We start from the raw sequence: 57671 nt of genomic DNA on the forward strand, positions 1-57671 counted from the left end.
TTACTATGAGAAATTTAAAAGAATTATCCCATATTTTAAGTTACACTAATCCCGTACAATTGGAAAAATTTATAGAAGCGTTTTATACTTTCTGGCGCTCAAAACACAGATTTATGATTCGTAATGAAAAATATGTAAATGATTACAACAGAAGGGCAAGCGTAGAATATACTATGACAATGGTCGCTGATCAATTTAAGGCTGTTATTAAAAATTTATACCGGCAATTATTATCCAATATAACCAATGAATTTCCCAAAGTTATGAGACAACTTCCAAGTGGAGCTCAAGCAATGTTTTTATACGACTATGTCAAATGTGAAAACTTCAATTTGAACTGGATGGAGAAAATTCCCACAATTTGGGGAGCAATTTTTGACCCACCTGCAATATTCTACACGAAATCCAACAAAAGAAAGGGAATTATACCCGTAGTTGAAAAAAATATAATAGATAAAATTGAGTTATCTTCCAATGAATGGTTTAGAATACCGATATTTGTAGGAAAACTACTATTTTTTAACTTTGTTCACAAAGATTTTCTTGCTCACGGTGCAGGATTGGCAAATCTATTTGAAATTGCCTCCCCGAAAGATATCAAAAACAGAAAACCCGATGGCATAATTATTTTTGGAATTTCACCAGACAAAATACCAGATTACACAGACGAATGGAAAAATGCTGTAGTCTTCAAAGAAAAAAATCTATACGTTGGAGTTATCCCAAATTTAGATGAAAACGATTATTTTGGATATATGAAAAAAACAACACTTACTGTTCACAACCTCATTATGATAGACAATGGAAAACTTCCAATACATGGTTCCATGGCAAAAATTACCCTGAAATCCGGGAAAAGTGCTGTTGCAATGTTCTTAGGAGACAGTGGAGCAGGAAAGAGTGAAACTTTAGAAGCACTAAATAGGTTAGATGAAGTAGCAGATGTAAATATTATCATCGATGATATGGGAAGTCTAAGTATAGAAAACAACAAAGTCGTGGCATATGGAACTGAAACAGGAGCATTTGTAAGACTTGATGACCTTCCACCAGGTTATGCATACCACACTATGGACAGAAGTATATTTATGAATCCAGATAAAATAAATGCAAGAGTCATTGTTCCTTTTAACAATTACAAAGAAATAGTTACACCAACAAAAATCGATTTCTTGTTTTATGCTAACAACTACACAGAAGTTAAAAATAACGAGGAAAGAATAAAATTTTTTGACTCGTATGAAGAAGCACTAAAAGTCTTTTCTGAAGGGAAAAGGATGGCAAAAGGCACAACCGCTGAAATTGGAATCACCACTTCTTATTTTTCAAATCCATTTGGTGCAATTCAGATGCGGGAAAAACATGAAAAGATAGCTGAGAAATTCTTTAAAAAACTATTTGAAACGGAGGTGAAAGTAGGTGAAATAAGGACGATGCTTGGGATAAAAGGATATGAAAAGAAAGGTACTATCCTTGCTGCAAAAGCATTACTAAAATTAATTGAAAAGAAGGGGTGAAATAGTGTTAAGTAAAGATCTGATAAAAGACATTATAGGCACAGTTTTAAAATACGGCGGTGACTTTGCAGAAGTATTTATTGAAAACAAATACGAAAACAGAATAGAACTTGCAGATGGTTTTATTCAAAAAGCAAATACAAATAACATTTCGGGAATAGGTATACGGGGGTTTTTGGGAAATAAAGCTATATACGCATACACAAACATCTTTGAAAGGGACAATCTTTTATCTGTAGCCAAAAGAGTTGGAGAGGCACTTTCCGAAACAAAAGTTTCCAACTTAAAGTTGGACTTTGATGACAAAAAAATAAAAAACAGACATCTAATACATTTTTATCCAATGGAAATTGATAAAACAGAAAAGGCTAAAATAATGAAAACGGCATACCATGCAGCCAAAAATTTCTCGAATTTAATAAAGCAAGTACTTGTTTGGTACTGGGAGTATGATCAAGAAATTTTAGTTGCAAATTCAGAAGGTACCTGGGCAGAAGATAGAAGAATAAAAACAAGGTTAATGATAAACACCGTCGCAGAACATAATGGAAATATGGAGCGTGGATTCTATGGACCAGGGGCTGGTATGGGATTTGAATTTTTTAATACTATCGATGTAGAAGAAGCCGCAAAAAGAGCGGCAAGAATAGCCGTTAGAATGGTAGATGCCGAACCCGCACCAGCTGGGAAAATGCCTGTAGTTATCTCAAATGAATTCGGTGGAGTTATCTTCCACGAAGCGGTAGGACATGCACTTGAAGCAACTTCTGTAGCAAAAGGTGCTTCAGTATTTGCTGGAAAGTTAGGACAAAAAGTTGCGGCAGAATGTGTATCTGCAGTTGATGATGCAACAATTCCAAATGGATGGGGTTCTGCAAATGTGGATGATGAGGGAACAGCAACAAGAAGAAATCTTTTAATCGATAAAGGTATACTTGTTGGATATCTAATAGATAAACTTGGAGCAAGAAGAATGAATATGGAAAGTACCGGTAGTGCTAGAAGACAAGACTATACATTTGCACCTACTTCAAGAATGAGCAACACATTTATACTCCCTGGAAAATACTATCCCGAAGAGATTATAGCTGCTACCGAGTATGGACTTTATGCGAAAACAATGGGAGGAGGCTCTGTAATGCCTGGTACAGGTGAGTTCAACTTTGCTGTAATGGAGGCCTATTTGATAGAAAATGGAAAAATTACAAAACCTGTGAAAGGTGCAACCCTTATTGGAAAAGGCTATGAAATTATACAAAAAATAGATATGGTAGGTAACGATATAGCAAGAGGTCAAGGGGTTTGTGGTTCAATATCCGGCGCTGTACCCGCAGATGTGGGACAACCTACAATCAGAGTTTCAGAAATACTTGTCGGGGGGCGAAATAAATGAATTTAAAAGAATTTAAAGATAAACTTTTTGCGCTTGCAAAGAAAAATGGTTTCGAAGCACAAGTGGAATTTTCTGAAAAAATGGAATTTATGGTTTCATATGCAAACGATGATATTGATCAGTATAAAGATGCATCAAATTCTAGAGTAACTATAAAAATACTAAAAGATGGAAAGATAGGAAAGAGCTTTTCCGAAAGATTTGACGATCCAGAAGCTCTATTCAACGAAGCACTTTCTAATTGGAAAATAACAGATACAGAAGATGAAAATTTCTTTTACGATGGAAAAGGAAAATACCTTGAAATGAAAACTTATGATGGAAATTTCGAAAAAACTCCTGTTAAGGAAAAACTTGACTTTGTAAAAAAACTTTACAACAGCGCAAAATGTGATGAAAGAATTGTAACAGTACCAAATGCCGTATTTCAAAATTTAAAAATTTCAAAGTCAATTTCAAATACTCTTGGATTAGATATTTCATCCACAATGGATGGTGGATTTTCATATGCTATATCAATATCAAAAGATGATAACACACATTCTGGATTTTGGTTTGAAATAGGTAAAAGATTTGAAGATTTATCTCCAGAACAAATTGGTAAAAAAGCTTGTAAAGAAGCTTTAAGCCTTTTAGGGGCAAAACCTGTAAAATCTGGCAAATATAGAGTAATAATCAGAAATACCGCATTTGAAGAGCTTTTAGGACTTTTAAAGAGTATGATTTCCGCCGAAAATGTCCAAAAAAATATATCTCCATTAAAGGGAAAAATAAATGAAAAGATTGGAAACACTATTTTAAACATTAAAGATCTGCCATATGTTGAAGGAAGTATAAATAACAGACCATTTGATGATGAAGGTGTTCCAACAAAAGAAACAGTTATAATTGAAAATGGTGTTTTAAAAAGCTACCTATACGATTTAAAAACTGCAAAAAAGGATAACGTTGAATCTACTGGAAATAGTTTAAATGGATCAATTGAACCAATAAATTTGGTAATAGAAAGTGGTAATTATTCATTTAATGAACTTGTAAACAAACTAGATAACGGCATTATAATAATCAGCATTGATGGTATGCATTCAGGTGCAAATCCCGTATCCGGAAATTTCTCATTAGGTGCAAGAGGATACAAAGTTGAAAACGGAGAAATTGTACATGCAGTTGAACAAATCACTATATCTGGTAACTTCATAGATTTACTAAATAAAATTGAAGATGTGGGAAACGATTCTAAAGATTTCGGTGGTGTAATAACCCCCAGTATCTTAATTAGTGAACTCGATATTGCAGGAGAATAAGGTCCACGACAAAGTCGTGGACTTTTTTTTATTTACAAAATTTAAGTTTTAGATTAAAATAAATATAGCAAATACAAGGGGGGAAAGCTGTGAAATTTCCCAGATTGGTTATTAGCTTAGAAAAAATAAAAGAAAATGCAAAAAAAGTATTAGACATGTTAAACAAACACGATATAGAACTTGTCGCTGTTACGAAATTGGTATTGGGTGATCCAAAAATTGCTAAAACACTTAAAGATGTGGGAATACAAAAAATTGGTGAATCAAGACTTGATAATATTGAAAAAATGATCAAAAACAAAATTTCAGGTCCATTTCAACTTCTTAGAATACCCATGCTTTCAGAACTTGAGAAAGCAGTCCTTTTGGTTGATGAAATATTAATTTCCGATAAAATAACTGCATTAAAAATTGATGAAATAGCACAAAAATATGATAAAAATATTGAATTGATATACATGATAGATGTGGGAGATTTAAGAGAAGGTGTATGGTTTGAAAATGCATGTAAAACAATTGAAAATATAGCCAAAAAGCTTAAAATGGCAAAATTAAGTGGCATTGGAACAAATGTAGGATGTTTTGGTGGTGTACTTCCAACAAAAGATAATTTAAACACACTCGTTGAAATTAAAAAATATTTAGATGATAAATTAAACACTAATTTAAAAATTTCCGGTGGAAGTACCGTGACACTAAAATTAATTGAAAATGGAGAACTTCCCGAAAAAATCAACCAATTTAGAATTGGTGAAGGCATACTACTTGGAACAGATGCAACCGGTCATAGAGACATTCCATATTTATCTCAAAACACGGTCATATTAGAAGCGGAAGTAATTGAAGTTGATTACAAACCATCTGTACCAGTAGGAAAAATAGGAAGAGATTCAATGGGAAGAATCCCAGAATTCGAAGACAAAGGATGGCGAAAAAGAATTATTCTTGCAATAGGAGAACAAGATATAGATCCAAGTGGATTAAAATCATTAAACAAAAACCTTGAAATTTTACACGCCTCAAGTGACCACACGATAATAGATTACACCGAATCTGAAGTTAATTATAAAATTGGAGATATATTAAAATTCAAATTATCATATGGAGCAGCACTACGTGCATTTACAAGCCCTTTTGTAAAAAAAATATACCAATAAAAGAACCTCTCTGGCCAACAGAGAGGTTTATATTTCGTCTAATTCCAAAAATGCAACCCTTAATTTTCCAACCAAAAATATGAAAAAGTTCTCCTTATTTCTCCTTTTTACCTCATAACCTAAGTTTTCTATAAATTCTTGCCACTTATCAAGATTTCTAACTAAAAACAATGTATTTAATCTTGAAAATTTTTCTCCTCTTTTAATATAAGCTGTTCTGGAAACTATATAGGCACTCCCAACTTTTCTTACGGGAATGGATAATTTATTAAAAAATTCCAAAACAGGATTTAAGTTATCCACCACCTCAATAGAAAGGATAGTTCTTAGATCACCACTTTCTGATATGTAGCGTGCTATATCCTCAATTGTTTTAGTAGAACTATATTTAAATAAATCCATAACATATGGCAAGGAAGGTTGTGCTATTACTTGCCTTGCAACTGCAACGTTTCTAAGTATTTCCACAGAAAGAGGTTTTTTCAATCTTAAATCTACCTTTTTCTGAAGACCTCTTAACATTAAAGCAAGATAAGAGGGTTTAACAGGTAAACCTTCCGATGTTGAAATCAAATATTCATCTTTTCCCTCATACTTTTTTAACCATTTATCAATAGGCGGGACAATCTCAACAACAAAATTTCCATTTTCCAAATAAATCTCATTTCCTTTAATATCCGTACCCTTTAATTTTACAATCTCACCGGATTTTAACCCTAGTAAACCTGCAAGCCCAACTAGCAAAACATACTTTTCATTACCTTTTTTTGCCATCTTCTCTGCTTCTTTATACAACTTCCAAAAATCCAAATAATTTATCATCTCATATTCTGCTTTCTTATAAGGCACTTTCAAATCTTCAACTACTTCGGAATAAACAAGCGGGTAAAATCTTTGCAAAAAAGATCTCAATGGCACAAAATACTGTCTCCAAGCCGTCGGTTTATAACTTTCCTTTATTTTCTTTAACCACTTCTTTACAGAATCTGTATTTACATTCCCCTCAACAAATTCCAGAAAAGATTCGACCATTGTCATATAATTTCTTTTCGTACTTTCAGATATATTTTGTTTTTCTATGTATTCTATAAATTTATCAAGTTCATATTTTACTTTCAATTCTGGCACCTCCAGAAAAATTTATTAACATTTTGATTATATCATATCAATATTGCGAAATTATTATGTTTTATTTTTCAAAAGTTACAATTCGTTTTGCTAATCTTTCTCTAAGGTAACATTTTAGTAAATAAAACATGCATCACCCAACGAAAAAAATCTATATTTCATTTTTACAGCAATATTATACGCATCTAAAATGAACTCTCTACCTGCAAATGCGGAAACAAGCATAAGTAAAGTAGACTTTGGTAAATGAAAATTTGTAATTATAGCATCTGTTAATTTAAATTCAAATGGCGGATATATGAAAATATCGGTTTTACCATGATAACTTTCTTTTTTATCCAACCTTGCAATAGTTTCTAGGGTCCTAACACTAGTTGTTCCAACTGCAATAATTCTTCCGCCGTTTTTTCTGGTATCGTTAATCTTTTTCACGGTTTCCTTTGGTACGTAATACCTTTCAGAATGCATCTTATGCTCTCTAACATCCTCAACTTTAACAGGTCTAAAAGTTCCCAACCCAACATGTAAAACTAAATCCGCAAACTCTACTCCGTTTTCTTTTATCTTTTCTAAAAGTTCATCGGTAAAATGAAGTCCAGCAGTTGGTGCAGCTACGGAACCTTTTTCTCTTGAGTATATTGTCTGATATCTCTCAAATGGAATTTGATTTTTTATATATGGAGGTAAAGGTGCCATTCCTAATCTGAATAAATCATCATCTGAAAAATTGAACTCTAATATCCTTGCACCCTCTTGTGCCCAATCTTTACATATGCAATATCGATCATCATCAAAATATATTTTTGTTCCTTTTTTTACTTTACTTCCCGGTTTAACCAGTGCTTCCCAAACACCTTCTGAAATTTTTTCAAGTAACAAGATTTCTATTTTTGCACCGGTAGCCTTTTTTCCATAAAGTCTTGCTGGAATTACTTTTGTAACATTTCTTACAAGTAAATCCCCTTCTTTTAAATATTCAATAATATCTCTAAATATCTTATGCTCAATTTCTCTTGTCCTTCTATTTAAAACCATAAGTCTTGATGAATCTCTAGGTTCTACAGGTGATTGGGCTATTAATTCTTCAGGCAAAAAGTAATCAAAATTACTTACATTCAACTAAATCCCCTCCCAGTAAAAGTATGGGGAGGTTTTAAACCTCCCCATCTTTAACTATTATTTTCTCAAACCTAATTTGTGAATTACCTCTTTGTATGCTTCCGGATTCTTATTTCTTAAATATTTTAATATCTTTCTTCTTCTTCCAACTAACTTCATAAGTCCTCTTCTTGAATGATAATCTTTGGGATGTTTCTTCAAATGTTCAGTTAAATGTTTGATCCTTGCAGTTAATAATGCTACCTGAACCTCTGCGCTACCAGTATCTCCTTCATGGATTTGAAATTCCTTAATGATCTCCTCTTTGTTCATATCTTACACCTCCACAACTTATTCCCGCTACCAAGTAGGGGCATCACCCTCAACCGAGTAGGGGTCACATATATGATAACTTAAAAAGTTCGTTAAGTCAATAGCTTCAAAGATTTTTTTAATAGATTTCAAGTTGTACAGCGACACAATTTTGATATTTTAAATAATTATTTCCATTATTTGGTATATGAATTACAAAATTACATAATATTAGTTAAATATACACATGTTTTATCAATGCCATTTCCCTAAAAATATTATAAATAAATGAAAGTTTAAACACCAAACTTTTCAAGTACTTCTTCAAACAAATAATTGATCTTCCAGGGGAACTAATAATTTTATGGTATATTATTCATGAAAGATACTTTAATATAGGAGGAAGAAATATGATAGAAACATACGTCTTTTTCAAAGTAAAAAATGACTTTATTATAGAAAACTCGTCTGAAAAATTACACGGATTATTTTTCAAAATGCTAAAAAATACCCAAATAAATACAGAAAAATTACATTCCCAAAAAAATAAACCATTTTCACTCTCACCAGTCTATGAATATGGTTATGATAAATCTATTACAAAATTTTCCAAAAACAAGTATTTCTTTTTTCGTATTGCTTCTATACAAGATGATTTGATACTTTCATTTGTAAAAGCCCTTACATTAAATAGCACAGAATTATTTCTCGATAAATATCCCATCTACATCGATGAAGTTATAACGGAAACATACCAAAATAAAGATATTCAAAATGAAATTACCATAAATTTTGTTTCACCTGTAACTTTTAGGGGACCAAATAATATAAATATCCCCATCCCAGATCCTTTACACATTATAAATTTTCTAAAAAAATATGGAATAAACGATATAGACTATCCTAAAATTACATATATTGAAGGAAAATCTCACGTAATGAAATACTCCTCCTTTAAACTGATTGGTTTTGTTGGAAAAATGAAAATAAAAACACATACCCCTAAATCTTACCTAATATTACATTATCTTGGAACTGGTTATTCTCATGCAAAAGGAATGGGAGTTACTATAATTGATGCTGCAACGACAGCCAATCAAAAAATTCGATATATTTGGAAAAGGTGGGGAATAAATGCGTAAAAAATATCTTCGAATATTAAAAATAATAATATACATTCTAAACCAAAAAGAAGTAACAACCAAAGAACTCTCTGAAAAATTCAATGTAAGCATCAGAACTATCCAAAGAGACTTACACGAAATAGAAAACTTAGGTATAAGTTTAGAAAGAGAAATAGATGGCACAGTAAGAATATTAGAAAACAATCAATTACATCTCAAAGGTTTAAATTTAAACTTAGAAGAAAAAAAAATACTACTTTTGATGATGAATCTTTCAGAAAAATATTTATATGATTTATTCACAGATACAATAAACGAAGTTAAAATAAAATTTATTAATTCTTTAGAACCACAGATGAAAGAATTAAATAAAAAAAGATCTACGTTATATAGATTTCTAAAACAAAGACACGAAAACATAAAATTATGGATAGTAAATTCCATAGAACGTGCCATTTTAGAACAAAGAAAAATAAAAATAAGATACAATCATCCAAAAAAAGGAGAAGAAGAATACGAATTATCACCCTATTTATTTTTATTTTCAAAAAATCATTGGTATCTATTTGCACTTGAATCGAAAAAAAACTTTGAAGGTCTTTTCAGATTATCAAGAATCAAAAAAGTTATATATCTAAACGACAAATTTAAACCTCCAAAAGATTTAGAAGAAAAAATAAATTCAATTTGGGAAACACAATATTCCACTAGAAGATATACTATAAAAATTAAATTTAGCAAAGAAGTCGCACAATTAATAAAAGATACAGCAAGACATCCTTCACAAATTATACAAGAATTAGAAAACGGTGAAATATTATACACTGTTAAAGTAAGCGGTTACAAAGAAATATTATACTGGATACTTAGTTGGGGAAAGGATGCTGAATTAATAGAACCAAAATGGATGAGAGAAAAAATAAAAGAAGAAATATACAAAATGCAGAAAAAATACAACAACAACCTCTGATACTAAATAGTAACCACTTTGTTTCTTAAAATTAATGTATACAGACAAATAAAGTGTCGTTAGCAATTGGTGTAGAACTTGACTTATAAAAAAGATATTTGTTATAATACAAGTAAACCAAAGATTAGGAGTGATAGCATGAATGTAAATTTAAGAAAATTCCTAATAAAAATTCTACAAAACTATCCTCAGAAACACACAAGCGGTTTAAAAAAAGGTATCCCGTTTTCTATACATTTTGCTAATGTTGGGCTTATTGCATATCAAATATCCGAAATTTTGCGAAAAATTGGATATTTTAATTTAGAAGATAGTCACACTGTTTTTATTGCAGCCGTAATTCACGATATGAATAAAATAACCAATACTTCTATGAGAACAGCAGCTATTAGAGAAAACATAATAAAAGTATTAAAAGAGAACTTTTCAGAAAACGAGGATTTCTGGAAAGACAAAATCGATACCATTCAAAACATAATACCTTTACACTCAGTTGACAATCCTGTTGGTTCTAAACTATATATTTCTCAAAAAGAAAAAGTTATGGCAAAAATTATCCAGTTTTCCGATACATTTGATTTATTGGATAGTGCTAACCTTGAATACGATCACAACATTTACAAAAAGCTTTTAAATCTTTTAGAAGAACTAAATTATTACGTCCCCGAATTTAAATACAACTATCTTGTTTATCATTATTTTAATGACTACAGGGGGGTGTTAACAAATTATATAACCGACGAGATTATAAATAAATTTAAAACTACTGTTTTGGCAGTTCCCATTGCAAGATTCAACGATGGAGTAGTCTATTTATGTAACAAAGAAAAATACATTCCAGAATTATTATTTGAAGACATAGTTCTCGAAACACCAAAAAAAGTTTTCCACAAAATATTTTCAATGGATTATACTTTGCAAAAAAAAGGTAATGAAGTATATTTAAGAGAAGGGATATTTAACTTTTCTTTAGACGATGCGTTAACCCACATTATTTTCGTTATCAACAATTTGAAAACTTCAGATAAAAATAAAGTTTTAAAAAAAATCACTGAAGACTACTTAAAAAAATATTTTGGAAATAAAACAAAGAAAACTATGGAAATATATGAAGAATTCGATTTGATTTTTAATTCAACCAAAGAAATCGAAACTATAAAAGAAAAATTAATAAACCTAATAAAAAAACACGAAACACAAAGAAAGATCAAAAATACTTATGTAGACGAGCTAAAAAAATACATTGAAACACGCTTGCATCTATCCAATTTACAAAAAAATAATATCTCTACATTCACCATCAACAAATACGGAAAAAATCCTAAAAAAGTTTGTTCAATTTGTGGAAGTGAATTTGAAGTTTCAGAAGCTATGTCTGCTGAACTTCCAAGAGGAATAAAACCTCAACTTTTTAGTAATATTCTTCCAGCAAACAAAACAATGGATCCAAAAAGAAATATCTGTTCAATTTGTAAATTACAATTTATAGCAAACAAAAATAAAAGTTATTCAGCTGATGAAAAAAACGTATATTATGTCCTTATTCCGTATAATTATTTTCCAGATGAACTTATAAACGAAATAAAAGAAGAATATATATCAATAAAGTCAAATAGTACTAAAGAAAATAAAAGTAAAGACAACGAAAATATCCTTTCGATGTTGGGTATAGAAAGTGAAACAATCGAAGATGGACTATTTGATTATACAAATATAAATATTCCAATAATTAATCCTATAAGATATAAAAACTCAAAAAAATACTCTGAAACAGTGTTTATAGCATATGCCAAAGCACTTTATATTCAAAAAAACTTTCCCGTCAAAATCCTTATTACAGGGTATCCACAACTTTTAGATGAAGACATACGATTTAGTGAAGAAATATTAGTTCAAGATCTATCTTTCAAACTCAAAAAAACTTCATCTGAAAGGATATTAAAACTTTATGAAATATTTAGAAATAATCCCAAAAACTTCTTTGCCAATAAAAACAATTATTTTTACAAAATTTCCACATCTGAACCATTAACAGCCTTTTCAACATATATAACAAAAGTATTTGAAACCAAAAAAGATAAAAAGGTAATACTAAATATATTTGAGGCATTATTTGGGGGTGAAAAAATGGAGTATGCAAAAAAGATAAGCGAATTCATTTTAAAACAACAAGAACACATATTTAACGCTTCAAAACATCAAATAGTAAAATACTTTGACGTATGCAAAGAAGTATTAAAAAAATTTGAACCACAAATTGAATCAGAAGAAGACTTGAAAGCACAATTGTTTTCCAGAATAGAAAATTTAGTCAACAAACCTATAAAAAAAGAAGAGATAATGAATTATATAGACAACTTTGTTGAATTTGTAAAAGAATTAGAAAATAAAAATCTAGATAAAGGAAGAAAAAAACTCCTCTTAAACTGGAAAAAATATAGGGATTTAATCTACGGTTACGTATGGAAAATATATTTTGAAAATAAGGAGGCGAAAAACAATGGATAAAATAAAGGAATTATTAAAAGGTGGGTACGTAGAAGATGGATCTTTTCCTTTAAAACCTTTGGGAAAGTATATTCATATTATACTCCGGACAAGAACACTTTCTGAGACAATATTTCGAACAGATGAAGGATTAACAATTGAAACAGTAAAAGCTGGAATAAATGATAACAATGAAATTCAAAGAGTAATAATGAGCAAAAGAAAAAGAATAGCTGCAGAAAGAAGAATTGGAAGAGAATTTTTAATGAATTATAAATTAAAAGATGAAAGTTGTGAGATTAACCAAAGTATGTGTGGAAGATGTCTAGATTGCACTGTCTATGGTTTTGCAGCTGGAGAAAAAGGAAAAGAAACAGAAGGGGCACTAAAAAGTAGGGTGATTACAGAAAACGCATACTCTATACTTCCATATGAGATGATAAGTGATGTCAGGACATTTAACGCACTTAGCGAACTAGGAACAATGATGGAAAAAAAGGAAAAAAAGGAAAAAATAGAATTAACAATGAGACAATCTCTAGGAGAAAATGAATATATAAAACCAGAAGTCGATTTCATTGACATTGAAACATTAAAAGACCTTAGATTCGCAGAAGTTTTATACGCTTTAGGTAATATACTAAGAACCAAAAGATACGGGGCTATTGATTCAAGATTGGGAAAGGTAAAAAATGAAATAATAGCAATAATAATCTCTGATGCTGAAATTTTTGGTTCTCTTGAATTAACTAAAAAAGTCTGGGATAAATTAGAAGTTAAAGAACATATATTAGAAGAAAATATAGTAGATGAAAAAATTTTAGAATCAGTTAAGGAATTACTAGATGGTGAATTTTGTAAATATAAAATAGTCGAAAAAAATGATTTAAAAGTATTAAAAGACGAAATTAAAAGTATCTATCTAAAACCAGAAGATAACTTGATATCATTATTTAAAAATGTCAAATCGATATTTGACAAATAAACTCTATCCCCGTGTGTCGTGCGGGGATAGAATTTAAGGGGTGATTCTATGAAGATATACAAAGCAACTCTTGAGACTCTTGAACCGCTCTTTTTTGCTACAAAAGAGTTGGGCGACACCTATGTTACTGAACCTTATATATCAAATTATTCTTTAGCATATACCATATTATCTTTGTATGATTATGTAAGACATAATGTACCCACATACAAAGAAGACTTAAAAGATTTAAATGTGTACATTACACCAGCAAAATTTGTAAACTTTAGATGGCAAATGGAAAATTTTAATTCAACGGGCGAGGGGTATTATTTAAAAATGCTTCAAAATAATTATTCCAATTCTCCAAAACGAAATAATGACAGAGCAAAAAACATACCTCAAATTGGGAAATTAAAACTAATTTCCTCTGAAAGTATAGCAAAATTCTATGTGATAGATTACTCAAGCAATCTAAAATTACCAAAATATATAAGATTGGGAAAATTTAACACAAAGTGTCACATGGATTATGAAGAAATTTCTAACATAGAATTAAAAGAAGGAACCTTCTTTTGTAAACAACCACTCAACGTCCTTGATCTTCCAAAAAATATGAAACTTTTGTCTTTCAAGATTATTCCCATAAAACCTGTACAAATAATTGAAAAAGCTAAGTTAAGTGGAAATTTCATTTCCATAGACAACGATAACATACCGCTTAACATGCACTTTTTTGGAGGGAATTTCAATGAAAATTAAAAGTCTTGAAATTCCTGTCATCTACGATAAATATGTAAAATTCATTCCATTCCATCAAATTGAAACTGCTGAAAAATTAAAAAAATACGATATAGTATTCAATACGTATCCTACAGGCTCGGGTAAAACCAGAGCATTACTTAATTCTATCAAAGAATTAACCCCTAAAAAAGTATTAATTATTGCACCAATCAATGTTTTAATAGATCAATACGAAGAAAAAGTAAAACAATTTGTCAAATCCGAAAAGCTTGAATATGAAGTTGTAACCTTTACATCTTCAAGAATAAAAGAAACAAAAGAAACTTTCGAATCAAATCAACAATTTGTAAGAAAAGTCCTTGAAAAAAAATCAAAAACTATAATAATATCAAACCCAGACATTGTCTATCTCATATTACTTCAATTTTATGGAAATAATTACAACATTAAAAGAACTATGGTTACAGATTTACTATCAGAAATAGACTTCTTTGCATTTGACGAATTTCACTATTATGATCCCATTCGTAGTTTTCTTGCAATTACATTACTTTTTACATATCACCAGATTAAAAACAAAAATAACGAAACAAAAAAATTTCTCTTCTTATCCGCAACTCCATCTAATACAATTATTAAAGTATTAAAACACTTAAATCTAAATTGGTACGAAGTAAAACTCGATGAAGGTCATAACAAATCCAAAGAAAAGTCACTTTCAGAAATAAATTTAGATTTTTCGTTTGGTTCATTAGAAGAGAATGTAGATGAGGTAATAAACGAAATAAACAACCATACAAATGAAAATGGAAAAATTATAATTATTTCAAACTCTCTAAGAAGAATATGGATTTTAAAGGATAAACTTAACACCTTAGGAGTTGATGCTGGGATAATTATAGGGCCGATAAAATCAAAAGAAGAAAGAAAAAGGAATTTACAAAAAAAGGTAATACTTGCAACACCTACGGTAGATATAGGATATGATTTTGAAAAAGTTAGACTTTTAATATTCGAAGCTTTTAATCCAGATGAGTTTTTGCAACGTTTGGGAAGAGCAGGTAGAACTTTGGGAAAAACACTAAATTTTACTCCCAAAGTTATTGCATTTTTACCAAAGACTGTAAAATACAAATTTGAACAAATATTCCAAGACAAAAACACTATTACACGAAAAGAACTGGAATCAAAAATAAAAGAGATTTTTTCATCACATAACCTTGATTTTGAACAACTTTACAGAGGACCATTTGTCCTACAAATAGCATTCTTTCTTTATAATTTTGAAAAACTTTTCGTCAAAGATGATAAATTTTTCGAAGACTACAAGAAAAACTTCTTAAACCTTTATAAAATTCCAGTTGATTACACAGTTTTAAAAAATAAATATTTACCATATTTTATAATTTATGTCTATGAAACTCTAAAACAAATTAGCGAAGACAAAGCAAATAAATTTATTGAATTTGATTTCAATAAAAAGATACTAAAAAATTTCATCGAAAGAAAAATAGCCGAAAGGCTAATAAATACTAAAAAAATCAATTATTACTTTAAAGGAATCAAACAATTCTTCGATAATTATATACTAAATTTTAGAATTAACGATATAACAAATGTAAAAGTTGTAGACAAACAAAAAACATTTGGTATAGAAAAATTTGATTATTCATTAATATTCATACTTGAAAATGCCAACATAGAGAGAATTGATAAAAATACTATATATATCAACGGTATAAGTAGGAAAGAAAAAATACACTTTGAAGTTCCAAAAATAATCAACAAAGAATTTTTTGTAACATACCTGACAATCAATGAAGAATTTATAGGACTAGAAGAAAATAATAAATTTTTAAAAGCTGTATTCCTTCTAAACAACAAAACAGAAGCCATTGCAAAAAGCTTTGGGTTTTATCCTTCAAGAATCATAATGGGTTCAGAAAAAAAGAAAGCACTTTTTGGAGAGCAAGCACTAATAGCAAAAACGTTATTTTCCACGGAAAAACCATGGGATTTTGAAATACTTCCCATTGTCTGAAAATGGGGTGTTAAAATGTTTCCAGAAATACCTATTTATTCAATAAATGCATATTTATACTGTGAATATAGATATTTTCTCGAAGAAGTTGTGGGAATATTTAAGGAAAATGCCCATATATCAGAAGGAAAATACATAAATGAAAAAGAAAGTAAAAACATCTCAACCAAAAATTGGAAAAAAACATCAAAAATATTTGTTTCATCAGAAGAGTATGGGATTTATGGATATATAGATAATGTAATAAAAACACCTGATAAAATTAAGATTGTAGAAATAAAAAAAGGTTCTGCCAAAAAGCCTTATGAAAATGATATAATGCAAATAATTGCGTATATGATAGCCTATTCTGAAACTTTTGAAATAAAAAAAGAAAGTATAATAGGAGAATTAAATTATAAAGGTTCAAATACAAAATTTAGAGTTAAGTTAACGGATAATAGACTCAATAAATTAAAAAATATAATTGACAATATATACGCAATAAAATCTGATAAAATTCGACCTGTCCCAAAATATAGGAAAAAATGCAAAGATTGTAGTTTATTTGAAATATGTCAACCAATCAATAATGAAAAAGTAAAAATAATGCCTCGTATCGTTGAAAAACAACCTATTTTTTTATTTAGCCATGGAATATTCATAGGAAAAAAAGGAGAAAGTTTTCTATTTACCTTAAACAACGAAAAAAATGTGATTCCAGCATACAAAATTTCATCAATAAATATTTTTGGAATTTTTACAATATCAAGACAAGCAGTCGAATTGGCGGCAAAATACTCCATACCAATAATTATTAATAATTCAATTTGCAAAAACATAACTACCATAAATATACCATTTTCAAAAAATAATTTCTTACGAAAAAAACAAGTAGAATTATCTAGCGATGAAAAATTGAAATTAGAACTCTCAAAAAAAATGATAATTGGAAAAATAAGAAATATGGAAATCACTTTGAAAAAGAAAAATATAAAAATTAGTTATACACCATATATTTATAAAATAAATAAAGCATCAACATCAGATGAAATTATTGGCATAGAAGGAATAGTGTCAAGAAATTACTTTGAGAATTTTGGAAATATTTTAAATAATTTTACTTTTAATACACGTACAAGGCGACCTCCAAAAGATCCTATTAATTCTTTATTAAGTTTCGGATACACTATACTTTACAACCTTGTACATTCAATATTACTTTCAATTGGACTTGATCCATACTTTGGATTTCTTCACACTACTCAATATGGAAGAGGATCACTTGCATTAGATCTCATGGAAGAATTCCGACCATTAATTATCGATACTTCAGTAATAAAAGTAATAAACAAATCTATGATAAAAGAAAAAGATTTTATCAAAGAAAACAATGGAATTTATTTAAAGCAAAAGGCCAGAAAAAAATTTGTCAATGTTATTTTAAAAAGACTCTTAGATAAACATTATTATGATAAAATGGGAGGATCCATAGAATACATAAGGATAATAGAATCACAAGCTAGATTATTACAAAAACATATACTCGGAGAACTGGAATATACTCCTTTCATTGTAAAGAAGTGATTTTCATGATGACATATATAATCAGCTATGATATAAAGAAAGATAAGAAAAGAAATAAAATATCAAAAATATTAGAAGAATATGGACAAAGGCTTCAATACAGTGTATTTATTTGCCAAGTTCCAAAAAAAGAACTTTATAATATACTTTTAAGGATGAATCCTATAATAGACAAAAATACAGATTCAATTTTAATTATCCCAATAAATTTATCCAAAATGGAAATTATAGGTACTGTAAAAATAGATATTTTAACCAATAATGACAATTATATATTATAACTAAATTATAACTAAAATCTATCCGCGAATCTTATTTTTCTCAAAAATATATAATATCCACGACACTCTCCAATAAACAACTATCTAACATTGAAACAAACTTATTTAAAAATTTTTTAAGTAAAAAACGTTAACACACGCATTTACGGTCCTTGACAATTTATTTTTTTTGTTTTAGTATTGATAGTGTTAAAAAACCTAATTCCATAAAATGGAATTCAAACTTGGTAAAAGTATATCCGCCATGTTCATTTTTTTCGTATTCGTTAAAAAACCTAATTCCATAAAATGGAATTCAAACTGATTGTTTATGGCATTAAAGGAAAAGATTTTACGAGTTAAAAAACCTAATTCCATAAAATGGAATTCAAACACTAAGTGCAGAAAACGTTAGGATTAACGATTTATTGTTAAAAAACCTAATTCCATAAAATGGAATTCAAACTTTATACCTTGCGGTAGCTCATTAAAAGCTTTGACAAGTGTTAAAAAACCTAATTCCATAAAATGGAATTCAAACTTGATTTACGTCCCATAATATCACCTTCTATCAAAGTTAAAAAACCTAATTCCATAAAATGGAATTCAAACTGAGTCCGTTAGAAGCTGCGCTTGTTACAGTAGAAGTTAAAAAACCTAATTCCATAAAATGGAATTCAAACTTGGCTCAAAGGGTGTCCTTGATATGCTATTCCATAGTTAAAAAACCTAATTCCATAAAATGGAATTCAAACAAATCTTGGACCTATAAGACAGTGTCTGAGAAAATAGTTAAAAAACCTAATTCCATAAAATGGAATTCAAACGTTAGTTCAACTTCTCCATAAACTGTTTCTTTTTGTTAAAAAACCTAATTCCATAAAATGGAATTCAAACGATTTGTTCTTCCAATTTCCCCTCCAAAATTTCGAGTTAAAAAACCTAATTCCATAAAATGGAATTCAAACTTGGAAAGGCCGTTTGAACGAATTTATAGAAAAAGGTTAAAAAACCTAATTCCATAAAATGGAATTCAAACATTTTGTCGTTTATGATAGGTTTCCAGCCCACACCTCGTTAAAAAACCTAATTCCATAAAATGGAATTCAAACTTTTTAAATTCATCTGCAGTAATAAAACCACTTAAGTTAAAAAACCTAATTCCATAAAATGGAATTCAAACTTGTTGTATGGTCTTCAGATATCCTTCAGGTGCCCAATGTTAAAAAACCTAATTCCATAAAATGGAATTCAAACAGAAAATGGTAAAAATTAAAGACGTGTTGAGAAATGGTTAAAAAACCTAATTCCATAAAATGGAATTCAAACTTGTAAACGAAAAAATATAGTTATCTATTTTTGCGGGTTAAAAAACCTAATTCCATAAAATGGAATTCAAACATAGAATTTTAATCAGGAGGGATAGGTCATGAAACAAGTTAAAAAACCTAATTCCATAAAATGGAATTCAAACAGCTTTATTTTGCTTCAGTGTTTTTAAAAACAACATCAATGTTAAAAAACCTAATTCCATAAAATGGAATTCAAACCGTAAGAAAAGAAATACTCTTCTTTAGAAGCAGCAACAGTTAAAAAACCTAATTCCATAAAATGGAATTCAAACTATGAGTAAGATTTTTAAAACGTTCCACCCTGTCATGTTAAAAAACCTAATTCCATAAAATGGAATTCAAACATAGATAACGCACATAAGGCTATTATCCTTGAGAGTTAAAAAACCTAATTCCATAAAATGGAATTCAAACTCTTGATTATATGCTGTTCGAAGTCTTCTAAATCTTGTTAAAAAACCTAATTCCATAAAATGGAATTCAAACGAAGCAAATAAAGAGGAGGCTTTACCTGACGTTCAGTTAAAAAACCTAATTCCATAAAATGGAATTCAAACGCTAAAGCCGCGGGGGTTGCTATTGCAATTGCTCAAGGTTAAAAAACCTAATTCCATAAAATGGAATTCAAACCTATTACGTAATTTAGATAATTGCGTTTCGAAAAATTGTTAAAAAACCTAATTCCATAAAATGGAATTCAAACACAAACAACTCCTGACATCTCTCAAAAATCTTGGTGTTAAAAAACCTAATTCCATAAAATGGAATTCAAACTTTCTTTGGTTGGAAAAGGTATTGTAGCAGTAGTTTCGTTAAAAAACCTAATTCCATAAAATGGAATTCAAACATGAGATTGATTGGGATATAGGATTGATACATTGGTTAAAAAACCTAATTCCATAAAATGGAATTCAAACAAGGCTGATGCAGTGGTGGTAAAAGTTTCGGGTGACGGGTTAAAAAACCTAATTCCATAAAATGGAATTCAAACATAACCACCGAGGGGAGTAGGGCTCTCCGAGAGGAGAGTTAAAAAACCTAATTCCATAAAATGGAATTCAAACGCTTCGATATTATCGTTGGTAAGTTTTTCGACTGCTTTTGTTAAAAAACCTAATTCCATAAAATGGAATTCAAACTTCAAGTTGAGCGCTTGTATACGTAGCAGCCATTTCAGTGTTAAAAAACCTAATTCCATAAAATGGAATTCAAACTGAAGTAAAAAAAGAACTGTCTGTACAGGATAAAAGTTAAAAAACCTAATTCCATAAAATGGAATTCAAACGAAGTAGATGGAAATAGAGATGCAAGTGATTCGTGTTAAAAAACCTAATTCCATAAAATGGAATTCAAACTAATAACTTCTAGTGCTTTTCTTTGCCAATCTTGAATGTTAAAAAACCTAATTCCATAAAATGGAATTCAAACTAAGAATGCTAGTGTTAGTTTACGACTCAGGCAAGATGTTAAAAAACCTAATTCCATAAAATGGAATTCAAACGATTAGTTACAGGGACAATCAATCCAGCGTCTTTTGGTTAAAAAACCTAATTCCATAAAATGGAATTCAAACACGTTTAAGACGGGCAACTGGAGATATACCAAATCAAAGTTAAAAAACCTAATTCCATAAAATGGAATTCAAACAGCTTTTTAACGGTGCTCCAAGATTTGATACAACAGTTAAAAAACCTAATTCCATAAAATGGAATTCAAACTTTGTTTGAAAAATGTATACCAGAATAATATATTGTTAAAAAACCTAATTCCATAAAATGGAATTCAAACATAAAATTAAAATCATTTATGTAGGTGCCACAGAAGAGTTAAAAAACCTAATTCCATAAAATGGAATTCAAACGGAAATACGTAGATGGTGTTACTTGGCAAGGAATAGGTTAAAAAACCTAATTCCATAAAATGGAATTCAAACTTAACTTCTTATATTCGATCCAACCCCCGTCAAATTCGTTAAAAAACCTAATTCCATAAAATGGAATTCAAACGAAACGCTAAGGAATTAATTATTAACAGAACGTCTGATGTTAAAAAACCTAATTCCATAAAATGGAATTCAAACAATTTGTTAGGAAAGTATGGGAATTTTGAGAATGAGTTAAAAAACCTAATTCCATAAAATGGAATTCAAACTCTACTAATACAAATGGAAAGATTTTCCTTCCTGAGGTTAAAAAACCTAATTCCATAAAATGGAATTCAAACTCTTTAATACATCCTTTGGTGCTTCAAAGGAAATACTGGTTAAAAAACCTAATTCCATAAAATGGAATTCAAACATATTCAATAATCAACTTACCTATATCCGGCAAACCGTTAAAAAACCTAATTCCATAAAATGGAATTCAAACCTACGTTTATCATCGTGCTTAATAACACCTAGTATCCTGTTAAAAAACCTAATTCCATAAAATGGAATTCAAACCTTTTGCTAATCTTGGTAACGAAGGTACTTATGCTAGTTAAAAAACCTAATTCCATAAAATGGAATTCAAACCTAACGCACCAATAAGCATTTGCAACGCTTCGTTCATAATGTTAAAAAACCTAATTCCATAAAATGGAATTCAAACTTTAAAAGAGCTATTGATGAACATTCTTTGCCGAGTTAAAAAACCTAATTCCATAAAATGGAATTCAAACTTTAGATGGGGTTCATTCGCCCGATAATTCTTATGTTAAAAAACCTAATTCCATAAAATGGAATTCAAACATGTTCTTGCTTGAGATTTGACGCATCTCGAATCCCTGTTAAAAAACCTAATTCCATAAAATGGAATTCAAACGACAAATTGTTTGAAAAAGTATTTAATGGAAAACTTGAGTTAAAAAACCTAATTCCATAAAATGGAATTCAAACGCTTTATATGATTTAACATCCATGGGCATTTTACCGTTAAAAAACCTAATTCCATAAAATGGAATTCAAACTTTTTTATGAATGTTGGTGTTACAATTTCTTTTGGTGTTAAAAAACCTAATTCCATAAAATGGAATTCAAATTGTTACTACACTTGTTTGATATCAATATTTATGTTTAAAAATTGATATAGAATTTCGGCTACTTATACTGTAATTAATAAAAAAACATGGCTCCATAGCTTTTTTTATACTGAATTCCAAAAAGTCTCAGAAATAACAAATAAAACCAACAAAAAGGTTTTTTTCTTTAAACATTTGAACTAAAAAATGAAGAAATATATCTCAAATACGTAATGTTTACGTGTGTTATCGTATAACAATTGTACTAAAACAAAAAAGTATATAAATTAATATAAAAAAATTTAATACAAAAAAATAAAGCCTAAGAAAACGATACACATGGAATATATAACAAATGGAAGATATAAAAAAGTAGTATATAGTATGAACAATTTAAAGCATGTCAAGAAAGGGAATACCTCAAGACAAGAAAAAATAGCATGGCTCCAGTATAGTACCAAAGCCATGCTATTTGAAAAATTAATAAATTGATTTTTTTTATTACGCTTTCGAGGATAAATACAATCTCGAGCCTTTATTTTATTTAAGTATATTTATTAAACTATTGTAAATATTTTCTTCCTTTGCATCAATTACATTTGAACTTCCTTTTCTTTCTTTTAATTCCACTTTTCCTTCTTTGTACATCCTTCCAATAGTTACTCTGACTGGGAAACCTATTAAATCTGCATCTTTAAACTTTACACCTGGCGATACGTCTCTATCATCAATTAATACATCTATTCCTCTATCCAATAAATATTTATACAGTTTTTCACCAAATTGCTTCTCTTTTTCCCTACCAACAACTGTTACAACCACTTCAAATGGAGCAACTGAAACAGGCCAAATTATTCCATTATCATCGTGTAATTGCTCTACAATTGCACCTAAAGTTCTTGAAATTCCCCAACCATAGCATCCCATTATAAATGGTTGTAATTTTCCGTCTTTGTCCATGTACTTTATTTCCATAGTCTCCGAATATTTTGTTCCCAATTTAAAAATATGTCCTAGTTCTATACCCCTCTCTCCATTTAAGGGTTTACCACAAACAGGGCATGGATCACCTGGTTCAACTACAATTAAATCCGTCCATTCATTTACTTCAAAATCTCTACCGTAATTTACATTTATGTAGTGATAGTCCTTTTTCATACCCCCAACTACAAAATTTTTCATATGCTTTACACTATTATCTGCGATAATCCTTATTCCATCCAATCCCACAGGACCAAGAAAACCTATTGGAACACCAAACTTATCAAATATCTCTTCTGGCAAAGCCATTTGAAGTGATTGATCACCTAAATATGCCTTTAACTTTTCAAAATTAAGCTCCCTATCACCTGGCACCAATGCCATCACAAAACCTTCTCTTCCTTTAAATATCAATGACTTAACGATACGTCCCAATTCCACATTTAAAAATTGTGCAACCTGTTCTACTGTCCTAACATTTGGTGTATGGACAAGCTCTTTTTCTTTTTCTTCTTCATCATACACCCTATAATTTCCAACGTATGGAACTTTTTCGTCACTTCCTGCGTAACCACAATCACAGTACAAAACATTACTCTCACCGTATTCTGCAAAAGCAACGAATTCATGAGATTCATTTCCGCCAATCGCACCAGAAGATGCCTCAATTATAGTATACCTAAGTCCTATTCTTTCCAATATTCTAGAATATGCTTCTTTAAACTTTTTGTAAGTTTCATCCAAAGATTCCCAACTACTGTGAAAACTATATGCATCTTTCATTATAAATTCTCTTGCCCTCAAAACACCAAATCTTGGTCTAATTTCATCCCTATATTTATTTGCAATTTGATACAATGTTATTGGTAATTGTTTATATGAATTCAACTCATTTTTTACAAGTTCAGTTACTAATTCTTCATGGGTAGGCCCCAAAGTAAAATCTCTTTCATGCCTATCTTTCAACTTCATCATCTCTGGACCGTAATCATCCCATCTTCCACTTTTTCTCCAAAGTTCTGCAGGCTGGATTATAGGCATTAAAATTTCCTGTGCACCTATCCTATTCATCTCTTCTCTTACAATATTTTCAATCTTTAAAAGTGTTTTTCTTGCAAGTGGTAAATAAGTATAAACCCCTGCAGCAATTTTTCTTATAAATCCCGCACGTTGTAACAGTGCTTGACTTGGAATTTCAGCATCGGCAGGATTTTCCCTCAAAGTAGGTGCATAAAGTTGTGAAAATCTCATTCATTCACCTCCGTAAACTTTTCCCATTTAGTTCCATCAGGGGTATCTAAAATCTTTATTCCCGCGTTCTTTAATGCATCACGTATTTTATCCGCAGCTTGGTAATTTTTCTCTTTTCTAAATTCTTGTCTTACTTTCAAAATCTCATCCAACACTTTTTCTTCGTTTGAATCTACTATCTTGACTCCACCTTCAAAGAGTCCTAAAACACTTCCGAAAACCCTTGTAATCAAGTGATATCTCTTTAATGCTTCCTTGTCATTTCCATCATCCATTGCTTTATTTAACTCTTTTGATAAATCAAAAATCAATGCAATTGCCTTAGGCGTGTTAAAATCATCTTCCAGCGACTCTATAAATTTACTTTCTACTTCCTTCATATATTCATCTCTTTTTGGAACAAGCGGATATGGATGCTTTTCTTCAAATCTATTCAACGTTTTAATAATCCGCAAAGACGCTTTCTTATTTTCCATAAGTATTTCATCCGAGAATTCGATAGGTGTTCTATAGTGCTTTGAAAGCAAAAACAATTTTACCGCATCTTTTCCATATCTTTTTACCGCCTCACGTACTAAAAATACATTCCCTATGGATTTACTCATCTTGTCTCCACGTGTAACAATCATACCATTATGCATCCAATATCTCGCAAAAGGCTTTCCAGTCAATGCCTCACTTTGAGCCTTTTCATCCTCATGGTGTGGAAAGATCAAATCTTCTCCACCTGCATGTATATCAAATGTATCTCCTAAAAGTTTCTGAGACATCACAGAACATTCGATATGCCAACCTGGTCTTCCAATACTCCAAGGGCTATTCCAATTTGGTTCTCCAGGTTTTACGGCTTTCCACAAAGCAAAATCAAGTGGATCTTTTTTTAAATCGTTAACTTCAACTCTTGCACCTGCGACTAAATCTTCTATTTTTCTTCCAGATAAAGTACCGTATTTTTCAAAGGACCTCACACTAAAATAAACATCTCCGTTATCTGCAACATATGCATATCCTTTTGAAATTAATTTATCAACCGCTTCAACAATCTCAGAAACGTAATCTGTTGTTCGAGGGTGAAAATTAGCAGCCCTTATCCCCAAACTTTGTGCATCCTTCCAATATTCGACAATAAAAGTATCTGCAACATCTTTGAAATCAACTCCCCATTCATTTGCCTCATTAATTATCTTATCATCTATATCTGTAAAATTTTGTACCATTACAACCTTATAACCTCTATATTCTAAAAACCTTCTAAATGCATCAAATACAACGGCAGGTCTTGCATTACCAATGTGAATATAATTGTACACCGTTGGCCCACATACATACATTTTTACAACACCAGGCGTTATAGTCTTTAATTCCTCTTTTTTTCCAGTTTCTGTATTCGTAATGTAAATAGCCATATTATCACCCCAAATGTTTCTCTAACCTTTTTATCATTTTTTCTCTTCCAAGCAAATATACAATGTCAACCAACTCAGGCCCTTCTTCTCTACCGGTTAAAACTATTCGAAGGTTCATGTAAAATTCTTTCCCCTTTACTTTACTATTTTTCATTGCTTCTTTAAAAACCTTAAATATCACTTTTTCATTCCACTCATCAATTTTTCTTAATTCTTCTACTAACTTTCTATAAACTTCCTTTACTTCATTGGAAAGCTGAATTTCCACATCTGGTTCGTTAAAAAAGAAATCAACAAGATGTGGTATTTCACTTAATTCTTCTACTCTATCCTTTATCGATTTCAACAATCTTACATACCACTCTTTATTGGTATCTATATCTTCTTTACTTACAAACTTTAACAAATACTTTTTAGAAACATCTAACATTACCTCTTCATCCAATTTTCTAAAATGTTCTGCATTCATCCATTTTAATTTTTTTGGATCAAAAATTGCAGGGTTCTTTCCCAACCTTTCCAATGAAAATGCGTTTATAAGCTCGTTCAAACTCATTATTTCTTTTCCATCGGGATGAGACCATCCAAGTAAAGCCAAGAAATTAACAACAGCTTGTGGTAAATATCCTCTATCTCTAAATTCTTCAACTGAAGTTGCTCCATGCCTTTTGCTAAGTTTTTTCGCATCTGGTCCTAAAATCATAGACACATGCCCAAAATTTGGCGTTTCCCATCCAAACGCTTCATACAACGCTATTTGTTTTACAGTATTTGAGAGATGATCATCTCCCCTTAAAACATGTGTAATCTTCATTAAATAATCATCAATCACACATGCAAAATTATAAATAGGCACACCATTACTTCTAATTATGGCAAAATCTCCAACAGTTCCCTCTTTGAACACCACTTCTCCTTTTACAATATCATTTAATACATATTCTTTACGTGGCATCAAAAAGTAAATTGCAGGTTTTAATCCTTTATTTTTATACTCTTTTATTCTCTCTGGAGTTGCAAAAGCTTCTAACATTTCCCTTGTATAATGTGGCGGTTTTCCTTCAGATAAAAGCTTTTCTCTTAGTTGCTCTATTTCTTCTGGATATGCATAAACCTCATATGCTTTTCCCTCATCTAATAATTTCTGTGCATACTTATGGTATATATCCAATCTTTCACTTTGCCTATATGGACCATATTCTCCTCCTACATCTGGTCCTTCGTCCCAGTCAAGACCTAACCATTTTAATGCATTAATTAACCCTTTTTCATATTCTTTTTCAGAACGCTCAAGATCTGTATCTTCAATCCTTAAGATAAACTTCCCATTCATTTTTCTTGCATATAGGAAATTAAAAAGGGCAGTTCTTGCACCGCCTACGTGCAAATACCCCGTTGGACTTGGTGCAAATCTCAGTCTAGCCATTAACACACCTCCTAATTTTCTTTGTTTTATTATACCATAGATAAAAGTTTTATTTTTTAATTCTTCTTAACTTATATTGACAAAAAATATAATTTATGATATGTTAACTTAGGTACCTTTAAATTGGTCCTGAGAGGCCAGAAAGGAGGAATTGGTATGGATTTTGAAAGCACATTAGGGATCTATCAAAATGTAAACGGATGGAAAAAGGTCATTCTAGCCCTTCAGCACTTTTTAGCCATGTTTGGAGCCACCGTTCTTGTTCCGCTTCTTACAGGTCTTGACCCACTTGTTGCACTCTTTACAGCTGGTTTGGGAACATTAACATTTCATTTTATTACCAAAAAGATAGTTCCAGTTTTTCTTGGATCAAGTTTTGCATACATTGCTCCAATAATCTTAGTTAAAGAAAAAACGGGAGATTTAAGATATGCAACTGGGGGTATAGTCGTTGCAGGAGCTGTATATTTAATCTTTTCGCTATTAATAAAAATGATTGGAACTGAAAAAATCAAAAAATTATTTCCGCCCGTAGTTACGGGTCCTATGATTATGGTTATCGGATTAAGTTTGAGTCCTGTGGCAATTGATATGGCATCAAAAAATTGGAGTGTTGCAATAATTGTTATTATAACCATTATCTTGTCCACAACAGTTTTCAAAGGATTATTCAATCTAATACCAATACTAATCGGAATAGGTGTAGGATATGTATTCTCATTAATAACGGGAAATGTGGACCTTACTCCAATGAAAAACTCTGCTTTTGTGTCTGTTCCAAAATTTATGCTTCCAAAGTTTGACATTTCATCAATTCTTCTTATTGCACCTGTAGCAATAGCAACTTTTATGGAGCACATAGGTGATATTACAACTAACGGAGCCGTAGTAGAGAAAAATTTCATAGAAAATCCAGGACTTCACAGAACATTAATTGGTGATGGAATTGCAACAATGATAGCGGGGGTTTTGGGAGGTCCTGCAAATACGACTTACAGCGAAAACACGGGAATTTTGGCTTTGACAAAGGTATATGATCCATCTGTTTTAAGACTTGCCGCAATATTTGCAATATTTATGTCTTTCTTTTCAAAATTTGGTAGCATATTACAGACAATCCCCACTGCGGTTATAGGTGGTGTAAGCTTGATATTATTTGGAATGATTGCGTCAGTTGGATTAAGAACAATAGTTAACGAAAAAGTAGACTTTTCAAAGCCAAAAAATTTAATCGTTTCTTCCTTAATACTTACACTAGGTATCGGTGGTGCAAGTTTTACAATAGGTTCTATAGAACTCAAAGGGCTTGCACTGGCAGCTATTGTTGGAATAATAGCAAACCTTGTAATTCCAGAGAAAAAATAAAAAGCTTCGGTTACCCCGAAGCTTTTTTTATATAAAATTGCCAAGACAAAAAGTAAAGTAATTTCTCTGGCACAAATTTTATTATCAAATACATAAAAAAAACCATAATAAAGTAATTTAACAACCAAAATTTTTCTAAAAATAATAATGGATCCTTTATTAAAGGCATAAAAAGCCCAGGAATCACAATATGATACCCCAAAACAAAGAGTGTAAACTTACCAAATAACATGAAGAACCCTTCTATTTTCCTTGAAACAACTAAATTTGAAAAGGAAATTACAAAGATCAAAGTAAAAAACTCCACAACATATGAAATAAGAGGATAATTTCCATAATTTGCTTCTCTCCAGTCGTTAAATCCATTCAAACCCGTCAACAAAAAAATCAAAAATCCGGAAATTCCAAGTAACAAAAGAGGTTTTTTTACTTTAAAGTTAAATCCTTTTCTTTTAAATAACCATCCCAAGTAAAACCATACCAATCCATGAAAAACCACTTCTAATTTAAAGAATTTAGTTTGCACATTAACTAGAATAGTAGATAAAATAGAAAACAAAGGAATTAAATAGGTAACTTTTAATCTAACAAATATCACAAAACAAATCTCTGCAATTGAAAACATATATAAATACCACAACGGTAACACGTTTACAGGTATATCTATTGGAGCATATCCAAAAATTATAAAATCAAAAAACGTAGAAAAAACATCAGTTGTTAAATGTAAAACTTTGTTTATAGCAAAATACAAAAAATAACCTATTGTCGTCATAAAATAAAATGGCACCAATATATTTAAAAAAATCTTCTTCAACTTTAAATAAAAAGACTCTTCTTTAAATAAAAATCCAGAAATAAACATAAAAGATGCCAGAACATTAGAGACATAAGAAACATACCTTTCAGGTGCATACGAATGAGCAAAAATAATTAAAACCATCAAAAAGCCCTTTGCAATATCTATCTCTTTTATACGCATAATACACCCCCATAAAATTTTATCATATTTAACAATTTTGTTAAATTTTATTGGTGGAAAAATCCTATATAAATGATAGAATTGATTTACTTGAAAAGGGAGGGGAAATATGAAGAAAATTCACATAAAAACATACGGGTGTCAAATGAACGAAAACGACAGCGAAATCGCCAAATTTTACCTTGAAGAAGCAGGTTATGAAATTACCGAAAATGAAAAAGACGCAGATATTGTGATTTTAAACACTTGCGTAGTAAGAAAAAAATCGGAAGATAAATTTTACAGTCATATCGGTGAATTAAAAAAACAAAATAAAATAATCGGAGTTATGGGCTGTGGAGCAGAAAAAGAAAAGGAAAATCTATTTAAAAGAGGAGTAAAATTTGTTATTGGAACACGTGCTATTTTGTTTGTTCCAAAAGCAGTTGAAAAAGCCATTAAAGGAAAAAAAAGTGCATATTTTGAGGACAAACTCGATGAAATAAACTATCCAAATATTTTGAAGAGAAACTCAAAACATCACGCATGGATAACTATAATATACGGTTGTAACAGGTTTTGTACATATTGTATAGTTCCATACACGCGGGGAAGAGAAAAATCTAGAAAGGAAGAAAGTATTCTTTCTGAAGTTAAAAACCTTGCAAAAAATGGCATAAAAGAAATCACATACTTAGGTCAAAACGTTGATGCATATGGAAAAGACTTACAAGATGGAAGCTCACTTGCAAAGCTTTTAAACCAAACAACAAAAATTGAAGGTATAGAAAGAATATGGTTTTTAACCTCATATCCAACGGATTTTTCACTGGATATAGCACATGAAATAGCAAAGAGCCCAAAAATAGCAAAAAGTATACACCTTCCCGTCCAACACGGAAGCAACAAAATATTAAAAAAGATGAACAGAAGATATACAATAGAAGAATATGAAGAATTAATATCACAAATCAGAAAAATTGTCCCAGACGCTTCAATTTCAAGTGATATTATTGTAGGTTTTCCAGATGAAACAGAAGAAGATTTCGAAAAAACTGTAGAACTTGTTAAAAAAATAAAATTTGAAAGGTTAAACCTTGCAATTTATTCTCCAAGAGAAGGTACCATAGCCTGGAAATACTTTAAAAATAACGTTCCAAGAATGGTTAAAACTAAAAGAATGGCTTATATTTTAAACCTTCAAAAACAAATAAACAAAAAATTAAATGAAAAATACCTAGATCAAACTGTAGAAATAATAGTTGAAACAAAAGCAAAATCTGGTCTATATTACGGTAGGGACATAAGAAATAAAATAATTGCCTTTGAAGGTGACAAATCTCTCATTGGAAAAAAGATACTAGTTAAAATCAAAAAAACAACTGCTGGTCCATTGTATGGTGATTTAGTAAAAATTATATAAAGGAGGGGGTATTATGGCTAAAAACATTCCTATCAAAGAATTAATCAGAGAATATATTCTATCAACTATCGGGGTAATTTTGACGGCATTGGGACTTGTTATCTTTTTAATTCCAAACAACATAGCAGCAGGTGGAGCATCTGGACTTGCAATAATTTTACACTCTGTTGTACCAATTCCAGTTGGTATTTGGATGTATATAATAAATGCTGTGCTATTTTTAATAGCGTTTATTATAATAGGTTTTGATTTCAGCTATAAAACAATTTACTGTACTTTTCTATTAAACTTCTTTATCGACTTTTTCGACAGGGTTGTAAAAATTCCAACCTATAATGGTAATGATTTGATGCTTGCTGTATTTTTTGGAGATATACTAACTGCCATAGGTATGGCTATAACTTTTTCTCAAAATGCATCAACTGGTGGAACAGATATCATTGCAAAGATATTTAATAAATTCTTTTCAAGTCCAATGGGAACAACACTCCTTGTAATAGACTTCTTTATAGGATTTATGGCAGGTGTTGCTTTTGATCCAAAGATAGGTATGTACTCCATCCTTGCTATAATAATAAATGGTACTACAATTGACTTTGTACTAAAAGGTCTAGAACTTGCAATAACAGTTACAATAATCTCGGATAATAATAAACCCATTGAAGACTTTATCTTAAGAAACATGGGAAGAGGATTCACTTATTTAAAAGGAAAAGGTGGATATACCAAAAAAGATAGAGATATAATATTTGTTTCCATCAGAAGACGTGAACTTAGCGAGTTAATGTACTTTATAAGAAAAGTAGATCCCAATGCTTTTGTCATAGTTAACGAATCAAGATATGTTTTAGGTGAAGGTTTTAAGAGGAATTTGTGAGGTGATAACATGAAAGCGCTAATAATAATCGACATGCAAAATGATTTTGCAAAAGAAGGGGGAACTTTATACTTTAAGGGCGCAGAAAATGTTATCCCGCATATTCTAAGGTTAATATCCAATGCAAAAAAAGAAAATATACCCATTATACTAACGCAAGATTGGCATGAAGAAAATGATGAGGAATTTAAAATTTGGACTAAGCATTGTGTGAAAAATACAGATGGTGCTAAAATTATAGATGAAATACTAAAACTAATAAAAGATTACAACAATGTATATTTTATTAAAAAAACTAGATACTCTGCTTTTTACAATACAAATTTTGATAAAATTATCAAAAAATTGAATATCACCGAAGTTGACCTTGCAGGTCTAGTTTCAAATATCTGTGTATTGTTTACCGCCGAAGAATTGAGAAACAGGGATATAAAAGTGAATTTATTTAAAAATGCAACAAATTCCTATGATCAGAAATTACACGAACTTTCTCTTAGACTCATGGATGAAGTATTGAAAATTAATATAAAAGAGGTGTAAAATGAATATAAAGAAAGTAACCTTTCTTGCGGTTATAACAAATATATTTTTAGCGGTCATAAAAATTATCACAGGCATATTATTTAACAGCATAGCTATACTTGCAGATGGTATAGATAGCTCTACGGATATCATTACCTCTCTTGTTACCTTCTTTGCGACAAGACTTTCGGTAAAACCACCAGATAAATTACATCCATATGGTCATTCAAAAATAGAAAATATTGGTGCAAAAATAATCTCGTTTGTAATTTTTTATGCAGGTATTTCACTTTTTATAGAAAGTACTAAAAAATTTGTAACAAAAGAGTATTTCCAGATAATAGGTATATTACCATTAGTAGTTACGTTAATATCTATTACATTTAAAACTATTCTTTTTCTAATAGAATACACTTATGGAAAAAAATACAACAGTTCTTCGCTTGTTGCAGAAGCATTAAATATGAGAAATGATATATTGTTATCCTCCCTTGTATTTTTAGGAGTATTTTTAAATAAATTAGGACTTGAATGGATGGATCCTTTGGTTGGAATGGTAATGTCTGCTATAATAATAAAGGTGGCGTTTGAAATTTTCACGGAAAATGCATACGTGCTTCTTGACGGCATTACTCCTAAAGATACGTGGATATACGATACCATAATAAATGTATGCAACAATTGTAACGGAATCAAAAATCCTCATAAAATACGAGTTAGAAAAATAGGAAATGTATATGATATAAACATGGATATTGAAGTTGATCCTAATATGACAGTTAAAGAATCACACAACCTTACAAAATGCTTAAAAGAAAAATTAATAAAAATTACAAATAATAAAATATACGATGTAGTTATACATATTGAACCATTTGAAAACAAGGAAAATGAACCGTATGGGATCGGGGGGAAAAATGAAGAAAATCATAATCATTCTATTAATGATTAGTATCTTTTCTTTTTCCATTTCAAAAAATGAAATAATCGAATTATCAAAAAAAAATCCAGAATTATCTTGGAAAAAGTATCTTGAATACGTACTTGAAAACCCAACAGACACATCTATTGAGAAGCTGGGCAAAAAAATAAAGATAAAAATCCAAATAAAAGATAAGGAAAATTTAAACTTTTTAATAAAAGAAGACATTAATGGGTTAAGAAATTATTTAAAAGAAACCTCACCAAGTACAAAGATTTTGAACTTAATAAACTTCTTTTTTCCACAAGTAGAGAGTTTAGTTAAAGATTCCATTGAAAATCCAAAATATGACTCATTTGCAGAAAATATAATATTTCTAAAAATTACAGATCCAAAAATAGAAACTAAAAAAGCGGCAAAGGAGCTTACGAATTTTTTTCTAAAATATCCCACGATGTTAACATACAATGTTGTTTCTTTATTCAAAAATAAATCTTTTTCCAAAGATTTAGGATTTAACATATTAAACTACATCGTACAAAATATTAATAACTTTGATGAGGAAAAATATCCAATCTTAAATAGAATAGTTGATTTCTCAAAAAGTATTGGTGGTACATACACATCAAAGTATTTACTAGATTTAGAAAAATACGTTGAAATTTTGGAAAAAATAAATGAAAATAAGATAGAAAACGTAAACCTAGAAAAATTACAAATAAATAATTTATCAATAAAAAAAGACATTTTGTTGCAAAAAATAAGCAAATACAATTCACCACATATAATTAACAAAACAAATAACACAAAAAATGAACTAAAACCTTCAAAATCTTCAAACACCTTTGAACTATTTCTATTAATTATCCTCTTTGGACTTATTTCCTCGTTCAGAATAGTAAGGTTTTATATCTTTTATACATTAAGACTTAAGAAAATTGCCGCATTAACGTATAAAAAAATAGTAGAAAAAGATCCAATGAATGAAGAAAAGCATTTAAAACTTGCACAACTGTATGAAGAAGCAGGCATGTACGATGAGGCACTACAAGAATATAATTTAATAAAGCGTATAAAAATATAAATCCTCCCAGATGGGAGGATTTATATTTCAACATTTCTTAAATATTTTGCAGCATCTTCAGGTGGTACGGGGTTTATATAAAAACCTGATCCCCATTCGAATCCTGCAACCCTCGTAAGCCTTGGCATTATTTCAACGTGCCAATGGTAATAAATCTTTCCCTCTTCATACGTTGGTGAAGTGTGTATCACAAAATTATATGGAGGATTATCTAAAACCTTATATATCCTATATAAACTATTTCTCAATATCCTTGCAAATGTAGGTATTTGTTCTTCACTAATTGCCCCAAAATTATGAGCATGTTCTTTTGGAATAATCCAAATCTCAAATGGAAATCTTGAAGCATATGGAGCAAAAGCAATAAAATGCTCATTTTCTTCAATAATTCTCCTATTTTCAATTTTTTCCTGGGATATCATGTCACAAAATACACATCTTTCTTTGTAATCATAATAATCTTTTGAACCATTCATTTCTTCTAGCACTCTTTTTGGAATGCTTGGTATTGCAATTATCTGACTATGAGGATGTGGTAAAGATGCCCCACCTAATGCTCCATGATTTCTAAATATCAATATGTATTTTATCCTTTCATCTTTTTCTATCTCATTATATCTCTTTACATAGGCCCAAACAACTTCTTGAGCTTGTTTGTCATCATAAAGTGCAAAGGTACTATTATGATCTGGTGTTTCTATAATAACCTCATGGTATCCAAAGCCAGTCATAGCATCGTACATACCATGCCCATATTTTTGTACTTCAATATTTGGATTAACAGCTGGAAATTTATTGGGGACAACCCTTACCCACCAACCTGGTGAATTCGGTTCACTATCATCTGGTCTAAATGCCAACATTTCAGGCGGTGTGGTATGTTCATTACCATAGTCAAAAGGACAAAATCCATCCTTTTTTTCTTCCTTTGGAACTGAAAAATCGTGAGGCCTTTTGGCGCGTTCAGTTGCTATTATAACCCATCTTCTTACAACTGGATCCTTCCTATATTCCGGCATAATAATTCCTCCTTTAAACCCTTTTACTCATAGCTTTATTGTATAATTTTATATATTCCTTTGCCGATCTCTCCCATGAAAGATCCGTCTTCATCGCGTTATCAACAAGCTTTTTCCAATGTACTTTCTTATTTCTGTAAAAATCAATAGCTTTAGCCACTGCCTTGAGTAATTGAGAAGAACCGTATTCTACAAATCCAAAACCATTTCCTATCATTTTCGTTTCATCGTATTCCAATACAGTATCTGCAAGTCCTCCTGTGTATCTAACAACGGGAATAGTTCCATATCTTAAACTGTACATTTGTCCCAATCCACAAGGTTCATACCTTGAAGGCATTAAAAACATATCACTTGCCGCATATATCTTTTGTGCAAGATTAATATCAAACTTGATATTTGCTGAAATGTTCTCTGGAAATTCTTCTTCCATTTTTCTGAACATATCCTCATATTTTTCATCACCAGTACCCAAAATAACAAATTGCACATTGTAATTTACAATGTACCTTAAAACTTCCGATAAAATATCTAAGCCTTTTTGATCAACTAACCTTGTAATCATCCCTATCATTGGTATATTTTCACTAACTGGCAACCCCAAATCTTTCTGCAATAACTTTTTATTTTCATATTTTTTCTCAATATCATTCAAGGAATAATTTACATAAATTCTCCTATCCGTTTCTGGATTATACTCATCGTAATCTATACCATTTAAAATACCGTAGAGATCAGAACTTCTTAATCTTAAAACCCCATCGAGTTTTTCACCATATTCTTTAGTTTGAATCTCCATTGCATAAGTAGGACTTACAGTGTTAATAATATCAGAAAATAATATACCACCTTTAAGAAAATTTATCTTTCCATAGAATTCTATACCATCAATATTGTACAAATAACTGGGAAGCCCTGAAAACTCCATATATTTACTGCCAAAAATACCTTGGTACCCAAGGTTATGAATAGTTAATAACGTAACAATCTTCCCAAAGAACTCATCATCTTTATAAAGTGATTTCAAATAAACAGGTATTAATCCAGTTTGCCAATCGTTAACATGTAACACATCTATCGGTAAATTTAATACCTTTAGACTTTCCAAAACAGCCGCGGAAAAATAAATTGCCTGTTCTGCTAAATCAGGTCCTTCATAAACTTCATCTGCTGAAAAATAGTAATCATTTGCTATAAAATACACTGGAACATTTGTACGTGGAATAGTTGTCTTGTAAATATCAAATTTCTCATCTGTTTTTAAAAACGGGACTTCTATATCCCCCTTTACTTTTTCCAAAGTATACAAAAATTTTTCTGCGTTTTTTTCAACAATTTTATGTTTAGGCATTATTACGATCGGTTCTACAGAAAGCTTTTCTAAATATTTTGGAAGCGCTCCTACCACATCTGCAAGCCCTCCAACCTTTGCAAATGGATAAACCTCATAAGAAATAAGCGCAACTTTCATGTTTTCACCTCCATTTATCCAAAAAAATACCACTATCATGCGTAAAAATCAAATAATCACATTTATTTACAATTTTCCTAACAAATCTCGCACACTCATCATCTCTCAACATCCTCATTATATCATAAAACTCTACCCTAGTCATAACAATATCTCCAGGGAAAAAGACTTTTCCAAAATTTTCTGTATCTACTACAAAAGAACAGTGCTCCTTTGCATGCCATGGTGTATGATACACATTAATTTTATCAAATAAAATATCCCCATCTTTAAATGTTTGGAAAGCTTTCCATGCATCTATAATCATTTTATACTGTTTTCCCACTATCATTCCAAATTTCTCGTAATTTTTCTTTAAAAAGTTTTCATGTATATGAACTGTTGCATTTTTAAAAAACATGGAGTTATAAGCGTGATCAAGGTGAAAGTGAGTTAAAACTATATCCGTAATATCATCTGTTTTTAAATTTCTTTCTTTCAACTTTTCTTCTAATATACTATGGCTTACATAGTCTCCTGGTTCTATTAAAATTCTTCTCATATCATCTTCAATTAAAGCAATAGTAGAAAAGGTAGCTTTAGCCCTATCTGGTATACTTATTAACCCACCTTCCAACAATATATCAATTTTCATACTCACCCTCCTTTTTTAACAAATCGTATCTCTCCATTTTATAGTAAAGCGTTCTCAAACTTATTTTTAACTTTTTTGCAGTTAACATTCTATCTCCCTTATTTTCTCTCAATGAATTTTCTATTATCTTTCTTTCAAAATCCTCTACCATAGATTTTAAAGAACTTTCTTTTTTTAAAATATCCGTATCTTCAAGAAATAATGGTGGAAAATGCCTCTTTTCAAGCACATTTTCATTGATTTTCATGTTTATAATCGCACGACCAATTATATTTTCTAGTTCCCTAACATTTCCCGGCCAGTTATATTTCTTTAAGTATTCTATTGCACCACTTGATATATTAATAATATTTCTTCCATATTGCTGACTTATTTTCTTTGCCAAATATCTTGCAAGCATCTTAATATCCTCTTTCCTTTCTCTAAGAGGTGGTATATATACTGGAAAAACATTTAATCTATAGTAAAGATCAACCAAAAATTCCCCTTTCTTTATTAGTTCTTCAATATTCATATTTGTTGAGGCAATAATTCTTACATCGACCTTTTTCACTCTATTAGAACCTACTGGTAAAAACTCCCTATTTTCTATAAACCTTAAAATTTTGGATTGAATTGTGATAGGCATTTTCCCTATCTCGTCAAGAAATAATGTACCTCCTTCTGCTTCTTCAATTAATCCCTTTTGAGTGTTCTTATCCAAAAACGGTTCTTTTGTATAACCAAACAATTCAATTTCCAGCATATTTTCTGGAATAGCTGCACAATTTACAGTTATAAAAGGTTTATCTTTTCTATTACTTTCATTATGTATCGCATGCGCAAACAATTCCTTACCCGTTCCACTCTCTCCCCTTAGAAAAACAGTAGCAGGCGTTTTTGCAACTTTTTTTGCCTGCTCTTTTGCTATCAATATTTTTTCACTTTTCCCTACTATATCATCAAAAGTATACTGTGCCTTCATCTGCCTTATAAATCTCTTAACCTCTTTTAGTTCTCTTGTTAAACTTAATATTTCAGATACATCATGAACGACTGCTACACTTCCACTAAATTTTCCTTTAACAAACAGCGGAGTTGCATTAATTATAACTTCCCTTTTTAAAGGTCCCACCTTTAATCTTGCGTTAAAAATGGGCTTTTTTGTCCTTGCAATTTGCATGTGTATACTTTCACCTTCGGCTATATCAACAGTGGCAGGTTTTCCAACAACTTCCTCTGGTTCAAATCCCGTTATTTTTGTATATGCCTTATTCACTAACACAACATATCCATTTTCATCTGCAACTGAAATAGCATCATATGTAGAATCTATTATAGCCTTTAATCTTGCCTCAATTTGGTGGAGATTAGTAATTTCCTCGGCAAGTTTTCTCACGCTTGTGATATCCCTAAAAACTGCCACTGCACCTAAAATATTTCCATCTTTATCCGTTAAAGGCATCCTTGAAGTAATTATTACATTTTCTCCAACATTTTGGACTTCATCCACTTCTGGAATCCCCGTTTTTACCACAATGTGCAACCTAGTGTTTGTAACAACATCAACTACGGGCTTACCTATAAAATCTTCTTTTAGTTTTAATATATGAACCGCACGTTTGTTGATGTATAAAATTTTTGCATCCTTGTCTACAATTATTACCCCTTCGACAATAGATTCAAGTACCGTTCTGTAAAACTTTATCAATTCCATACCTATTCACCAATTACCTTAACAACTACTCTTTTTCTTCTCTGCCCATCATATTCTGCGTAAAAAATTTGCTCCCAAGGTCCCAAGTCTAACTCCCCATTAGTTACTGGAAGTACTACTTGGTGATGTGTTAAAATTCTTTTCAAATGTGCATCTCCATTGTCCTCACCAGTCCAATGGTGATTGTATTCTCCAACAGGTGCCAACCTTTCCAACCATTCCCATATATCTCTATGAAGACCGGATTCATCATCATTAACTATTATTCCAGCAGTTATATGCATAGCAGATACAAGACAAAATCCCTCTTTTATACCACTCTTCTTCACTATTTCTTCAATCACATCTGTTATCCTAACTAACTCTTTTCTATTCTTTGTATTAAACCATAAATATTCTGTATAACTTTTCATTTTATCCCCCACCTTTCCATGTAAATATCTAAATATCCAATAAATTTAAATAGAAAAGCTAAACATAATTATTATATACCATAAATATGCTTCCTATTCTTACTTAATACATAAGATCAGGATCAACAACAGTCAAAGGCATTCCATCCTTTAAAAACGCATTTATATTTTTGAAAAGCTCGTCAATTCTGCCATTTTGCCCCTCTACTGTATAACCACCAACATGTGGAGAAATTACAACATTTTTAAACATATTAATGGGATAATTATACGGTAAAATAATTTCTCTTTCTTTTGAAGGGTAATTATACCAAACATCAGATGCAAACCCTTTCAATTTCTTATCTTTCAAGATGTTATATAAAGCTTTTTCATCTATAAGTTCACCTCGCCCCACATTTATCAAATACTTTCCTTCCATGCAAGACAAAACTTCCCCATTAATAATGTTCTTCGTTTTAGAAGTTAACGGTAACGCCAAATATACAACTTGTGAATTTTCTATCGCTTCTTTCAAATTATTTGTAATTTTGTGAAATCCCTCTATTTCTTCTAATTTGCTTTTAAAACCTATAATATAACAATCAAATCCCTTTAAAAGTTTTGCAATATGCCTTCCAATTACCCCTGTACCCAAAATAGCTACTTTCTTTTTTTGCAATGAAAACCAATAGTCCTCTTCTTTAAATCCCACGGCAAATCCATGCCAAATCCCCTCTTTAAGATCATTGTGGTACTCCACAACTCTCCCCATTAAAGCAAGGGAAAGGGCAATAGCTCTTTCTGCAACCATTTTACCATTTCCATGTGAATTTGATACAATTACTCCTCTTTCCTTTATAACCTTCCAAGGTAATTTATCAGTACCAGTCCATGGAATAAAGATTACCTTTAAATTTTTGGCTTTCAATACCTGCTCTTCTGTTAAAAATCCACCAATTACTATATCCATTTCTTCTAAACGTGCTATATCCTTTGAAGTAAACCACTCAATTTCTTTGTAATCCTCCATCTTTTTTCTAAAATACTCAGTAATCTTTGTTAGTACTATAGCTTTCATATTCTCACCTCTTAAGTATAAAACCTATATCGTTTAGATTTGTTCCTGTAGGACCACTAATAAACAAATCACCTGCAATCTTTAAAGCATTATACGTATCATTATTCTCCAAAAAATCCTCTGGTAAAAAACCTTTCTCTCTAACGATTTTAACAGTATTTCCATCGACTATACCACCTGCTGCATCTGTAGGCCCATCTGTACCATCTGTACCTACAGATGCAATAACTACATTATCAATTTCCTCTATTTCGATAGCAGCTGAAAAAGAAAGCTCTTGATTCCTTCCACCAAGACCATTTCCCTTTACCTTTACCACAGTTTCTCCACCAAATATTAAACAATAAGGCTTTTTAAAGGAATTTTCGCTTTTTACAATACTTGCCAAAAACTTTCCCGCTTCTCTTGCCTGACAAGTTAATTGTGTTGTTAATATGTATGTATTAAAACCGTATTTTTTTGCACTTTCTTCCAATTTTTTACACGCATAATCCACATTACCTACAATGTAATGAGAAATTTTTCTTTGGACTTTTGCACACTTTTGTAAAACATTCCATATATTTTCGTTCAAGTTTATTTTATATTTTTCAACTATTTTCTTTACATCATTAAAAGTACTATTATCTGGATAAACAGGTCCAGAAGCAATGTATTCTAATTTATCTCCTAACACATCCGATAACACAAGTGGTACAACCTTTGCATTAATTAAAGAAAGAAATTTTCCGCCCTTTACCTTAGAAATTTTTTTCCTTATTATATTAATTTCCTCAATATTTGCACCCTTTCTCAATAAATCATTTGTTATGTTTCTCAAATCTTCAAGTGTTACACCTTCTTCCAAATATTCAAAAAGAGAAGAACCTCCTCCTGAAATCAAAAACAACAAAACATCATCTTGCGTTAATTTCCTCAATTTTTCAATGGCAAACTTTGTATACTTTAGTGAATTTTCATCCGGTATGGGGTGTCCTGCTTCAAAAATATCGAAGTTTTTTATACCCCCAAATGAATATCCATACTTTGTAATTATAATCCCATATACTACATCCAAATACTCAGATACAGCTTTCGCCATACGCCACGCTGCTTTTCCAATAGAAAGTACATAAACCTTTTTCAAGTTCATCTTTTTTAACTTTTCCAAAACCAACTTTTCTGGACTTATTTGATCAAATGTTTCTAAAATTATCTTCTTGGCTATATCCTTCATATTATCCCTCAATGCTAATATTTCTTACTTTATTTCTAAACTTCCCAATCTCATATAATTTCTTTACTTTTTTTACTTTTTCTGGATCTTCATCGGATAAGTCTTTATTTTCTACTATTTTCTTTAGGATCCTATCTAAAGTGGGATAGTCTAATTCAAAGACTTCTTCATCACTAAGGCCAGGTATCAAATCTGGTGAGGCAGGTTTTTCAAGGATTCTTTCTGGAACGTTTAAAATTTTCCCCAACTTGTACACTTCCGTTTTATAAAGATGAAGTAAAGGTTCAACATCTGTAGAATCATCCCCCCATTTTACGTACAAACCTGTTAAAAATTCCGTCTTGTTAGTTGTACCAACCACTGCATAGTTTCTCTTTTCAGCTTCTTTATACAAATAAACCATTCTAACCCTATGCTTTATTCTATAATAACTTATTCCTTTTAGAAATTCTTCATCTTCTATCCCTAAGACATCAAATTCAAACGGATTACCTTCGTTCTTATACTTATTCCATCTACTTTTTGCATATCTTTCTTTTACTTTAAAGGGAACAAATAAAGCTGGTGGATAATATTTATAAACTCCAAATTTTCTAACTATTCTACTTATATTTTTAACTTCATAATCAACATTAAAATGCTCACAAACAAACTTTGCATCTTTTATTGAATCTCTTGGACTATCTCTCTCTGGAAGGATAAAACATTTTATTCTACTTTTTTCTAACACTCTCACTAATAAACCAAGGACTACCGCAGAATCAACTCCCCCACTTACCCCCAAAACAGCTCCTGAAAATCTATACTCTTTAAAAAAATTCTTTAAAAATTCTTCAACCCTCTTCAACATCCTTTCCCCTCAACTTTGCTATCTCTTTTAATAACTTTTTTTCAGTTCTTGATACCCTACTTGGAATCTCAACTCTAACCCTCAAAATTAAATCTCCTCTTTTCCCCGTTCTCATATCAGGCAATCCTTCACCATATACATATATTTCTTGTCCATGTTGAACACCCGCTGGAATTTTTACCTCTTTTATTTTACCATTTGGCATTCTAATTTTTACCTTTGTACCTAAAATTGCTTCCAAATAATCTATTTTAATCTCTTTAATTAAATCATTTCCCTTTCTTTCAAAATCAGAGTATCCAACAACCCTTACGTGAACATACAAATCACCATATTCTCCTCCATTATACCCGGCATTCCCTCCTCTTTGTATTCTCAAGATAGTTCCATTTTCAATACCAGCTGGAATGTTAACTTCAACCTTATATCTTTTCTTTATCCTTCCTGTTCCACCACAAGTATGGCAACTCTCCCCAGGAATTTTTCCTGTTCCACCACAATGATTACACGTATATTGGTTTACAATAACACCTAAAAATGTTCTCCTTTCTTCTCTAACTGTACCCGTCCCATGACACTTTGGACAAGTAATCCAACCACTACCAGGCTCAACTCCTTCACCATTACAATGTTCACAAACCTCGTATCTATCATATTCAAGCGGTATTCTTATTCCGGTAAACAACTCCTCAAAAGACACATCAACGGAAATATTTATATCTTCTCCTCTTTTTGGTCTTTTTGCTCTCTTTCTTGAAGATGTTCTTTGATCACCAAAGAAAATATTGAAAATATCGTTGTTTATAAAATCACCAAAGTCTTTAAAAATATCCTCAAAACCACCGAATCCACCAAATCCGCCCCCGGCATTTGGTGGCACATCTCCCACATAACCATATCTATCATACATTGCTCGCTTTTCAGGGTCAGAAAGCACATCATATGCTTCCTGAATTTCCTTAAATTTTTCTTCTGCTAACTTTTTATTTTCATAATTTCTATCAGGATGCCATTTTTTTATAAGCTTCTTATACGCTTGTCTTATTTCATCTTGGGATGCGTTCCTTGAAACGCCAAGAATTTCATAATAATCTTTTTTTGCCATAAAGTCACCTCCTAGGCTTTACCGAGACCTTAACCTTTGCAGGTTTTAAAATCCTTCCTTTAAACTTATACCCATCCTCCACAACTTCTACAATAGAATATTCTTCTTTTTCCTCATCTTCAACTCTTTCTACTGCTTCATGTTCAAATGGATCAAATTTATTACCTACTTTAACTTCTTCAAGTCCAAAACCTTCCAACAATTTAAATAAATTCTTATAAATCAATTCAATTGCCTTGTAAAATTGTGTATTTCTTTCTTCATCATTTGCATTCGAAAATGATCTTTTAAAATCATCTAAAATTGGCAAAAATCTTTCCAAAATCCTTCCCATCGTTGAAACTGCTATTTGTTCTTTTTCTTTGAGTACATCTTTTTTGTAATTTTCAAATTGAGATTTTAATACACGTGCATAATTTTCAAATTCTTTTAACTGTAACTCTAATTTCTTTATTTTTTCTTTTTGTTCTTCCACAATTTTCTCTGGTGTTTTTTTCTCTTTTGCCACTTCTTTCCTTTCTTCTTTCTTTTCTTCATTCTTTATTTCATTTTTCATTTCTTTTTCCACTTCAATCACCTCCAATTATTCAACATTTCTTGCAACAATAGTAAAATATTCAGTAAGTCTGTTTACCACATATTCCACACTATCAAATACCTTAGAGTAATCACTAAATTTATCAAAAATTACGGCAATTCTCCCCACTTCTCGCTCAAAGACAAAATAAGGCATTATCAAAACTGCATATTGCTCAAAATTTCTTATATTATGTTCCTTTCCTACGTATATTCCTTCACCTAGTGAAAAAATTTGCGGGTAAAATTCAGAATTTGTAGAAATTTTTACAATTTCTCTTAATTTATCTTCACCAAATTTCTTTGCATTCACAAGATTAAATACTCCTTCAATAATATATTCATCGTATTTTTCAGACGCAATTCTTTCAGAAAGTTCTATAAATTCTTTTAATCTACCACCAACCCATGAAAACTTTTCAACCACTTCTTTTAATTTTAATTTAAAATCACTCAAAAGTATTCCATCAAGACTTTTATTCAAAAACTCTTCAATTTCCAATATATTAGAAATTTCGGAATGTTGTATAGGAAGAACAGAAGTAAGTCCCAATTCAGTAATAATGTTCACAATGGAAAATGTCTTTGTAACTGGAGTTAGGACAATCCTTCTAATTCTGAGATTCATGGGATTAGGTTTTTCTATAATAACAAAGGCCTTTAAAGTATTTGATAAAAGCTTTGCAGCACCTCGTATGACTTTATCCAAATCACCTATCGGAAAGTCCGTTCTAACATCTATCGAAGAACCTACCTTTTTTGTCTCCTTTCTCACCTTTAACACTTCATTTACATAAAACTTCAACCCCTTGTCCGTAGGAATACGTCCCGCAGAAGTATGGGGTTGAAAAACATATCCTAAATAATCCAACTTTCTCATGTCGTTTCTAACAGTTGCCCCACTCCACTCTAAATTCGTTGTTTCTAAAACTTTTTGGGAACTTACTGGAATACCAGATTTTACATACTCTCTAACTAAACAATATAGAATTTTCTTTTGTCTATCGGACAAATCTTTCATATTTTCACCTCTTTATCAGAGGAATTATCACTCTCATACTTTGTCTGATAATAGTATAACATAAAAAAATTGAACAGTCAATTAAACAAAAAATGGGCATCATAAGATGCCCAAAATTATCCAACTGGCTTATCTTTAGTTTCCACACCAAGAATCAATACTAATAGACCTGTAATAATTGAAAATATCGCAGTATATGAAAGCGCGGCAACTATGGATTTATCAACAAAGTATCCCGTAAAGTATGGTGCTATTATTCCAGCAACTCTTGCCATTACACCTGCTACTCCATTTGCAGTACCTCTAAATGAGGTGGGAAATAACTCTGGGGTGTACGCATATACTAATCCCCAGACTCCTAAAGTAAAGAACGAAAGAACTAAAACAACAAACAAAAACGTAATATTTCCAGAGGCAAGAAATAGGAAAAACGAAGAAAGTCCCATTCCTATAAAATACACGGATAAAGTCTTTTTCCTTCCCCATTTTTCTATTAAATACGCCACAGAAAGATACCCAGGCAATTGGGCAAGATATACAAAAAATGTATACCATTTTGCTTTAGTTATGGTAATTGAAAGGTTTTCCACAAAAACCCTAGGTGCCCATGAAAAAAGTGCGTAATACACAAAGCTTACGACAAACCAAGATATCATAACCAAAATAGTTTGTTTAATGTATCTACTTCTAAACAAAGCACCAAAAGTAACTTTCACCTTTTCCACGCTTTCAATACTACCTGGAACATCACCATATCTCTCTTTTAAAGCTTTTATACCATCTTTTTCAAAAAGATACTTTGGAGTTTCAGAATTTTTTAAAAGTGCTATTAATATCAACAACCCTAATGAAAAAATATAAAAATTCCATCTCCATCCAAATCTTTCTCCAAAAGTTACCGCAAAAAGTGCTATTAATATACTTCCAATTGCCCAACTGGTTTCCAAATATACTAAATACCTTCCTCTAAGTTTTATCGATGTAAATTCAGAAAGATAAGTATTCGCCGAAGGCAAAAGTCCTCCATATCCAAAACCAGATAAAAATCTCAATAAATAAGCTATTGAATATCCCTTTGAAAAACCAAACAATACAGTAAAAATCACGGAAATTAACAAGTAAAAAATAGTACCGGTCTTTCTGCCAAAGTAATCCAAAATCACACCGGACAACAATGCACCAAAAAGCATGCCTAAAAAGGTTGCACTAACAAGAGAACTTGCCATGGTTTTTGAAAGTTGCCATTCTGAAATTAAATTCGGAAGGACAAATGGCATAACCATAACACCAGCAGAGCCTACTATCCATATTAAAGAAGTCAAAATTAAGAGATTTCTTTGTTTTTCTTTTGAAACTACACTATCAATGACTTGATCGATTTTCACTTTTTCACCTCCAAAAGATAATCCTTTAAAGCTTCTAATATCTTTTCCATAACCTCTTTATTTGGAGCTTCTATAGTATGTATGTGAACACCTCCGGATAATTTTAAAAGCGGAGTTGCATTTGAACTCTTCATAAGGGCCATAAACTTTGCAACGTCATCCAGTGTTGCAATATCAAGCCTACCATTAATTTCACCGTAAAGAGGATGCTCAACTATAACATCTATTACCTTTCCTCCAGCTTTTACAACTTTCAAAAGTTCATCGTAAATCTCGTCCTCAGAATGCTTTACGGCAATCATCTTTCTGATAAAATCTTTTTTCTTTTCTAGAATATAACCATCTCTTGTTGAAAAAATCTTGTGCCCTTTTGTCTTTAAAACGGATATATCTTGAACTATTATCTGCCGACTAACTCCCAACATTTCCGCCAAATCCTTACCTTTAACGGGACCTTTTGATTCAGATAAAATCACCAAAATCTTTTTTAATCTTTCTTTCATTTTATCACCTCAATTATTAGTTTACATTTTTACACAGCAAATGTCAAATACAGTACACAAAAAAAATCCAGGTTACCCTGAATCTATTTACCTGGATTTTGCCAAACCTACATATTAAAATTATTTCAAATTGAAAGTACTGCAAAATAATGGAAAATACTACCTAAAATTACAAACAGATGCCATATCATATGATGAAATTTTATCTTTCTATACATATAGAAAATAGTACCAATTGTATAGGCCAAACCACCTAAGACCAACAAAATTATTCCTCGCTCATTAAAATTGACCCATAAATTTTTTATAAAAAACACTATCATCCATCCCATTGCAATGTAAATAAGTGTAGAAATTACCATATATTCTCTAACAAAAAATACTTTAAATACAATGCCAATAGTTGCAAGCACCCACATTATTGAAAACAAAATCCATCCAAGTCTTCCACTAATAACCAGCAATAAAAATGGAGTATAAGTTCCAGCAATTAGTAAAAAAATAGCAGAATGATCCATTATTTCAAATATAGCCTTAGCCTTCCTATAACTTATCCCATGATACAATGTAGAAATTAAATAAAGCAAAAACAGCGTAACGCCAAATATTGTAAAAGAAACAATTTTTAGTACTCCACCACTCATCGAAGCATACACTATCAACCAAACAAGCCCAAATAATGCTATCAAAGTCCCTATTCCATGGGTTATTGCATTTGCTATTTCCTCACCCAATGAATATTTCTCTATATTTTTCATAATATGGAAACTATTTCAATGTCGAATATTAAATTTTTACCCGCTAAAGGATGATTGGCATCGAGCATAATCTTATCTTCATTAACTTCTGAAACTCTAACAACAAAAGTTCCACCATCTGGTTGATGTACTTCAAAAAATTGACCCACTTGTACATCTTCTGGTAATTTTTCCTTTTCAACGGGGAAAACCAAATCTTCTCTATATTCTCCATAAGCCTTATCATAGGGAACATTTATTGTCTTTTTTTCGCCTACCTCCATACCAATAATTTGTTCCTCAAAACCAGGAATAACCTGTCTTTCCCCAACTACAAATTGTAATGGTTCTTTTCCTTCTGAACTATCAAAAATTTCTCCATCTTCAAATCTTCCCACATAATGTACCAATACCTTATCTCCTTTTTTTATACCCATAATACCACCTCACAAAATTAAAAGTACTACTTAATTATACATCACAAAAGAAATTTTACAAATCTTTACATTTAAAGATTTGTGAGAACACTAATAAAATAGCTCCTAGTACCATTATTCCTACTCCAATTCCATATTCATTACTCAAAAACCCCATCAAAAATGAAAACATAGCACTTAAAAATGTTTTTACTTGAGATTCAACCGATAATACAGATGCAAGGGCCTCCGATTTTTCACTAATATACGACACAGCAATAGGTCTTCTGATATTCTCCAAAATGTACAAAAAGAAAAAGAAAATAATAGAGAGAAAATACAATTTATATACATACGAAATACCTATTAAAATCACGGTTATCGCACCCAAAAAGAGCGTTAAATTTAATCCCTTCTTAAACTTCCAGGAATTTCTCGATGCCATTGAAGTAAGTATATAAAGTCCAAAATAAATTATTCCCACCAAAACAGATGTTCTCTTTTCCTTTGATACTCCCAAAAAAATGGGAATAGTTAAGGCAAATGACTCAATAACTGGTTGTAAATAATCCTTTAAACTTTTAAATATTGCAGAGTAACTCGTGGCATTTAAAAGTAATTTTAGAGTCTTCCAGTTTGAGATAGCTCCCCAAAAATCCTTCAAAGTTTCCTTTTTTGACTTCTTAGATGAAAAATCAAGGTCTTTAGGATAAGTAGAGAGATTTACGAGATTAACAACATAAGGTATAACTGCCAAAAGAAAAATTAATTTGTAATCCCCACTAAAAAAGACAATAACTGCCGCAAGCAAAGAGTTTAAAGCAGAACCCAATTGTGACGCAGCGCGAGTTGCTCCATAATACTGAACTTTTAAATCCTCCATATTGTTCAATTTCAAATACTGGAAAATCATAGCCTTGTGTGTCCCTGTTCTAAATGCCTCACCAAATGAGAAAAAAATCATAGCAACAACAAAAAGAAGAAAGGATTTAAAAAAGTAAAATACGAGAAATGAAATTATATAAGAAATCATGGAAAAAATCATGGATTTTCTTCTACCGTATAAATCTGCAAATACTCCCGTTGGAACTTCCAAGATATTTGTTGCTAAACTCCTTATCGTATAAAGTACACCAATTTGAAAATAATTTAAACCTGCAGACAAAAAAGCCAATATAAAAAACGGTTCAAAGAAACGTAGATTCTTCAAAAAACCATACGCTTGAAATTTTCTAAATTGTTTGTCTTTTTTAATCATTACTCTCAACCTCGCAAAAAATAGGATCATATTTTAAATCCATATTTTTCGCAAAAGCCCTACAACCACCAAAACACCTTTTAAACATACTACATGCTTTACAAGCATCCAATAAAACATCTGGATCGTAACTTTTCCATATTTCTTCAAAAGATTTTTCATTCAAATTTCCCATGTAATATTCTTTATCGTATCTAAAATGCCCACAAGGTACAACAGTACCGTCTACCAATACCGATGCATGAGTCCTCCCAGCAGAACATAACCCTCCTGAAATATTTTCTTCAACGTAAAAATTAATACTATTCTTGTGCTTTTCAATCAAGTGTCTTACATATTCTATCTCTTTCTTATTTGGTGTTAAAATTTTTTTGTACAATTGTCCCCTTCCAACTGGAACAAATCTATCTACATATAGTGAAACACGATGCTTTTTAGCAAAATTTATCATATCTTCAAAGTACAAATAGTTTTTTTTGTTGATAACATGCAAGATTGTAACGTCAAAACCTGCTTCTACAAAGTTCATAAAACCTTTGTAAGTTTTATCAAAAGTTCCTTTTCCACGTATAAATTCGTGTATATCTGGCAAACTTCCATCAAAGGAAATTCCCACTTTAAGTTGTGGATAAATCTTTTTTATTTTTTTTACAACTTCTTTACTTGCAAGGGATGCATTTGTATTTAACATCACATCTAGTCCAATACCAACAGCATATTCAATTATTTCGTAAATATCAGGTCTTACCAAAGGTTCTCCACCAATCAAATCTACTGTTTCTACATGTGCACTTTTTAATTCATCAAGTACGTGTTTAACCTGTTCAATTGAAAGTTCTACTTTTGACTTTTTCCCCGCATTACAATAACAATGTTTACACGCATAGTTACAAGCTGTGGTAAGTTCAAATTCAACAATCTTTGGTCTTCTCATATCTCTCCTCCTTTCTTTTTATTAGTATATACCAAATTCTTTAAAATTGTGATAAAATCTTGTTAGAAAAATTAAAGGAGGGATAAAGTGGATACAAAAGAATTAATTATAAAATTGACATCAATTCCAGGACCATCGGGCTTTGAATCAAATGCTGTTAATACTATTGAAGAAATAATGAAAGATTTTTCCGATGAAATCTTCAAAACAAAACTCGGAAGCTTAGTATGTGTAAAAAAAGGAAAGGGAAAGGGAAAGGGAAAAGTTGGATTATTTGCACATGTTGATCAACTGGGATTTGTTATTTCAAAAATAGATGAAAAAGGTTTTGCCTATGTTTCACCAATAGGCGGTTGGGATCCAAAAGTGGTAATTGGGCAACGTGCAAAGATTATATCTAGAAAAAACAAAACATTTGATGGTATATTTGGTTTTTTAGCACCCCATTTGCAAAAAAAAGAAGAAAGAGGAAAAGTACCAACATTTAATTATCTGTTTTTAGATATAAGTATCAATAAAGATTGGAAAGAGATCTCAGTTGGTGACTTAGTTGTTTTGGATGAAATAGAAGGCTTTGAACAAAATAACTACGTATTTGCTCCAGCACTCGACAACAGGGCAAGTTGTGTTTCTCTAATCAAAACAGCATCATTATTGCAAAAAATAAAACACGAAGTTGACGTATATTTTATCTTTTCAACTCAAGAAGAAATAGGTGGTCCAGGTGCACCTACTGCAGCGTATTTTTCGGATTTAGATTATGCATTTGTAATTGATGTAACACACGGTAATGAAAATATTCCTGGCTTTGAAAAAATAGAGATAAACAAAGGTCCAGTAGTTGCAATAGGACCAGTAGTAGATAAAAAATTCAACGAATTGGTACAAAATACAGCAAAAGAATATGGAATTCCTATTCAATTTGAACCTATCCCACGTAGAAGCGGTACAGATACAGACGAAGTACAACTAACCAGAAAGGGTATAAAAACACAGTTACTATCTATACCACTTAAATATATGCACACACCATACGAAAAAATTTCCATAGATGATGTAGAAAAAATATCAAAACTCATGGCATTTACTATCTCTGAATTGGAGGTGCAATAATGTATCTTAAAGAACTTTCAGAAATTAACGGAGTATCTGGTAATGAACATAAAGTTAGGGAATTTATAATTGAAAAGATAAAAGATAAAGTTGATAAATTTTGGGTTGATAACCTTGGAAATCTCATTGCTTTAAAAAAGGGAAATGGAAAGACAAAAGTAGTATTAGATGCACACATGGATGAAGTAGGATTTATGATAACAAATATAAACGAAGATGGCACTCTATCTTTTATGCCAGTTGGCGGCATAGATCCCAGGGTTGCAATTGGAAAAAAAGTGATAATTAATGATGAAATAATAGGAGTTATAGGATTTAAAGCCATACATTTGCAAGATAATCCACTAAAAACCCCCGAATTTTCACAATTAAGAATTGATGCGGGGTTTTCGTCAAAAAAGGAAGCTGAAAAAAAAGTAAAAATAGGAGATTATGCATCATTTACCACAAAATACAAAGAAATAAACAATTTCGCAACTGGAAAAGCATTTGATGACAGAGGTGGATGTAGTATATTAATAGATCTCATTGAAGACAACATAAAGTCAGAATATGACTTATACTTTGTCTTCAGTGTTCAGGAAGAAACTGGGTTAAGGGGTGCTGCTGTTGTAGTTGAACAAATAAAACCAGACTTTGCAATAGCAATTGAGACTACTACCGCAGGGGATAATCCAGAACTTGACAAAGAACTTTGGGCTACACATATTGGAGATGGTCCTGCTCTAACTTTTATGCATTCTGGATATGTAATAGATAAAAGATTATTTGAAACATTGGTAAATACAGCAAAGGAAAACAATATCCCCTTCCAATACAAAAGAAGAACAGCAGGAGGAACTAACGCCGCAAGATATGCAAGAAGTGCCTATGGTGTACCAGCAGCTGTAATTTCTATACCTTCAAGGTATATACACAGTCCATTAATAGTCATTGATCTAAATGATTATAAAAACACGTATTTATTATTAAAAACATTCCTTGAGAATGCTCCTATAAAATAAATGGCTCCAAATGGAGCCATTTATTTCACCTCTGGAATAAGCACTTTCAAAATCTCTTCATTTTTGATTCTAACATATCCTTCACTTAGCTCCTTAAAGGCAATGCTCACGTAATTATTGTCCCATGTTTCAACATAAGGATGTGCAAATTCCTTTAAATTTTCCGCTCTTTTTGCAACAGCAATGGGAATAGCAAACTTATACGGTATTTTCTCCAAAAGCTTGTCGTAATTAATAACTGGTCTCATCTTTTAACACCCCTTTAAACAAATTTATTCTTAATTTTTCGTCTAAAATACGCCTAGTTTTATAGGATTCAGCTATAACTATTGACTTCATAGCAACTATAGATTTTTCAAGGTCGTTATTTATAATCAAATAATCAAATGCATCGATTTGAGACATTTCCCATTTCGCATTTTCAAGTCTTTTTAACATTGATTGCTTATTTTCCGTACCTCTCTTTAACAACCTCTCTCTTAAAACCTCATAACTAGGAGGTGCTACAAAAACAAATACCGCATCATCAAAATTTTTCTTTACCTGCAATGCACCTTGTACATCTATATCTAATATTATTCTATAACCTTTTTTTATATTTTCAACTACAAATTCTTTAGGAGTACCGTATAAATTCCCATGAACTTTTGCCCATTCTAAAAACTCTCCGTTGTCTCGCATTTCCATGAATTTTTCTTTTGAAATAAAAAAATAATCAACACCATCAATTTCTCCAGGCCTTGGTGGCCGTGTCGTACATGATACGGAAAAAACCACTTTATCCAATTTATTCAACAAAGCACTTATTATACTTGTTTTTCCGACCCCTGACGGTCCACTTACAACTATTAAAGTTCCTTTCATACTATCCCTTTCTTCTTATTCTTTCTAGTTGTTCTTCTATTTCAAAGAAAGATTGCATAAATCTTTGTGCAATTGTTTCTGGTTGGATAGCACTTAATATAATATGATTACTATCTGATATAAGGATTGCCCTTGTCTTTCTACCATACGTTGCATCTATAAGTTTTCCTTCTTCTTTTGCATCCTCTTTTAATCTTTTTAAAGGGGCACTTTCTGGATTTACTATAGCAACTATCCTATCACCAGCAATCACATTTCCAAAACCAATATTAATAAGACCAAACATATTTACACCTCCCAGATTATTCTATATTCTGTATTTGTTCTTTCAATTGTGAGTTAACATATTTACCTTCTAAAGCTAGGTTCGTTATTTCTAGCATTCTACTCTTTGAAAGTATAGTATTAAACTCCCTATGTACTTCTTGTGTTAAAAAATTCAATAGAGTGCCGACCGGTTCATCTTTTAGTATTAACTCTTGCATTCTATCGATATGGCTATTTAACCTCGATATTTCTTCCCTAATATCTGCTTTATCGGCTATAAGAGCAACTGCTGTTTCAAATTGATTCACATCCATCTCTATATTATTGGGCAAAATTTCTTCAACATTTTCCCTTATCTTTTTTGCAATTACTTCTTTTAAATCAAGCGATAATTTGCTTATATTTTCCACTATTTTCTTTAATCTCAATACCATTTTATTGATATCAACAAATAATTTTTCCCCTTCTTTTTTTCTCTCTTCAACGAGTTTTTCCAAAGTTTCAACAATAATATTTTTAACAAAATCCCACAATTCCTCTATAACTTCATCATCTAGATCTCCTCTAAAAATCTCCCTGAAAATTAACAAATCACTCAAACTCAACAAATTTTGTATTCCCAGACTTTCCCTTAATCCCTCAAGGGTTTCAAAATAAGATTTTGCCATGGCAAAATCCACGTTCAGACTTATTGGGACCAAAAATTTAACACCAATTCTCAAGTGTACCTTTCCTCGTTTCAAGTAATTGGAAATTATCTGATTAATCCTTATTTCTTTTGAAGATAAATAATAAGGGATAGATACCGAAATATCTAACCCCTTTGAATTAAGGGTTTTAATTTCACAATAAACCTTGTATTTTTCAGAAACTTTTTCCAATTTTGAATAACCAGTCATACTTTTCAATTTAATCACTCCTGTAGATAATTATACACAATTTTTTACAAAATTCAAAAGATTTTTTATTATTTCAACCCATCTTATTCCAAATTAAAAAAGACAGGACCCCGTTGGGGTCCCATAATGAGGGCTTTATCTCATCCGCCTACTGTTGCTTAGAAATAGCAATACCTTCTTCAATGGCCTTAATGTTCAAATCTATTAATTTTGCTTTTTTTCCCGTTAATTTCTTTTCAAGTGCTTTAAACAAGCTTTCTTTTGAAACCACATTCGTTGCTCCAATAACAGCACCCAGCATAACCATATTTGCCACTTTTAAATTTCCCAATTTATCAGCTATCTCGTTACATGGAATTTTCAATACATGTATATCATCTTTTCTATCTGGTTCTCTATCAATAACAGATTCATTTAAAAAGAGATATCCATCTTTTTCAACAAAGTTTTGGAACTTTAACATAGATGGAATATTCATGGCTACAACAACTTCAGACTTATCAACTACCGGAGATGCAACTTCTTTATCTTCAACAACAACGGTACAATTTGCCGTTCCACCTCTCATTTCAGGACCATATGAAGGCATCCAAGTGACATTTTTCCCCTCTATCATTCCAGCATATGCCAAAATTTGTCCCATTAGCATTACACCCTGTCCACCAAAACCAGCAAATATAAATCTCATTCTTCATCACCAACCTTATCCACGAAAATTCCCAATGGATATTCTGGAACCATATTCTCTTCTAACCATTTTCCAGCGGAAATAGGATCAATTCCCCAGTTGGTTGGACATGTTGACAATACTTCCACCATTCCAAAACCAAGTCCCTTTACTTGTGCCAAAAATGCCTTTTTTATTGCTTTTTTTGTCTTTTCAACATCTTGCGGTGTGTTAACTTTAGTCCTTGCAAGATATGCTACACCTTTTGCTTCCTTTAAAAATTCACACATATGCATTGGATATCCATCATTTTCTGCCTTTCTACCGTATGGCGTAGTGGTAGATTTCATACCAAGCAATGTTGTTGGAGCCATCTGACCACCAGTCATACCATAGATAGCGTTGTTTACAAAAATAGTAGTTATTTTTTCTCCTCTATTTGCTGCATGCATAATTTCAGCAGTACCTATAGCAGCTAAATCACCATCACCTTGGTATGTAAAAACGTAAAGATCCGGTCTAGCCCTTTTCATGCCCGTTGCAACAGCTGGTGCCCTTCCATGTGGTGCAATAGTACCATCCATATTAAAGAATTGATATGCAAATACAGAACATCCTATTGGGGATACTACAAGTGTTTTTTCACGTATACCTAATTCATCGATAACTTCTGCAACTAATCTATGAATTATTCCATGATAACATCCTGGACAATATGTAAACTCTTTTCCCGTCAGAGATTCCGGCATTTTATAAAGAACTTTCTTCATTACAATCACCTCCTAATTTCCTCTTTAAGTGCGTTAAGTATTTCAGTTGGTGTTGGAACTACTCCACCCATCCTCGAGTAGAATTTTATAGGTCTTTTGTCCTTTACGGCAAGTTTTACATCTTCTAACATTTGTCCCATGTTCATTTCTACATCAAAGAACATATCCACTTTATTTGCTAATTCCTCCAAAGGTTTATATGGAAATGGCCATACGGTTATAGGTCTAAATAATCCTACCTTAATTCCATCTTTACGCGCCATATCAACAACACTCTTTGCTATTCTTCCAATTGTTCCAAACGCTGTAATTATTATTTCTGCATCTTCTGTTTTATATTCTTCCCATCTCACTTCATTTTCTTCTATTTTCTTGTATATTTCAACTAATTCCAAGTTCATCTTTTCCAATTTATAAGGATCAATATCAAACGATGTAACTATATGTGGTTCCCTTCCTTTTGCCCCTACTAACGCCCAATCACTATGGTCTGGCAATGTTGATAAATCCCTAAATTCTGGAAATTCAACAGGCTCCATCATCTGTCCCAACAAACCATCAGCCAAAATTAACGCAGGAGTTCTATACTTATCCGCTAAATCAAAGGCAAGTACTGTTAAATCTACTGCTTCTTGAACTGTAGAAGGTGCAAGCACTATTAATCTATAATCTCCGTGACCTCCACCTTTTGTTGCTTGCCAATAATCACCTTGTGCTGGTTGAATATCACCAAGACCCGGACCACCACGTACAACATTAACAAAAACTGCGGGTAGCTTTGCACATGCCATATAAGAGACGCCTTCCATCATCAAACTAAATCCAGGTGATGAAGTAGAAGTCATCACCCTCTTACCAGTACAAGCTGCTCCATACAACATATTTACCGTTGCAACTTCACTTTCAGTTTGTAAAAACACTCCATCAACTTCTGGTAATCTTTTAGCCATATACTCTGGTAATTCACTCTGAGGGGTTATTGGATATCCAAAAAAATGTCTACAACCTGCTCTGATAGCAGCTTCGCCAATTGCTTCTGTTCCCTTTACCATTACTTTTTCCATATCTTTCCCTCCTCACTCTTCCCTATAAACTGTTATACATACATCAGGACACATTCTATAACAAAAACCACATGCTATACATTTTTCTAAATGT

52 protein-coding genes and 1 CRISPR repeat array (2 of these 53 only partly in view) are annotated in these 57671 nt (G+C 31.2%); of the genes, 20 read left to right on the forward strand and 32 right to left on the reverse strand.

The genetic code is table 11. The annotated features are described in order from the left end of the window. The 4 genes from Y592_RS01435 to Y592_RS01450 all read left to right on the forward strand — a co-directional run. On the forward strand, positions 1-1517 hold the 3' portion of the coding sequence (locus Y592_RS01435) for a phosphoenolpyruvate carboxykinase (ATP) (protein ID WP_075665297.1). Its footprint begins 202 nt before the window's first position; the window shows 1517 of its 1719 coding nt (coding positions 203-1719); its start codon lies beyond the left edge, outside the window; it ends in the stop codon at positions 1515-1517. A gap of 4 nt (positions 1518-1521) precedes the next feature. Then, a complete protein-coding gene (locus Y592_RS01440) occupies positions 1522-2910 on the forward strand; it encodes a TldD/PmbA family protein (RefSeq protein WP_075665298.1) in 1389 nt (462 codons plus the stop codon). Continuing rightward, positions 2907-4214, forward strand: a complete 1308-nt coding sequence (locus Y592_RS01445) for a TldD/PmbA family protein (RefSeq protein ID WP_077287127.1) — start codon at positions 2907-2909, stop codon at positions 4212-4214. The genes Y592_RS01440 and Y592_RS01445 overlap by 4 nt, the downstream gene beginning before the upstream one ends. Before the next feature lie 89 nt (positions 4215-4303). Further along, positions 4304-5371 (forward strand): alanine/ornithine racemase family PLP-dependent enzyme, encoded by a 1068-nt coding sequence (locus Y592_RS01450; protein ID WP_075665300.1) that lies wholly within the window; start codon positions 4304-4306, stop codon positions 5369-5371. 27 nt (positions 5372-5398) lie between these two features. Here Y592_RS01450 and Y592_RS01455 read toward each other — a convergent pair whose 3' ends face one another. The 3 genes from Y592_RS01455 to rpsO form a co-directional block, all read right to left on the reverse strand. Continuing rightward, positions 5399-6490, reverse strand: coding sequence for a site-specific integrase (locus Y592_RS01455; protein WP_075665301.1), 1092 nt, complete (start codon positions 6488-6490; stop codon positions 5399-5401). 123 nt (positions 6491-6613) lie between these two features. After that, complete coding sequence (gene queA, locus Y592_RS01460) at positions 6614-7618, reverse strand: tRNA preQ1(34) S-adenosylmethionine ribosyltransferase-isomerase QueA (RefSeq protein WP_075665302.1); 1005 nt, start codon at positions 7616-7618, stop codon at positions 6614-6616. Positions 7619-7675: 57 nt separating this feature from the next. Then, positions 7676-7930 carry a 30S ribosomal protein S15 gene (gene rpsO, locus Y592_RS01465; RefSeq protein ID WP_075665303.1) on the reverse strand — a complete coding sequence of 85 codons (255 nt, stop codon included), beginning with the start codon at positions 7928-7930 and terminating at the stop codon, positions 7676-7678. Between the two features lie 389 nt (positions 7931-8319). Between rpsO and Y592_RS01470 the strand changes: the two genes are divergently transcribed. The 8 genes from Y592_RS01470 to cas2 all read left to right on the forward strand — a co-directional run bounded on the left by Y592_RS01470 (position 8320) and on the right by cas2 (position 18086). Then, a complete protein-coding gene (locus tag Y592_RS01470; RefSeq protein ID WP_075665304.1) occupies positions 8320-9051 on the forward strand; it encodes a CRISPR-associated endoribonuclease Cas6 in 732 nt (243 codons plus the stop codon). Then, positions 9044-10003 carry a helix-turn-helix transcriptional regulator gene (locus tag Y592_RS01475; RefSeq protein WP_075665305.1) on the forward strand — a complete coding sequence of 320 codons (960 nt, stop codon included), beginning with the start codon at positions 9044-9046 and terminating at the stop codon, positions 10001-10003. Before Y592_RS01470 ends, Y592_RS01475 begins: the two co-directional genes overlap by 8 nt. A gap of 138 nt (positions 10004-10141) precedes the next feature. Next, positions 10142-12511 (forward strand): hypothetical protein, encoded by a 2370-nt coding sequence (locus Y592_RS01480; protein ID WP_075665306.1) that lies wholly within the window; start codon positions 10142-10144, stop codon positions 12509-12511. Continuing rightward, a complete protein-coding gene (gene cas7d, locus Y592_RS01485) occupies positions 12504-13475 on the forward strand; it encodes a type I-D CRISPR-associated protein Cas7/Csc2 (RefSeq protein WP_075665307.1) in 972 nt (323 codons plus the stop codon). The genes Y592_RS01480 and cas7d overlap by 8 nt, the downstream gene beginning before the upstream one ends. 48 nt (positions 13476-13523) lie before the next feature. Further along, positions 13524-14216, forward strand: coding sequence for a type I-D CRISPR-associated protein Cas5/Csc1 (gene cas5d / locus Y592_RS01490; RefSeq protein ID WP_075665308.1), 693 nt, complete (start codon positions 13524-13526; stop codon positions 14214-14216). Next, positions 14206-16239 carry a type I-D CRISPR-associated helicase Cas3' gene (cas3, locus tag Y592_RS01495; RefSeq protein WP_075665309.1) on the forward strand — a complete coding sequence of 678 codons (2034 nt, stop codon included), beginning with the start codon at positions 14206-14208 and terminating at the stop codon, positions 16237-16239. The genes cas5d and cas3 overlap by 11 nt, the downstream gene beginning before the upstream one ends. Before the next feature lie 15 nt (positions 16240-16254). After that, positions 16255-17805, forward strand: coding sequence for a CRISPR-associated endonuclease Cas4/Cas1 (locus tag Y592_RS01500; protein WP_075665310.1), 1551 nt, complete (start codon positions 16255-16257; stop codon positions 17803-17805). Between the two features lie 5 nt (positions 17806-17810). After that, positions 17811-18086, forward strand: a complete 276-nt coding sequence (gene cas2 / locus Y592_RS01505; RefSeq protein WP_075665311.1) for a CRISPR-associated endonuclease Cas2 — start codon at positions 17811-17813, stop codon at positions 18084-18086. A 188-nt stretch (positions 18087-18274) separates the two neighbouring features. Beyond that, positions 18275-22438: a CRISPR direct-repeat array (repeat unit 36 nt; unit sequence GTTAAAAAACCTAATTCCATAAAATGGAATTCAAAC). Between the two features lie 519 nt (positions 22439-22957). Here cas2 and Y592_RS01510 read toward each other — a convergent pair. Genes Y592_RS01510 through gltX form a run of 3 tightly spaced genes read right to left on the reverse strand, consistent with a single transcriptional unit; the run spans position 22958 to position 27481 of the window. Continuing rightward, positions 22958-24649, reverse strand: coding sequence for a proline--tRNA ligase (locus tag Y592_RS01510; protein WP_075665312.1), 1692 nt, complete (start codon positions 24647-24649; stop codon positions 22958-22960). Next, positions 24646-26055 (reverse strand): cysteine--tRNA ligase, encoded by a 1410-nt coding sequence (cysS, locus tag Y592_RS01515; RefSeq protein WP_075665313.1) that lies wholly within the window; start codon positions 26053-26055, stop codon positions 24646-24648. The genes Y592_RS01510 and cysS overlap by 4 nt, the downstream gene beginning before the upstream one ends. A gap of 4 nt (positions 26056-26059) precedes the next feature. Next, the gene (gene gltX / locus Y592_RS01520; protein WP_075665314.1) at positions 26060-27481 is read right to left on the reverse strand and encodes a glutamate--tRNA ligase; all 1422 of its coding nucleotides are present in this window, start codon (positions 27479-27481) and stop codon (positions 26060-26062) included. A 156-nt stretch (positions 27482-27637) separates the two neighbouring features. Between gltX and Y592_RS01525 the strand changes: the two genes are divergently transcribed. Further along, positions 27638-28846, forward strand: coding sequence for a uracil-xanthine permease family protein (locus tag Y592_RS01525; protein ID WP_075665315.1), 1209 nt, complete (start codon positions 27638-27640; stop codon positions 28844-28846). A 10-nt stretch (positions 28847-28856) separates the two neighbouring features. Here Y592_RS01525 and Y592_RS01530 read toward each other — a convergent pair whose 3' ends face one another. After that, positions 28857-29828: an acyltransferase family protein gene (locus Y592_RS01530; RefSeq protein WP_088368835.1), complete on the reverse strand. Its 972-nt coding sequence runs from the start codon at positions 29826-29828 to the stop codon at positions 28857-28859. Positions 29829-29937: 109 nt separating this feature from the next. Between Y592_RS01530 and miaB the strand changes: the two genes are divergently transcribed. The 5 genes from miaB to Y592_RS01555 are packed head-to-tail and all read left to right on the forward strand — an operon-like array spanning position 29938 to position 34635. After that, a complete protein-coding gene (gene miaB, locus Y592_RS01535; protein WP_075665317.1) occupies positions 29938-31230 on the forward strand; it encodes a tRNA (N6-isopentenyl adenosine(37)-C2)-methylthiotransferase MiaB in 1293 nt (430 codons plus the stop codon). A gap of 13 nt (positions 31231-31243) precedes the next feature. Beyond that, positions 31244-32107: a YitT family protein gene (locus tag Y592_RS01540; RefSeq protein WP_075665318.1), complete on the forward strand. Its 864-nt coding sequence runs from the start codon at positions 31244-31246 to the stop codon at positions 32105-32107. Positions 32108-32116: 9 nt separating this feature from the next. Beyond that, positions 32117-32647 carry a cysteine hydrolase family protein gene (locus Y592_RS01545; RefSeq protein ID WP_075665319.1) on the forward strand — a complete coding sequence of 177 codons (531 nt, stop codon included), beginning with the start codon at positions 32117-32119 and terminating at the stop codon, positions 32645-32647. 1 nt (position 32648) lies between these two features. Further along, a complete protein-coding gene (locus Y592_RS01550) occupies positions 32649-33581 on the forward strand; it encodes a cation diffusion facilitator family transporter (RefSeq protein ID WP_075665320.1) in 933 nt (310 codons plus the stop codon). Beyond that, the gene (locus Y592_RS01555) at positions 33547-34635 is read left to right on the forward strand and encodes a tetratricopeptide repeat protein (protein ID WP_172799325.1); all 1089 of its coding nucleotides are present in this window, start codon (positions 33547-33549) and stop codon (positions 34633-34635) included. The genes Y592_RS01550 and Y592_RS01555 overlap by 35 nt, the downstream gene beginning before the upstream one ends. Positions 34636-34655: 20 nt before the next feature. On the opposite strand, the gene galT is transcribed toward Y592_RS01555, so the two are convergent. The 17 genes from galT to Y592_RS01640 all read right to left on the reverse strand — a co-directional run bounded on the left by galT (position 34656) and on the right by Y592_RS01640 (position 50929). After that, positions 34656-35654: a galactose-1-phosphate uridylyltransferase gene (galT, locus tag Y592_RS01560; RefSeq protein ID WP_075665322.1), complete on the reverse strand. Its 999-nt coding sequence runs from the start codon at positions 35652-35654 to the stop codon at positions 34656-34658. A gap of 13 nt (positions 35655-35667) precedes the next feature. Further along, complete coding sequence (locus tag Y592_RS01565) at positions 35668-37125, reverse strand: glycogen synthase (protein WP_075665323.1); 1458 nt, start codon at positions 37123-37125, stop codon at positions 35668-35670. Positions 37126-37129: 4 nt separating this feature from the next. After that, positions 37130-37759, reverse strand: a complete 630-nt coding sequence (locus Y592_RS01570) for an MBL fold metallo-hydrolase (RefSeq protein ID WP_075665324.1) — start codon at positions 37757-37759, stop codon at positions 37130-37132. Beyond that, a complete protein-coding gene (locus Y592_RS01575; RefSeq protein WP_075665325.1) occupies positions 37749-39455 on the reverse strand; it encodes a sigma-54 interaction domain-containing protein in 1707 nt (568 codons plus the stop codon). The genes Y592_RS01570 and Y592_RS01575 overlap by 11 nt, the downstream gene beginning before the upstream one ends. Positions 39456-39457: 2 nt before the next feature. Beyond that, complete coding sequence (locus Y592_RS01580) at positions 39458-39868, reverse strand: secondary thiamine-phosphate synthase enzyme YjbQ (protein ID WP_075665326.1); 411 nt, start codon at positions 39866-39868, stop codon at positions 39458-39460. Positions 39869-39971: 103 nt separating this feature from the next. Further along, a complete protein-coding gene (locus tag Y592_RS01585) occupies positions 39972-40928 on the reverse strand; it encodes a 2-hydroxyacid dehydrogenase (RefSeq protein WP_075665327.1) in 957 nt (318 codons plus the stop codon). A 4-nt stretch (positions 40929-40932) separates the two neighbouring features. Continuing rightward, the gene (locus Y592_RS01590) at positions 40933-42144 is read right to left on the reverse strand and encodes a glycerate kinase type-2 family protein (RefSeq protein WP_075665328.1); all 1212 of its coding nucleotides are present in this window, start codon (positions 42142-42144) and stop codon (positions 40933-40935) included. Position 42145: 1 nt separating this feature from the next. After that, positions 42146-42994: an NAD(+) synthase gene (nadE, locus tag Y592_RS01595; protein WP_075665329.1), complete on the reverse strand. Its 849-nt coding sequence runs from the start codon at positions 42992-42994 to the stop codon at positions 42146-42148. After that, the gene (dnaJ, locus tag Y592_RS01600; RefSeq protein WP_075665330.1) at positions 42978-44099 is read right to left on the reverse strand and encodes a molecular chaperone DnaJ; all 1122 of its coding nucleotides are present in this window, start codon (positions 44097-44099) and stop codon (positions 42978-42980) included. The genes nadE and dnaJ overlap by 17 nt, the downstream gene beginning before the upstream one ends. Before the next feature lie 4 nt (positions 44100-44103). Beyond that, entirely contained in the window at positions 44104-44655 is a 552-nt protein-coding gene (locus Y592_RS01605) for a nucleotide exchange factor GrpE (RefSeq protein WP_369799922.1), read from the reverse strand. 27 nt (positions 44656-44682) lie between these two features. After that, the gene (gene hrcA / locus Y592_RS01610; protein WP_075665332.1) at positions 44683-45696 is read right to left on the reverse strand and encodes a heat-inducible transcriptional repressor HrcA; all 1014 of its coding nucleotides are present in this window, start codon (positions 45694-45696) and stop codon (positions 44683-44685) included. 116 nt (positions 45697-45812) lie between these two features. Next, positions 45813-47081 carry an MFS transporter gene (locus tag Y592_RS01615; protein WP_075665333.1) on the reverse strand — a complete coding sequence of 423 codons (1269 nt, stop codon included), beginning with the start codon at positions 47079-47081 and terminating at the stop codon, positions 45813-45815. Next, the gene (locus Y592_RS01620; RefSeq protein ID WP_075665334.1) at positions 47078-47584 is read right to left on the reverse strand and encodes a transcription repressor NadR; all 507 of its coding nucleotides are present in this window, start codon (positions 47582-47584) and stop codon (positions 47078-47080) included. Before Y592_RS01620 ends, Y592_RS01615 begins: the two co-directional genes overlap by 4 nt. 125 nt (positions 47585-47709) lie before the next feature. Beyond that, positions 47710-48342, reverse strand: coding sequence for a PAQR family membrane homeostasis protein TrhA (gene trhA, locus Y592_RS01625; protein ID WP_075665335.1), 633 nt, complete (start codon positions 48340-48342; stop codon positions 47710-47712). After that, complete coding sequence (locus Y592_RS01630; RefSeq protein WP_075665336.1) at positions 48339-48758, reverse strand: FKBP-type peptidyl-prolyl cis-trans isomerase; 420 nt, start codon at positions 48756-48758, stop codon at positions 48339-48341. The genes trhA and Y592_RS01630 overlap by 4 nt, the downstream gene beginning before the upstream one ends. A gap of 55 nt (positions 48759-48813) precedes the next feature. Then, a complete protein-coding gene (locus Y592_RS01635) occupies positions 48814-49995 on the reverse strand; it encodes an MFS transporter (protein WP_075665337.1) in 1182 nt (393 codons plus the stop codon). Then, positions 49988-50929 carry a radical SAM/SPASM domain-containing protein gene (locus Y592_RS01640; RefSeq protein ID WP_075665338.1) on the reverse strand — a complete coding sequence of 314 codons (942 nt, stop codon included), beginning with the start codon at positions 50927-50929 and terminating at the stop codon, positions 49988-49990. The genes Y592_RS01635 and Y592_RS01640 overlap by 8 nt, the downstream gene beginning before the upstream one ends. Before the next feature lie 87 nt (positions 50930-51016). Here Y592_RS01640 and Y592_RS01645 point away from each other — a divergent pair, with 87 nt between their 5' ends. Next, positions 51017-52042 (forward strand): M20/M25/M40 family metallo-hydrolase, encoded by a 1026-nt coding sequence (locus Y592_RS01645; RefSeq protein WP_077287141.1) that lies wholly within the window; start codon positions 51017-51019, stop codon positions 52040-52042. After that, positions 52042-53046 carry a M42 family metallopeptidase gene (locus Y592_RS01650; protein ID WP_075665340.1) on the forward strand — a complete coding sequence of 335 codons (1005 nt, stop codon included), beginning with the start codon at positions 52042-52044 and terminating at the stop codon, positions 53044-53046. The genes Y592_RS01645 and Y592_RS01650 overlap by 1 nt, the downstream gene beginning before the upstream one ends. Before the next feature lie 20 nt (positions 53047-53066). Here the strand turns inward: Y592_RS01650 and Y592_RS01655 are convergent, their stop codons facing one another. From Y592_RS01655 to Y592_RS01690, 8 genes are all read right to left on the reverse strand, one after another. Then, a complete protein-coding gene (locus Y592_RS01655) occupies positions 53067-53294 on the reverse strand; it encodes a DNA-directed RNA polymerase subunit omega (protein WP_075665341.1) in 228 nt (75 codons plus the stop codon). Next, entirely contained in the window at positions 53278-53910 is a 633-nt protein-coding gene (gmk, locus tag Y592_RS01660; protein WP_075665342.1) for a guanylate kinase, read from the reverse strand. Before gmk ends, Y592_RS01655 begins: the two co-directional genes overlap by 17 nt. A gap of 1 nt (position 53911) precedes the next feature. Beyond that, complete coding sequence (locus tag Y592_RS01665; RefSeq protein ID WP_012056339.1) at positions 53912-54196, reverse strand: DUF370 domain-containing protein; 285 nt, start codon at positions 54194-54196, stop codon at positions 53912-53914. Between the two features lie 16 nt (positions 54197-54212). Then, on the reverse strand, positions 54213-55076 hold the full coding sequence (locus Y592_RS01670) for a YicC/YloC family endoribonuclease (RefSeq protein WP_075666678.1): 864 nt from the start codon (positions 55074-55076) through the stop codon (positions 54213-54215). 148 nt (positions 55077-55224) lie between these two features. Continuing rightward, positions 55225-55764, reverse strand: coding sequence for a 2-oxoacid:acceptor oxidoreductase family protein (locus Y592_RS01675; RefSeq protein ID WP_075665343.1), 540 nt, complete (start codon positions 55762-55764; stop codon positions 55225-55227). Continuing rightward, positions 55761-56513, reverse strand: a complete 753-nt coding sequence (locus Y592_RS01680; RefSeq protein WP_075665344.1) for a thiamine pyrophosphate-dependent enzyme — start codon at positions 56511-56513, stop codon at positions 55761-55763. The genes Y592_RS01675 and Y592_RS01680 overlap by 4 nt, the downstream gene beginning before the upstream one ends. Positions 56514-56518: 5 nt before the next feature. Then, positions 56519-57577, reverse strand: a complete 1059-nt coding sequence (locus Y592_RS01685; protein ID WP_075665345.1) for a 3-methyl-2-oxobutanoate dehydrogenase subunit VorB — start codon at positions 57575-57577, stop codon at positions 56519-56521. Positions 57578-57589: 12 nt separating this feature from the next. After that, on the reverse strand, positions 57590-57671 hold the 3' end of the coding sequence (locus Y592_RS01690; protein ID WP_075665346.1) for a 4Fe-4S dicluster domain-containing protein. The gene runs 140 nt beyond the window's last position; 82 of the gene's 222 nt are visible here — the last part of the coding sequence; its start codon lies beyond the right edge, outside the window — the gene reads right to left on this strand; the stop codon is at positions 57590-57592.

It is taken from the genome of Thermosipho sp. 1070, assembly GCF_001682135.1.
GTDB lineage: Bacteria > Thermotogota > Thermotogae > Thermotogales > Fervidobacteriaceae > Thermosipho > Thermosipho affectus.

Bases quoted from the DNA above. Each gene is read 5' to 3' on its own strand.
- Y592_RS01510 (WP_075665312.1), bottom strand. From the start codon at position 24,649: ATGAGATTTTCACAACTTTATGCACCTACTTTGAGGGAAAATCCTGCC.
- Y592_RS01650 (WP_075665340.1), top strand. From the start codon at position 52,042: ATGTATCTTAAAGAACTTTCAGAAATTAACGGAGTATCTGGTAATGAA.
- cysS (WP_075665313.1), bottom strand. From the start codon at position 26,055: ATGGCTATTTACATTACGAATACAGAAACTGGAAAAAAAGAGGAATTA.
- Y592_RS01675 (WP_075665343.1), bottom strand. From the start codon at position 55,764: ATGAGATTTATATTTGCTGGTTTTGGTGGACAGGGTGTAATGCTAATG.
- Y592_RS01500 (WP_075665310.1), top strand. From the start codon at position 16,255: ATGTTTCCAGAAATACCTATTTATTCAATAAATGCATATTTATACTGT.
- gmk (WP_075665342.1), bottom strand. From the start codon at position 53,910: ATGAAAGGAACTTTAATAGTTGTAAGTGGACCGTCAGGGGTCGGAAAA.
- hrcA (WP_075665332.1), bottom strand. From the start codon at position 45,696: ATGAAAGATTTGTCCGATAGACAAAAGAAAATTCTATATTGTTTAGTT.
- Y592_RS01530 (WP_088368835.1), bottom strand. From the start codon at position 29,828: ATGCGTATAAAAGAGATAGATATTGCAAAGGGCTTTTTGATGGTTTTA.
- Y592_RS01580 (WP_075665326.1), bottom strand. From the start codon at position 39,868: ATGAAAAGTTATACAGAATATTTATGGTTTAATACAAAGAATAGAAAA.
- Y592_RS01655 (WP_075665341.1), bottom strand. From the start codon at position 53,294: ATGAGACCAGTTATTAATTACGACAAGCTTTTGGAGAAAATACCGTAT.
- Y592_RS01575 (WP_075665325.1), bottom strand. From the start codon at position 39,455: ATGGAATTGATAAAGTTTTACAGAACGGTACTTGAATCTATTGTCGAA.
- Y592_RS01565 (WP_075665323.1), bottom strand. From the start codon at position 37,125: ATGAAAGTTGCGCTTATTTCTTATGAGGTTTATCCATTTGCAAAGGTT.
- dnaJ (WP_075665330.1), bottom strand. From the start codon at position 44,099: ATGGCAAAAAAAGATTATTATGAAATTCTTGGCGTTTCAAGGAACGCA.
- Y592_RS01445 (WP_077287127.1), top strand. From the start codon at position 2,907: ATGAATTTAAAAGAATTTAAAGATAAACTTTTTGCGCTTGCAAAGAAA.
- Y592_RS01470 (WP_075665304.1), top strand. From the start codon at position 8,320: ATGATAGAAACATACGTCTTTTTCAAAGTAAAAAATGACTTTATTATA.
- galT (WP_075665322.1), bottom strand. From the start codon at position 35,654: ATGCCGGAATATAGGAAGGATCCAGTTGTAAGAAGATGGGTTATAATA.
- Y592_RS01555 (WP_172799325.1), top strand. From the start codon at position 33,547: ATGAAGAAAATCATAATCATTCTATTAATGATTAGTATCTTTTCTTTT.
- Y592_RS01540 (WP_075665318.1), top strand. From the start codon at position 31,244: ATGGCTAAAAACATTCCTATCAAAGAATTAATCAGAGAATATATTCTA.
- cas3 (WP_075665309.1), top strand. From the start codon at position 14,206: ATGAAAATTAAAAGTCTTGAAATTCCTGTCATCTACGATAAATATGTA.
- Y592_RS01685 (WP_075665345.1), bottom strand. From the start codon at position 57,577: ATGGAAAAAGTAATGGTAAAGGGAACAGAAGCAATTGGCGAAGCTGCT.
- Y592_RS01635 (WP_075665337.1), bottom strand. From the start codon at position 49,995: ATGATTAAAAAAGACAAACAATTTAGAAAATTTCAAGCGTATGGTTTT.
- rpsO (WP_075665303.1), bottom strand. From the start codon at position 7,930: ATGAACAAAGAGGAGATCATTAAGGAATTTCAAATCCATGAAGGAGAT.
- nadE (WP_075665329.1), bottom strand. From the start codon at position 42,994: ATGTTGAAGAGGGTTGAAGAATTTTTAAAGAATTTTTTTAAAGAGTAT.
- Y592_RS01630 (WP_075665336.1), bottom strand. From the start codon at position 48,758: ATGGGTATAAAAAAAGGAGATAAGGTATTGGTACATTATGTGGGAAGA.
- Y592_RS01525 (WP_075665315.1), top strand. From the start codon at position 27,638: ATGGATTTTGAAAGCACATTAGGGATCTATCAAAATGTAAACGGATGG.
- Y592_RS01585 (WP_075665327.1), bottom strand. From the start codon at position 40,928: ATGAAAGCTATAGTACTAACAAAGATTACTGAGTATTTTAGAAAAAAG.
- Y592_RS01590 (WP_075665328.1), bottom strand. From the start codon at position 42,144: ATGAAGGATATAGCCAAGAAGATAATTTTAGAAACATTTGATCAAATA.
- Y592_RS01670 (WP_075666678.1), bottom strand. From the start codon at position 55,076: ATGACTGGTTATTCAAAATTGGAAAAAGTTTCTGAAAAATACAAGGTT.
- Y592_RS01570 (WP_075665324.1), bottom strand. From the start codon at position 37,759: ATGAAAATTGATATATTGTTGGAAGGTGGGTTAATAAGTATACCAGAT.
- Y592_RS01480 (WP_075665306.1), top strand. From the start codon at position 10,142: ATGAATGTAAATTTAAGAAAATTCCTAATAAAAATTCTACAAAACTAT.
- cas7d (WP_075665307.1), top strand. From the start codon at position 12,504: ATGGATAAAATAAAGGAATTATTAAAAGGTGGGTACGTAGAAGATGGA.
- Y592_RS01680 (WP_075665344.1), bottom strand. From the start codon at position 56,513: ATGAAGAAAGTTCTTTATAAAATGCCGGAATCTCTGACGGGAAAAGAG.
- trhA (WP_075665335.1), bottom strand. From the start codon at position 48,342: ATGAAAAATATAGAGAAATATTCATTGGGTGAGGAAATAGCAAATGCA.
- Y592_RS01665 (WP_012056339.1), bottom strand. From the start codon at position 54,196: ATGTTTGGTCTTATTAATATTGGTTTTGGAAATGTGATTGCTGGTGAT.
- miaB (WP_075665317.1), top strand. From the start codon at position 29,938: ATGAAGAAAATTCACATAAAAACATACGGGTGTCAAATGAACGAAAAC.
- Y592_RS01640 (WP_075665338.1), bottom strand. From the start codon at position 50,929: ATGAGAAGACCAAAGATTGTTGAATTTGAACTTACCACAGCTTGTAAC.
- Y592_RS01545 (WP_075665319.1), top strand. From the start codon at position 32,117: ATGAAAGCGCTAATAATAATCGACATGCAAAATGATTTTGCAAAAGAA.
- Y592_RS01475 (WP_075665305.1), top strand. From the start codon at position 9,044: ATGCGTAAAAAATATCTTCGAATATTAAAAATAATAATATACATTCTA.
- cas2 (WP_075665311.1), top strand. From the start codon at position 17,811: ATGATGACATATATAATCAGCTATGATATAAAGAAAGATAAGAAAAGA.
- Y592_RS01605 (WP_369799922.1), bottom strand. From the start codon at position 44,655: ATGAAAAATGAAATAAAGAATGAAGAAAAGAAAGAAGAAAGGAAAGAA.
- Y592_RS01550 (WP_075665320.1), top strand. From the start codon at position 32,649: ATGAATATAAAGAAAGTAACCTTTCTTGCGGTTATAACAAATATATTT.
- gltX (WP_075665314.1), bottom strand. From the start codon at position 27,481: ATGGCTAGACTGAGATTTGCACCAAGTCCAACGGGGTATTTGCACGTA.
- Y592_RS01620 (WP_075665334.1), bottom strand. From the start codon at position 47,584: ATGAAAGAAAGATTAAAAAAGATTTTGGTGATTTTATCTGAATCAAAA.
- cas5d (WP_075665308.1), top strand. From the start codon at position 13,524: ATGAAGATATACAAAGCAACTCTTGAGACTCTTGAACCGCTCTTTTTT.